This is a genomic window from Paraburkholderia sp. C35 (assembly GCF_003121405.1).
In the GTDB taxonomy this organism is placed as follows: Bacteria; Pseudomonadota; Gammaproteobacteria; order Burkholderiales; family Burkholderiaceae; genus Paraburkholderia.
In genome coordinates this window covers 1-46,729 of record NZ_QBUY01000068.1, presented here as the reverse complement: position 1 = coordinate 46,729, position 46,729 = coordinate 1, and the positions used below count along the sequence as shown (strand labels likewise).

Here is a 46,729-nt window from a genome sequence, read left to right as displayed (position 1 = left end):
CGGCTTCGACGGTGAAACGATGCTCGCCGCAGAGAAAGGCTTCTACTGGCGCAACGAACTGCAATGGCCCATCTTCCGGACGGGCCAGACGCTCTACGCAGGAATAGACTACGGACGCGTGTTCGGACCAAACACAGCGATCCTGAAAGGCACCCAACTCGCAGGCGCGGTAATTGGCATTCGCGGCGGCATACCAGCAAAGTATGCGGGCCTGTCTTACGACCTGTTCGCTGGCACGCCCATCTACAAACCCAATGGATTTCCGACTGCACGGGTGACAGTCGGCGTACAAGCGACGATGCAGTTCTGATTGCAGCGTTGCACAACGAGAGCAAAGCACGCGAGCCTGTCACCTGCCTGCACAGATTCGCATACGCTCCGACAAAAACACGTCACCCACTCAACCCAAACTCATCCCCCACGTCCCCGCCACGCGGCGCACGTCCCATCAACGGCGAACACTTCAACATCCCCATACACACATCAGTCAAAAACTCCGCATCCCTCGGCAACAAAATCGCATCCTGTTCCAGCAGCCAGTCCCGCAACACGCCACCAAGAAACGCATGCACGACACTCGCAGCGCGCGCGGTATCCAGATCAAAAGGCAACTGCCCTTTGGCAATCGCATTACGCAAACCACGCTCGAGATGCAACCGCCCATTACGCGCAGCATCGTGCTGCCGCTCCAGCACCAGCAGCATGTCTTTAGTGTTCTCGCATTTCGTGAACAGCACTTCAAACACACGCCGGCTATGCGGCTCGACCACCACCTTGCCGAGAAAATACAGCAACAACTGCCTGATACGGCCAAGCGGGTCCGGTTCCGCGGAATCGGCGGTCGCTGCAACGAGCATCTCCATCGGCAACATCACCCGGTTCGTCATCGCGACAAACAGATCACTCTTGTTCCGGAAGTGCCCATATATCGCGCCACGCGTGAACCCCGCCCGCATCGCGATATCTTCAAGCGACGTGCGCGACACGCCCTGCTCGGCGAACAACCGCTCTGCCGCATCGAGGATGTGATCGCGCGTTTCCCGCGCCTGTTGCCGTGATCGCCTCATCGGTCGTCGCACCAATGTGATGGTGATTCAGAAGCATCGCGTGAATCCGTGCATTGAGCGCATCAGGCAGGCGCACCCTCCCCTGGCGAGCCGTCGCGTGGTGGCCCGTCCTTCGGCGGCGTATCTCCATCGTGATGTCCGTCCGTGCCTGTCCCACCGTCGCCGCCGCTATCGCCATCGCCATGACCGTGATGCGGCATCTTGTGCGACACCTCGTCGAGCTTGTCGCCAAGCAGCCGACGCACCACCACATAGAACACGGGAATCAGCAGCAGGCCAAGGAAGGTCGCGAACAGCATCCCGCCGATCACACCCGTGCCGATTTCATGCCGCGACGACGCGCCCGCGCCCGACGACACCACCAGCGGAAACACGCCGAGAATGAATGCCATCGATGTCATCAGAATCGGCCGCAGCCGCAAGCGCGCCGCCGTCAGCACGGCATCACGCAAGGTCATGCCGCGTTGCTGTCCCTCCACCGCGAACTCGACGATCAGAATCGCGTTCTTCGCCGCCAGACCGATCACCGTCACGAGGCCGATCTTGAAGTAGATGTCGTTGGGCACCTTGAAGGTCAGACAGAACGCCATCATGCCGAGCATCCCGAGAGGCACCACCAGCAGCACCGACACAGGAATCGACCAGCTTTCATACAAGGCCGCGAGACACAGGAACACCACCACGATCGACAGCGCCATCAGCGTCGTCGCCGACGATCCCGACAACAGTTCCTGATACGACTGCCCCGTCCAGTCCGCGGCAAAACCGCGCGGCAACTCCTGATTGACGATCTTGTTGAGCGTGTCGATGGCCTGCCCCGTCGAGTAGCCGGGCGCCGAGTTGCCGACGATTTCCACCGCCGAATAGCCGTTGTAGCGCGGCAGCACGGTCGGCCCGAAGGTCCACTTCGCATTGACGACACTCGACAGCGGCCCCATGTTGTACGGCGCAATCGACGTATTGGCCGGCGACGGATCTTCCGGTGTCACAAAACCATTCGTCCCGACGGCCGAAGTCGTGCTGCTCTTGCCCGACGATGCCAGGCTGGACGAACTCGTGGCAGGAAACAGGCTCGGCGTATACAGATGCTGGAACGCATCCAGCGACATCCGGAACGGCGCGTCCGCCTGGACATACACGCGCTTCACACGTCCGCCGTACGTGAACTGGTCGATATAGAACGGCGCCAGTTCCATTTCCAGCGTCTGATACACATCCGTCAGCGAAAGACCCATCGCCTGAGCCTGGGTGCGATCCACGGCGATATCCAGTTGCGGCGAATTCGGCAGCGAGTTGGGCCGGATGCCGAACAGCACAGGACTCTTCGACGCATTCCCGAGCAGCGTGCCCGTCGCTTGCCCCAGTTCCGCGCGCGGTTGCCCCGCGCGCGCCTGCAGATACATATCGACGCCGCCAAACTGGCTCAGGCCGCGAATGGTCGGCAGATTCACCACGAAGATCTGCGCATCGGTAATTGACGACAGAATGCGGTTCATCTGCGGGATCATCTTCATCGCCGTTTCGGAGCGTCTGTCCCACTCGGAGAGCTTGATGAACGACATGCCGACGTTCTCACTCGTGCCGACAAAGCTGAAACCTTCCGGCTGGAAAATCCCGACGATGTCTTTGCCAAGCGGGCTATTCATGAGCTTGTCGCGCAGTTCGCCCATCACGTGGTTGGTGCGCTCCAGCGTCGAACCGGGCGGAAGGTTGACGAGCGCAAGCGCGAAGCCCTGATCTTCGTCCGGCACGAAGCTGGTCGGCAGCTTCGTGTACAGAAAGCCCGTCAGCACGACCACCAGCACGAACCCGATCATCCAGCGCGGCGCATGACGGATGGCTTTGCCCGCGTGACTGAGATAGTGGTTCGTGGTCCACTCGAAGGATCTGTCGAACCAGCGATAGAACCAGTTCTTCTTCGTTTCGTGCTCGGGCCTGAGAATCGCGGCGCACAGCGATGGCGTGAACGACATCGCGAGAAACGCCGAGAAGCCCATCGACACAGCAATCGTCAGCGCGAACTGCGCGTAGATGATGCCCGTCGCGCCAGGCTGCAACGCCGACGGCACGAACACGGCCGACAGCACCACTGTAATCGCGATGATCGCGCCCGTGATCTGCTTCATCGCCTTGCGGGTCGCCTCGCGTGGCTCCATTTTTTCTTCCGTCATGATGCGCTCGACGTTCTCGATCACGACGATGGCATCGTCCACCACGATACCGATCGCGAGCACCATGCCGAACAGCGTCAACTGGTTGAGCGTGTAATGCAGCGCCGCCAGCCCGACGAAGGTGCCGAGCAGCGCAACGGGAATCACCAGCGTTGGAATGATCGTGGCGCGCAGGTTCTGCAGGAAGATCAGCATTACGAAGAACACCAGCACGATAGCTTCGACGAGTGTTCGTATCACGTCCGTGATCGATGCCGTGATGAACGGCGTGGTGTCGTATGGAATGCTCCATGTCACGCCTTCGGGCAAATCGCGCGCGAGCGTGTCCATGGTGGCCTTCACCGCTTTTTCGACCGTCAGCGCGTTCGCGCCGGGCAGCAGGAACACGGCCAGACCGCCTGCAGGCTTGCCGTTGTAGACAGGCGCCTGCCCATACGTCTGCGAACCGAACGATATGCGCGCGACGTCACTCAGCTTGACCGTGGTGCCGTTGCTGTTCGACACGACGATGATGTCGCGGAACTGCTGCAACGAAGAAAACAGCGTGTCGCCCGTGACCGTCGCCGTGAATACCTGCCCCTTCACGGCGGGATCGCCGCCGAGCGAACCGGCCGCGAACTGCGCATTCTGTCCACTCACGGCATTGAGCACCTGCGTGGTCGATAGCCCGTAGCTCTGCAGCTTGTCGGGATCGAGCCAGATACGCACCGCATATTCCGAACCCAGCAGCGTCGTATTGCCGACGCCCGTCACACGGCCGATCACCGGCTGGATCTGCGACGCGAGAATATCCGAAAGCCGGCCCGCATCGATGGCAGCGTTATCCGACTGGAGCGCGATGAACAGCAGAATGTCGGGACTCGTCTTCGCGACGATCACGCCCTGCTGCGTGACCTGCGACGGCAACAGCGGCTCGGCGAGCGTCACCTTGTTCTGCACCTGCACCTGCGCGATGTCGGGGTTGGTGCCTGTCGCGAATGTGAGAATGATCTGCGTCGCGCCGTTCGAACTCGACGTCGAACTGAAGTACAGCAGATTGTCGATACCCGTGAGCTGCTGCTCGATCACCTGCGTCACAGTCGATTCCATCGTCTGCGCGCTGGCGCCCGGATATTGCGCCGTGACGGTCACCTGCGGCGGCGCGATGTCGGGATACGAGTCGATCCCCATCGTGCGCACGGAGAGAATGCCGAACAGCGAGATCAGGATCGCGATAACCCACGCGAAAACGGGGCGGTCGATAAAAAAACTCGGCATGGACGGTCTCCTACTTCGCCGCGCTGGCGGGAGCCGCTGCCGCCGCTGCACCTGATGAAGCCCCCGCTGCGCCCGCTGGTGGCTGCCACGCGACCGGCTTCACAGGCGCGCCCTCATGCGCCTTCTGCACGCCCTCGACGATGATCTCGTCGCCATCGTTCAGGCCATGCGTCACGATCCAGTTGTTGCCGAGGCTATTCCTCGTCTCGACGTCCTTGCGCGTCACCTTGTTGTCGCCGCCCACCGTCAGCACATAGCCGCCCGTCGTATCGCGCACCAGCGCCTGCTGCGGAATCAGGAAGACATTGTTCTGCTTGCCGAAATCGACGGTCAGCGCCACGAACATGCCCGGCAGCAACTGACGCCTAGGATTCGCGACCAGTGCGCGCAGATTGACGGCACCTGTCGATGCATTCACCGTCACGTCGGAGAAATCGAGCGCGCCGGCGCTGCCGTACGGCGTGCCATTAGGCAGCGAGATGCGCACCGATACGTCGTTCTGTTGCGACAGATCGACCTTGCCGCCCGTCTGCGATTCCTGCAGCGTGGAGAGATCGGCGGAGCTGATGGTGAAGTTCACGTACATCGGATCGATCTGCTGGATCGTCGTCAACAGTGTGCCGTTGCCGCCTGCGTCGGTGGTGCCGCTGCCGACCACCGCGCCCGCCGTGACCTGCTGCTGCCCGGCGATGCCGCCGATGGGCGCCGTCACGCGCGTGTAATCGAGCGCGATGCGCGCGCTCTGCACCGTCGCTTCGTCGGCTTTCACCTTGGCGGCCGCGCTGCGCTCGGCGGCGTCGGAGTTATCGACTGTCTGTTGCGAGACCGAGCCGACGGGCAACAGCTTGCGGTTACGCATCGCCGTGATGTGGTCGTTGATGTAAGTCGCGCGGTCTTCGGCGAGTATCGCGAGGTCGTTGTCGAGCTGCGCGCGATAGAACACGGGATCGATCTCGAACAGCAACTGACCCGCGCGCACCTGCGCGCCTTCCGTGTAATTGCGCTTGAGCAGCACGCCCGATACGCGCGCCGTGACATTCGCGCTGTAGTACGGCGACAGCCGTCCGACGAAGCGCCGCTCCAGCGGCACCGACTGCGCCTGCACCTTCACCGTCGACACCTGTGGCGGAGGCGGCGGCGCCTCTTTTTTCGAGCACGCGGCGAGCACGATCAGACACAGACATGACACCGACACGCGTTCCAAACGTGACTTCATGAGAACTCCGTTCTTGCGTGACACCGGCATGCGCGGGCGGTGTTGCTGCCTGTCAGCGCACCCGGTATCGGGGGAATCGTGTTGAACTGCGTGCCTGTCGATTGCGACAGTCCTGTCAATCGGCAGAGCTGGAGGTTTGCGCAACGGGCCGCACCGCGCTCGCCGAAGCGGGCTGTGCCGCATCGGCGTCGTCGCGTTGCCAGCCACCGCCGAGATTCTTGATCAGCAGCACATGGCTCTGCGCGAGCAGCGCCTGTGTATCGCGCAGCGTCTGTTGCGACTGGATCAGCGTGATGCGCTGATTCAGCACGTTCTGCTGGCTCACCGCGCCTGCGTCGAACTGCGCCTGCTGGCTGGCAAACAGCCGCGTGCTGCTGTCGAGCACCTGCGCGTAGGCACTTTCCTGCGCCCGCAGATGATTCATCGACGACAGGCTGTCCTCGACGCTCTGGAATGCGCCGAGCACCGTGTTGCGATAGTTGGCGACGTTCTCGTCGTAGGTCGCGCGTGCTTCGTGCACGGCTGCCGTGCGCGCGCCGCCGTCGAAAATGGTTTCGGCCAGATCGGGGCCGAGTGTCCAGAAGCGGTTCGGCACCGTGAACAGATGGGCCAGCGTGCTGTGCGCGAAGCCGCCTTCGGCGGACAGTGTCAGCGTCGGGAAGAAGGCCGCCTCCGCTACGCCGATGCCCGCATTGGCCGCTGCCGCCGAGCGTTCGGCGCTGACCACGTCGTAACGCCGTTCGAGCAGTTGAGACGGCAATGAGGGGGGAATGGCAGGCGAGACGAAGTGATAGTCGGGATCGGGTGGAATGCTGAACGATTCGGGCGGCAGGCCTTCGAGCACCGCGATCGCGTGTTCGTCGTGCTCGCGATTGATCTGCGTCGCCTGCAATTCGGCGATGACGGTTTGCAGGTCTTCCGTCGCGACCAGTACGTCGTCGCTGGAGGCCGCGCCTTCCTTGTATGCCGTCTGCACGATGGCGAGAATGCGCGCGTAAGCGTTCTGCTGCTCCGTGAACGAGCGGATATCGTAGTCGGCCTGGCGCAGTTCGAAATAGTCCGTGACCACGCTGGCCGCGATCGAAATGCGCTCGCCCGCAAGCTGCGCATCCGATGCCTGCGCATTCGCCTTCGCCTCTTCGATCTGACGGCGGATCGCACCCCACAGATCCAGTTCCCAGCTGACGGAGCCGAGCGCCACCACGCTGTTGCCCACGCCGCCCGTCGCCGAGGCCGTCGTGCCCGTGGTGCGGCCCGCGCTCAGCGCAGACACATTACCGCCCGAGCGCGACCCCGACAGGCCTGCTGTGATGGTCGGGAACAGCCCCGCGCGGTTGGCGTCGACGGTCGCGAGCGCGAGACGGTAGGCCGCCTCTGCGGCGGCGATCGACTGATTGGCCTTCAAGGCCTGATCGACGAGGCCGTTGAGCTGGTCGTCGCCGTACATGCGCCACCAGGTGCTATCGATTGCGCCTTGCGGGTTTGCATCGGCGCGCTGCCAGTCGACGCCTTCCTTGAATCCTTCCGGCACCTGCAACTCGGGCCGGCGATAGTCCGGCCCCATCATGCACGCCGCCAGCGACATGGCGACCGCGAGCGCAAGCCCGCCGAGCGCGCCCAATCGCCCTACCCGTTGTCCGTAGCCGTCGCGCAGAACACGCGGGGCGTGCGAAGCCGTCTTCATGCACTTGCCTCCAAGGACTGGATCAGCATTCCGACAAAAAAACGTTACTTCGTAAGACTAATTAAATTGAATGAAACGTGAAATTGAATTGAAAGCTCATTGTCACTGACATCATTTCAGCGGCTCATACATCCTGCGACGAAGATCCGCACCGCCTGGGTGGCGATCATCCGGCGTCGCGCCGGCCCCGGACGCCTCGCGCCCATGAGCAGCATCCTCGCCCGCACGCCGCCCAGCACCAGATGAACGAACTGCTCGGCAGCGAGTTCGACATCGTCGAATTCGAGCTTGCCGCTTTCCATTGCCGCCTGCAGATAGCTCACCAGCGGCTCGATACCGATCAGCCTGCCATGTTGCTGGTAAAGCCCGGCCGAGAGCGTGGGAAAGCGGCGCGTCTCGACCAGCAGGACCCAGTAAAGCTGCGTCATGTCCTCGCGCGTACCGATGTCGAGCAGATGCAGCGCCGCGCTCTGGAGCACCTCGACAGGCTCGCCGCCGCTCGTGACGATGCGCCGGAGTTCTTCCTGCCAGGTTCGCCCCAGCATCTGCAGGATCGCACTGAACAGTTGTTCCTTGCTGCCGAAGTGCCCATACAGTGTCTTCTTCGCCACGCCAGCGTCACGGGCGATGTCGTCGAGACTGGTTTCCCGGAAGCCATCCGACAGGAAACGTTTCTTGGCGCTCTCGACCACGGCACGCAGCCGCGCCTGCGACTCGCATCGCGTCAAGCGTCCACCCGGCCCGTGCTTGCGATCTGGATTCATGGGGTCCTGAAACGCACCGCATGCATGGAAACGCTACGGATGCGTTTCCTGCACGCCGGGATTAATACCGTGATTGTCGAACGGGAAACGTGCTAACGCGCAGGCAGCGGAGACCGCAGCGTTATGCAGTATAGTCAATGAATCCGGATGCGGCAGCCAGCAATAAATTATTGTTGCTGGTGCAATTGAAATGTTAATCGCCGCGCAAGGCGGCGAAAAAAAACGGCTCAGAAGATCAATACGCCCACCAGCCCGGACCCCACATGCTCCAGTTCCACGCCGCGTTTTCGTTCATCTCGGCGTTCATGCGTTCCTGGTTCAGGAAGTTCTGCTGAAGCTGTTCGCGCTTGTAGTTGTTCCATGCATTCTGATCGCCGATGTACAGGCAGCCGCATGCATACGGGTCCGCGTAGACGAACATCACCTTGCCGTCCTTGACCTTCTGCACCACGCGATTGGGCGGCAATGTCTGCAATTGCAGTCTCTGCGCGTCCGTCGTCACGGGGACGATCGTGAAGCCCGCAGCCGACAGCAGATCGTTCTTTTCATTGGCGCGTTCGACGGGCGAGGCGCACCCGGCAATCAGAACGCTCATGCTTGCAGCTATCAGAATGGTGGTCCAACGGAGCTTCATTTTCATCCTCGTCGAGTAAGCGGGCACTGTCACGGTTCACATGTGCCGCACAGGTTGCCCACTGATTATTAGGTGGAAATTACAATGACGCGCGTTGTGTCCGATTTGCCTGCCTTACCCTGGCCGCCCGATAATGGGCAACCTGAAAAACCATCGACATCATGCCATTACTGAAACCCGTTACGCTGGAAACGTCACGCCTTGCACTCAGACCGCTTCAACCAGAAGATGCATCGTCGCTATTCGTCATCTGGTCCGATCCACTCGCAATGCAGTACTTCTCCATCGTGCCGATGACAGCGGTTGCCGACGCGCATGCGCGCGTGGAGAGAAGAATCGCCGAGGCCGCCGGCAGTGACTCGATTGCTTTCACGCTAACGTTGCGAGCGACGGGCGAAGTACTCGGCGACATCAGCCTGTTCCATGTCGACGAACAATGCCGCAGGGCGGAAATCGGCTTCAGCTTGCAGCGCAGGCACTGGGGCCACGGCTACATGTCAGAAGCCGCCGGGCGCCTGATCGATCATGCGTTCGACGAATTCGGGCTGAGGCGCATCGAAGCCGACATCGATCCGCGCAATCAGTCTTCCGCGAATCTGCTGGAGCGGCTTGGCTTCACGCGTGAAGGGTTGTTGCGCGAACGTGGCGTAGTCGGCGGCGAGGTGTCGGATAGCGCGCTATACGGTCTGCTCAAAACCGATCGACGTAAATGAATCGCGTGATCGCTGCGGCACGCTCTACGGGCGCTGATCGAGCGGTCTTCCTGCAAGCCACAACGCGACATTGAGCGCATAGCGGTGCGCATCCGGCAATGCCTGCCGTTCCGTCTGCATGCTGTTTCCGGGCGGCTCGTCGACGAAACTCGGGCAGCCGTCGCTTGCGTCCCAGTTGTAATCGGCGAAGTGATGGAAGGTGCTTTGCGCAACGGCAGGGCCGCCGCTCGCGGAAGGCTCGAAAGCGACCGCAAGATTGAAGACCGTGCCCGTGACCTTGCTTGTCCCGCGTGCGATCACGCGCGCCGATTCGTTATCGGGCGCGGTAACGGCGCCCTCATGCGGATGCGCGGGGAAAAAGCGGATCGCGCCTGTCGGAGAATCCGCGTTGCCGAGCAACGGATGCATCGCCCCGACAACCGACACTTCCTGGTAATCGCCATTCGCGCCCGAGTGAAAATTGGGCCACAAAATATGCGTGGAAAACGGATCGTCGCACTGGCAGCGCGCCGGGTCGGGATCGACATTGTGCGTATGAAAATGGTGCGCCTTACCCACTGCGCCGAGACTGCACAGCGAACAGCCCACGTCCATATGATCGCGCGTGACGAGCAGTCCACGGCCTGATTCGCGGAAGCGGTTGATGCCTGCGCAGTCTTCGGGCGTGAGTCCGTCGCCTGCATCGACGGCAAAGAGCCACATTTCGTCGAACGACGATTCGTCGAGCCGCGACAGCACCGGGTCCGGCTGCCCGCTTTGTGCGCGATCCCGCGCGACGACGTCGAATACGGCGCGTCCGTTGTGGTCGCGGTGGCTGCGCAGCAGTTCCGCAAGGCGGCTGAAGCGCGCGATCGACCAGTCGTCGGCGGCGGGCGGAATGGTGGTTTGAAGCAGGATGCGAATCGTGTCCATAGCAGGCTCATGGTAGCTGCACTCATTCGAGCGTGCAGCGATGGTAGTCCTGCTGGAATCGCCGCGGTAGGCGCACGCGCCGATACACGGTGTTGCCTCGTCAGCACCCGTCCAGGCGGCATTGACGGTGTCCGGCGCGGCACGGCGCCCTTCTGCACGATTTTTGTGGTGCTGCTAGATTGTCGCCAGCAGAACTCCCAGTCGAGACTTCCATGGCCGACAGACCCGGTTCACAAGCGTCCGCTGCCCGTTCACTGGCCCTGATCGCGATCATCGTCGCCGTCGTGGCCATTGCCTTCGCCTATACGGCAGGCTGGCTCACGCCAGACCGCCTGACGCCGCCCAAGATCGTCAACGCGCTGGCGCCGCCGGGCGGCCCCGCGCTGGGCTTCCGGCGCAATCATGCAAAGGGCATCTGCTTCACCGGGACGTTCGAATCGAATGGAGCGGGTGCTGCATTGTCGAAAGCGCCCCTATTCGCGCAAGGCACATCGAACGTGACGGGCCGCTTCAATCTCGCCACGCCCGATGCCAAAGCGGCTGACCCGAGCGTGCGCGTGCGTGGCCTGAGTCTGCGCATCGTCGCACCGGATGGCACGGAGTGGCGCACCGCGATGATCGACGCGCCCTTCTTCCCGGTGGCCACGCCGCAAGCGTTCTACGCGTTGCTCGAAGCGGCCGGGAAAAAGGACGATCCCGATGCAATGAAGCAGTTCATCGGCGCGCACCCCGAGTTTGCCGCGTTCGGCGCATGGGCCACCACGGCACCGTGGACGGCATCGTATGCGCAGGAACAGTACAACAGCCTCAACAGTTTCATCTTCACGAATGCGCAGGGACAGGACCAGGTGGTGCGCTGGTCGTTCGTGCCGGCAGCGAAGCCCGAGCCGGTATCGCCCGATACCCTCAAGCAGAAGCCCGAGAATTTTCTCGAAACCGACATCACGCAACGCGTGCAAAGTGCGCCGCAACGCTGGACGCTGGTCGTGACCGTTGCCAATCCCGGCGATCCGACGGCCGATCCGAGCAAGGCCTGGCCTGACGACCGTCGCAAGGTCGACGTGGGCACGCTGGTGGTCAGCGCGATCGAACCGGAAGCGGACGGCCCGTGCCGCGACCTCAATTTCGATCCGACCGTGCTGCCGGCAGGCATGCATGTATCCGACGATCCGTTCCCTGCTGCGCGCTCGGCCGCCTACTCCGTTTCGTTCAATCGACGGACAGCCGAAGACAAAGACTATCCGCACACGCCTGCCGAAGGAGCGAAGCCATGAAACCGACTCTCGAGCGCTTTACGCCGCTGCAGCGTGCGCTGCACTGGATCATGGCGATCTGCATTCTGGCGATGCTGTTTATCGGCGTGGGCATGGTGTCTACGATCCGGCCTGACTATCTGACGCTGGTCTCGATTCACAAGCCGCTCGGCATCGCGATTCTCGTGCTCGCGCTGATCCGGCTGGTGGTCAGGCTCACGCGCGGGGCACCGAGTCTGCCCGCCGACATGCCTGAGCCGATGAAGCTCGCCGCGTACCTGTCGCATCTCGCCTTCTATGCGCTGATGATCGGACTGCCGCTGATCGGCTGGGGGATGTTGTCGGCGGCGGAGTATCCCGTCATCGTGGCGGGCGTGCAGTTGCCGTGGATTCTGCCGCACAGCAACGAACTGCATTCGCTGCTATGGAATGCGCACCGCTTTCTCGCGCTGTGCTTCTTCGCGCTGATTCTCGTGCATCTGGCGGCTGCGCTGTTTCATGCGCTGGTGCGCCGCGACGGCGTATTTCATGCCATGGCGCCGTGGCGCTGAAGCGGGCTTTCGGACTTTTCGATGTCGCGTATCTTGCGCGCCGGCACGCCGCCCACCAGCGTGTAGGCGGGTACGTCCTTCGTGACGACTGCGCCGGCGGCAATCACGGCGGCTTCGTGGATCGTCACGCCTGGCAGGATCGTTGCGCCCGCACCGATCCATACCTTGTCGCCGACGCGAATCTCGTGATGGTCCAGCCCGCGTCCTAGCTCAGGTTCGTAGACGATGCCGTGCGTCGCCGTTTCGAAGGACACGCGCGGACCCACCTGCACATCGTCGCCGATCGAAATGCGGCTATTGCGGCACGCCAATCGCGTGTCCGCGTTCAGATAGACGTTGTCGCCGATCGAGATGCCGCGAATCGTTTCCTCGTTCAGGCTCAGCTCGACATTCAATGGCCCGATGATCGTCACGTCCCTGCCTATCGCCATCCCTGCCTTGCGAAACATCGATGCGCGCATGCGGTTGAACGGCCCGTAGGTGGGCAGCGTATTGCCGAGCGTGATGAAGAGATGTCGTCTGAATGCCGTCAGTAGTGTCATTGGCCGCGTAGCGATGGATCGGCGTGAACAGCGCGAGAGAACGAACAAGCCCGCCCGATCGCCGATGCCTCGTTAAAGCTGCGATTCTACGGACGGCATGCATCGATTCATATGAAGGCTTGTCGAGGTGGCGTGTTGTGCGGAGGTTTTGGCACGATCGTAGTGGCGCATGCGCACTGGCACTGCGGCATGACACGCGTGACGGAAGTCACGCCGCAGCGACCCACATCAACCGCCCCACTTCCAGTCGCGAATCGCTTCGCTGTCGATCCCTTCCGTGTGCGCATAGTCGAGATGCTGGATCTTCTGATCGCGCAGACGCTCCTTCGCATGATCGCCGACGCCCCGCAGACGTGGCACGCGATCGATCACGTCGATAGCGAGCGAGAACCTGTCGATGCCATTGATGATCGCCAGTTCCAGCGGCGTATTGATGTTGCCTTTCTCCGCATAGCCATGCACGTGAATGTTCTCGTGATTGGTGCGGCGATACGTGAGCTTGTGGACCAGCGTGGCATACGAATGGAAATTGAAAATCACCGGTTTATTCGTGGTGAACAGCGAATCGAAATCGCGCGCCGACAGTCCGTGGGGATGATCGGAATCGGGCATCAGCCGGAACAGATCCACGACATTCACAAAGCGGATTTTCAGGTCGGGGAACAGTCCCTTGAGTATTTCCACCGCTGCGAGTGCTTCCATGGTCGGGATGTCGCCGGCGCTCGCCATCACGACATCCGGCTCACAATCCTGATCCGTCGATGCCCAATCCCAGATGCCGATGCCCTTCGTGCAATGCGTGATCGCCGCTTGCATGTCGAGGTACTGCAAATGCGGCTGCTTGTCGGCGACGATCACGTTCACGTAGTCACGCGAGCGCAGGCAATGATCGGCGACACTCAGCAGGCAGTTCGCATCGGGCGGCAGATAGATGCGCACGACATCAGGGCTCTTGTTGGTCACGACATCGAGAAAGCCGGGGTCTTGGTGCGTGAATCCGTTGTGATCCTGACGCCACACCAGCGATGTGATCAGCAGATTCAGCGAAGGCACGGGCTGCCGCCAGCGCAATTCGCGCTTGGCCTTTTCGAGCCATTTCGCGTGCTGGTTGAACATCGAATCGATCACATGCACGAACGCTTCATAGGGCGCAAAGAGACCGTGGCGTCCCGTCAGCGTATAGCCTTCGAGCCAGCCTTCCAGCGTATGTTCGCTGAGCATTTCCATGACGCGGCCATCGACGGAGCGCTCGCCGCCGTCGCTATCCGATTCGATCATCTCTGCCAGCCATGTCTTCTGCGACGCTTCGTAAATGGCCGTGAGTTTGTTGCTCGCCGTTTCGTCGGGACCGAATACGCGGAAGCTCGTCATATTGCGGCGCATGACGTCGCGCAGAAACTGGCCGAGCACATCCGTGGGTGACACGTACTGCGTGGCGGGCTGACTGACGTCGACGGCATACGCGGAGAAGTCGGGCAGATCGAGCGCCTTGCAGAGCGCGCCACCGTTCGCATGCGGATTGGCGCTGATGCGGCGCGGGCCTTCCGGCGCGAGCGCACGCAATTCGGCAATGAGGCGCCCCGATGTATCGAACAGTTCGTCCGGCCCATAACTGCGCAGCCACGATTCGACGACTTTCAGGCTCTCTGCATTGCTCGCCGGATCGGCGATGGGCACCTGATGCGCGCGCCACGATCCTTCTATCTTGTGACCGCCGAACTCGCGCGGCCCCGTCCATCCTTTCGGCGAGCGCAGCACGATCATCGGCCAGCGCGGGCGCTTCACGTCGCCTTCGTTTCGTGCGCGCTGCTGGATTGCGTGAATCTCGTCGACACATCGATCGAGTGTCGCCGCCATCTGCTGATGCATTTTTTCCGGCTCATCGCCTTCGACGAAATACGGCTTATATCCATAGCCCGTCAGAAGCGCTTCGAGTTCTTCGTGCGGAATGCGCGCGAGGATGGTCGGGTTGGCAATCTTGTAGCCATTCAGATGCAGCACGGGCAGCACCGCGCCATCGCGGGCAGGATTGAGAAACTTGTTCGAATGCCACGACGTGGCGAGCGGCCCTGTTTCGGCTTCGCCATCGCCGACCATCACAGTCACGATCAGATCGGGATTGTCGAACGCGGCACCATAACCGTGCGACAGGCTATAACCAAGCTCGCCGCCTTCGTGAATCGAGCCGGGCGTTTCGGGCGTGCAATGCGAGCCGATGCCGCCCGGAAACGAGAACAGCCTGAATAGACGCGCCATGCCCTCTTCCGTCTCGCCTCGATCCGGATAGATTTCCGTGTAGCGTCCTTCCAGATAGCTATGTGCGAGCGTGGCAGGTGCCCCGTGGCCCGGCCCGGCGATGAAGACCACATTCAGGTCGCGCTGCCTGATTGCGCGGTTCAGATGCACGAGCACGAAGCTTTGCCCCGGGTCGGAACCCCAGTGTCCGAGCAGACGGCGCTTGATGTGTTCCGGTGCGAGCGGCTCGCGCAACAGCGGGTTGGCGCGCAAATAGATCATGCCGGCGGACAGGTAATTGCATGCCCGCCAGTAGCGGTCCATGTCGCGCAGTTCATCGGCTTGCAACGGTGCGGGCTGCAGGCGGTTGTCGTCCATTGATCTCTCCATGCAAGAGGTTTCGCGGTACGCAGTGCCTTCCTAAGGATAGGAGGTGGACTCCGTATGTCTATCGCGAATGCAGGACTTTTTGACGCAACCGGTGTGCGGACTGCGGACCTGTTTTTTTCGCTTGCAATTGAGGTGCTGAGCGAGATTCAGATGGGGTATGCGAACGCAATGCACGAGCGCGATCCGCAAAGATCGCGAAACGTGAAACGTGAAAACGTGGGAATGCAACAACGGACGGACATCAGCCAGCGCGATACATCAATGGCAGCCAATGCGTAGGGAGAGATGCGTAACGCGAGTTCGCGTCACGCATCGAATGAACAGGGCGAGCCGCACAAGGCTCACCCATCATGCATGACAGCGAGCGAGCTTACTCGGTGTCGTTCTTCAGTTGCGGCAGTGCCGACGATTCGCCCGGTGCGAGCAGACCGACCTGCGAATACACGCGCAGCTTGTCGCGTGTATCGGTGATGTCGAGATTGCGCATCGTCAGCTGACCGATACGGTCCCGCGGCGAGAACGTCGAGGCAACCTTCTCCATCGACAGACGTTCCGGCTGATACGTCAGGTTCGGCGACTTCGTGCTCAGCAGCGAATAGTCGTTGCCACGGCGCAGTTCGAGCGTCACTTCGCCCGTGATCGCACGCGCGACCCAGCGTTGCGCCGTTTCGCGCAGCATGATGGCCTGCGGATCGAACCAGCGGCCCTGATACAGCAGGCGGCCGAGGCGGCGACCGTTTTCACGGTACTGCTCGATCGTGTCTTCATTGTGAATGCCCGTCACGAGGCGCTCATACGCGATGAACAGCAGCGCGAGACCCGGGGCTTCGTAGATGCCGCGGCTCTTTGCTTCGATGATGCGGTTCTCGATCTGGTCGCTCATGCCCAGACCATGACGGCCACCGATGCGGTTCGCTTCCAGCAGCAGTTCGACGGCGTTCGGGAAGGTCTTGCCGTTCAGCGCGACGGGCTGGCCTTCCTCGAAGCGGATCGTGACTTCTTCCTTCGCGATCTGCACGTCGTCGCGCCAGAACGCGACACCCATGATCGGATTGACGATCTTGATGCCCGATTCCAGGCTTTCGAGATCCTTGGCTTCGTGCGTGGCGCCGAGCAGGTTCGAATCGGTCGAATAGGCTTTTTCAGCCGACATCTTGTACTCGAAGCCCGACTGGCGCATGAATTCCGACATTTCCGCGCGACCGCCGAGTTCGTCGATGAACTGCTGGTCGAGCCACGGCTTGTAGATCTTCAGATCGGGATTGACGAGCAGGCCATAGCGGTAGAAACGCTCGATGTCGTTGCCCTTGTACGTGCTGCCATCGCCCCAGATGTTGACGCCGTCTTCCTTCATCGCGGCGACCAGCATCGTGCCCGTGACGGCGCGGCCGATCGGCGTGGTGTTGAAGTACGTGACGCCCGCCGTCGAGATGTGGAATGCGCCGCATTGCAGCGCAGCAATGCCTTCCGCGACCAGTTGCGCGCGGCAGTCGATCAGGCGCGCACCTTCCGCGCCGTATTCCTTGGCGCGGCGCGGGATCGAATCGTAGTCGTCTTCGTCCGGCTGACCGAGATTTGCCGTGTACGCGTACGGCACGGCGCCCTTCAAGCGCATCCAGTGCAGCGCGGCGCTCGTATCGAGGCCGCCAGAGAACGCAATACCGACTTTCTGGCCGGTCGGAAGACTTTCGAGGATTGTGCTCATAATCAAAACCGTTGAATCGACGTTTGAAGGGAATAGGCGAAACTTTATCAGACAAGCCCGTCCGCGAGCCGGATTCGGCGGAAATCGGGCCTTGCGCGGGCTTTATCTGGCACTTTCCTGGCCGTTTTGCAGCCCAGGCGCGCGTCAGAAATCGGGGTGCAGCGGCTCATCCAGAATCGAGGCCGGCACCGTGTCGGGATCGGTCGAAGTGGCCTCGTCGTAACACTGTTCGGCGGTGTCAATCATGCGCACTGCCGCATCGATCAGCTCGTCGAGGCGCTCCAGCAACGCTTCCGTGTCTTCCGCCGGGCGGTCCGGGGCGGTTTGCCCGTCGCCCTGCCCGGTCAGTTGCGCGATCACGGTTTCCGCCGTCTGCAGATACGGCATCGCCTCGTGGTAGTTCTCGATCGACACCAGCGCGTTGCTGCGCGCGCCGACCAGCAGGCTGCGGAAATGGTCCGCCAGTTCGGACTCGCCGCCGATCCGGTGCAATTTATCCGAAATGCGCTGCAGGCAAACGGGCACCTGCTCTTCGAGCGCGGCAGCGCGCTGCCGCAGGTCGGCGTATTCGGCGAGCAGTTGATCCTGGTCGAACGGGGAAACGCTGTCCATGCTGGAAGGTAGGTTGTCGGGTGAACCCAGCATCTTACTGCACGACGCGCCGATCGCCCGCAAATGCGCGCGGTGAGCGATTCCTGCACTATGTTGCAGGGCTAGCGCTCAGTTCCGACAGACGCCTGCCTGCGTGCACGATTGTGCAGGATCATGCCGGTGCCGCGATCTGCACTAGACTGCCGGTCCCGCAGACAGTGCAATACGCTGCCGCACCACGCTGACGGCCTGCTTGAGTGCATAGACGTCTTGTAGATAGCGTACGGGCACACGTATCCGGCTCGCCTGCGCGTCGATGTCCTCCAGTTCGGTGCGCCATTGCGAAAGCTGTTCTGCCGAAGGCGTCGCCGTCTGCCAGATTTCGTCTTCCAGCGATTTCAGTTCGCGATACCAGACCACGAAGCGCTTTTTGACGCGCGCCTCCAGCATGCGCGGCAGCGCCTGCACCAGCCCGATCAGCACGGCCATGAACGGCACGAGAATCAGCAGCCGGCGTTCGATGAAGCTCGCGAGCCAGAACGGCAGATAGCGCTGCAAAAACGGACGCCCCGACTTGAAGTAGCGTTCGCTTTCATTGGAGACGGGAAATTCGTCGGTATTCAGGTTGGGAAACGCGCCGAGCGGCGTGAAGTAATCTTCGCCCGCGTGCACCGTCTTTGCGGCATCGAGCAGCAGATAGACCAGCGCGGGATGCAGCGTGTCCTTCGCGACGAGCAACGCCGTCGCCGCCAGCAAGGTGACATCCGTTTGCGGAGAATCCTTGATGATGCTGGTCGACGCACGCGGAAACGTCACCTTCTTCAGCGACGGGAATTTCTGCACGAGGGCGTCGGCCTGCGCGAAGCTCATCAGCTTCAGGTCGCTGTTCAGGAGCATCTGCTGCATCGGCGCGTCCGGCCTGCCGATGAAGAACGCTGCATCCAGACAGCCGTCTTCGAGGCAGCGCCAGGATTTCGGCGCGTCCATTTCGAACAGTTGCGTGTTGTCGCCCGTAATGCCGCTATAACCCAGCAATACACGCGATACCTGCAGCAGGCCGCTCCCCTGCACGCCAATGCCGATGCGCTTGCCGCGCAGTTGCGCGAGGCGGTTGACGGTCTGCGGGTCGCGATAGAACACCCAGATCGGTTCATACGAAACAGCGGCGATCGTCTCGAGGTTATCGGCATCTTGCGGCACGGTCGTGCCCGACTGGACGAAGCCGACCTGATACTCGCTCGATGGATCTTTGAGCCGCTGATAGTTTTCGGCGGAACCGGACGAACTGCGGATATCGAGCGTCACGCCGTCGCGCTTGAGCAGCGGTGCATAGCGGTCCGCAAAACCGCGATAGATGCCATTGTCCGCGCCCGTCGTGATGACGATACGCGTCTGGAAAGCAGGCTCGATGATGACGTAAAACCCCCAGCCCAGTGCCGCAAGCGCGAGGATTCCGCCGATAGCAAACAGCCACCTGCGCCGCCGTGTGACAGGCGGCTTGTGGATGCGGTGAAGCGCCGGGTTCTCCCTTGGCATCGCCTGGCCCTCTCGTCGGCGCATATGGGGCGCTCACATGCGAACGATTTTTCAGGGCGCATGTGGCGCATTAGGCATCCAGCGTTCTGGCTAGCGTAGTGCACGATTCCAGCGTTCGCTATTGGACCAAAGTCCAATGGTGTGGGGCCTGTCGTTGCCAGATACTCGCTCCATCAAGACGCTGGCGCCTGCAGAAATGAGCCGTCCGCCCCATCTACCCGATACCCTCGCTGTACCGCCCAAACGCCGGCGCATCCAGTGGATCTGGCTCGTGCCTGTCGTTGCCGTGCTGGTCGGTCTCTGGCTCGCGGTGCAGGCGGTGCTGTCGCAAGGCCCGACCATTACGATCAGCTTCAAGACCGGCGAAGGACTCGAAGCAGGCAAAACGAAGATCAAGTTCAAGGACGTCGACATCGGCGTCGTGAAGAAAGTCGCGCTCTCGGGCGACTACAAGCAGGTGATCGCGACCGCCGAACTCACACGCGACGCCACCAGCATGCTGGTCGACGACACGCGCTTCTGGGTCGTGCGACCACGCATTGCGGGCGGCACGGTATCGGGTATCAGCACGCTTTTGTCGGGCGCGTTCATCGGCATGGATATCGGTCACGCCAAACCGGCGCGGCGAGACTACACGGGCCTCGAAGTGCCGCCCGTATTCGCGAGCGACGTGCCGGGCCGCGAGTTCGTGCTGAAAGCAACCGATCTCGGTTCCGTCGACGTCGGCACGCCCGTCTATTTCAGGCGGCTGCAGGTCGGCCAGGTAACATCGTTCGATCTCGACCAGGACGGCGGCGGCGTCACGCTGCACGTCTTCATCAATGCACCCTACGACCGCTATGTGAACAACGATTCCCGCTTCTGGCAGGCAGGCGGTATCGACGTCACGCTCGGCACGGAGGGCGTGCAGATCAATACGCAATCGGTCGTGTCGATTCTCGTCGGCGGCCTCGCATTCGAAACACCCACCGACTCGCTCAACCGGCCCGAAGCAGACGCACGCGCCCACTTCCCGCTCTTTGCCACGCGTGCAGAAGCCATGAAGCGGCACGACGCGATTGTCGAGACATTCGTGTTCGATTTCCTCGGTTCGGTGCGTGGCCTCGTCGTGGGCGCGCCCGTCGCTTTTCGCGGCATCACGGTTGGCGAGGTATCGGCGATCTATACGCGCTTCGATCCCGTTACCCGACAGATCAGCATTCCAGTTCAGGTCAAGCTCTATCCGGAGCGCTTCACGTCACGTTACGTATCCGAGCCGCGCGGCGGGCGCCTCGGCGACGACCCGCATGCACTGGCCGATTTCCTCGTGGCACGCGGCCTGCGCGGGCAGCTGAAAACGGGCAGCCTGATCACGGGCCAGCTGTATATCGCGCTCGACTTCTTCCCCAATGCGCCCAAGGCGCAAGTCGACTGGAGCCGCACGCCGCCCGAGTTGCCGACCACGCCAAGCAGCCTGCAATCGCTGCAGGATTCCCTCAACCGGATCGTGACCAAGCTGGACAGCCTGCCGCTCGAGCAGATCGGCAAGAACGCACAGCAGACGCTGGCGAGCGCCGCGCAACTGACGCGCAACCTCAACACGCAAGTCGTGCCGCAGGCGAAAAACACACTCTCCGCCGCACAGACCACGCTCGATTCCGCGAACACCGCGCTGCAGCCCGACTCGGCGTTACAGCAGGACACCAGCGACGCAGTGCGTGAACTCGCTCGCACGGCGGCATCGTTCCGCGCGCTGTCGGATTATTTGCAGCAGCATCCCGAAGCGCTGCTGCGTGGCAAGACGGGGGATGCGAAGTGAAGTGCACGCCGTGACATGCAAGCGCACCGAACCGCTGCGTTGCGCCCGCATGCCCGTGCGATTCAGAACTTCTCCGGCACCTGACGGATCGGGTGCTCGGGTTGCCGGTAACCTGCCGGTTTCTGCCGCTTCGGCAGCTTGACCTTCTCGCGCGGCACCGTCTTGTACGGGATGCTGCCAAGCAGATGCGTGATGAGATTCAGGCGCGCGCGTTTCTTGTCGTCGGAATGCACGACGTGCCATGGCGCCTGCTCGGTGTCGGTGGCCGCGAACATGTCGTCGCGTGCACGCGAGTAGTCGTACCAGCGGCTATACGACAGCAGATCCATCGGCGAGAGCTTCCAGGTCTTGCGCTCGTCGGTGATGCGCGCTTCGAGGCGGCGCGTCTGCTCTTCTTCGCTCACTTCGAGCCAGTACTTCAGGAAGATGATTCCCGACTGGATGATGGCATGCTCGATCAGCGGCACGGCCTTGAAGAAGTTCTGCACCTGCTCTTCCGTGCAGAAGCCCATGACGCGCTCGACACCCGCGCGGTTGTACCAGCTTCTGTCGAACAGCACGATTTCTCCTGCGGCAGGCAGATGCGGCAGATAGCGCTGGATATACATCTGCGATTTTTCGCGTTCGGTCGGCGCAGGCAACGCGATCACGCGAAACACGCGCGGGCTGACGCGCTCCGTGATGGCCTTGATCGTGCCGCCCTTGCCTGCGCCGTCGCGTCCTTCGAACACGATGCAGACTTTCGCGCCCGTTTTAACGACCCATTCCTGCAGCTTGACCAGCTCGACATGAAGCGCCTTGAGTTCTTTTTCGTACTGTTTTTTGGTCATCTTGCCCGGCGCATCCTGGCCTTCCTGTGTGCCATCCGAATGCTTGCTACGGGCGCTCTTCTTTTCGCGTCGTGATTCAGCCATCGTTTGTCTCCCGTCACCACCGCAGTCACTATTGTGTCGATCCGAATGACGGTCCGTGCAGCGCGCGGACCGCCTCGTCATCAGTCTTCGCTCCGTGCGGGCACGACCTGAACCACGATCGTGCGGTCTTTCCAGAACATGTTGTGCACGCGCGGTTGCAGGCTCTGCAGCACATGCGCGCCCACGTCATTGAAGCCCAGCACGACGGCAGGACGGTCGCCGCTTCCTTCGACGCGCTGAATCGTATCGAACGGTGGAAATCCGTAACGGCACAGGAATTCGCGGATTTCCTCGTCGGTCACCTCGTCAGCGACGTTGCCAACCCAAAGCTCAGCCATACGATGTTCTCCTCATCGAAAGTCCATGCATTTGAACAGAGGCGCTACAGATAACCCAGCCTTTGGAAACAGTTTATGACTTTCAAAACGCCTGGTGGCGACCGGCAAACATCTCAACAATGCGGAACATGCAACGCCCGATGCAATCGATCCAGAAACTGAAACGGCATCGAGCACGGTGACGACGCAGGCCTGGCGTTTTTCTGCTTCTGCGCTTTATCTTGCGCTTCAGTTCGCGCGCCTTAAAGCGCACGCATTGCAGCGTCGATATGCAATCCTCCCGGCGGCAGATCGGCACGCCGAAAGCGGACCATCGCGAACGCGCGCATCTGCGGCGTCGTGCCGGGAATCCGCACGAAGTGAAACTCGATATCGTGTCCGCCCTTCGAGGCTCCCTCCTGCACCACGTTCATCATGTCGATGCGGATATGCCGGTTCCTGATATAGACGTAATCGGCGGGCTTGCCGAACACTTCGCAAATGCCTTCCAGTTCATGCTCGACGATATCGGTCGGCATTCTCAGCGCAGCCAGGTGGTCAGCGTTCTGCGCAATCTGCGTCTGCACATGCGCGAGTTCGTCCGCTTCGACGGCCGTGCCGCCGCCCGCCACCGCAGAGATGCCCGTGCCACCGCGATGCAGCAAGGCCACGCGTTCCTGCATCAGCTCCCGCCCGCGCGCGAGGCTTGCGGCGCGCGTGGCGGCCAGCATCGACAGCCCTTCGAGCGCGAGCTGATCGATCAGCCTGCGTTCGATCTCCGCGCGCAGCGACGCTTCCGTGCGTCCGCAGATCCGCACGCGATGGTCGCTGAAACTCAGCGTGGTTTGCGCGACGTCGTGATGCAGCGTGTCGCCATCGAGCGCGACGCCGAGCACATGGCGCTCCGTCAATGCCATGCCGAGCGTGCCGTGGAGATCGACGGCATCGGGATGCGCGTCGAAGAACGCGCGCACTTCCTGCGAGCGGCCAAAGGTATCGGCGATATCGTCAGGGGTTGCGAAGAATGCGCGCAGGCTCGGATTGCCGGCCCACGCGTCGGCGCTTGCATCGAGCGTGGCGGGCAGCGAGGCCATCAGTTCGTCGGCGTATTGGAGCGTGACGGGGATCGGCCGCCTGAGGCGCTGCCGATAGCGGCTCGCGACGGCAATGCGTGGATGAATCGCGAGAATGCGGCCGATCGCTTCGTCGATGCGTGCGGTCTCCATCGGCGGCCCGGCAGTCCGATCGCGGTGGAACAGCCGGCTCAGCAAGCCCATTAGCGCATTCTCCCGGCAATGATGGACTGGTCAGCATACCGCACGAAAATTCGCCGCGCGGCGATCGGGCGCTCACGGGCTGCTCAGCGTGTGTCTCCTCTGACCAATGCAATCCCCCTCGGATCGAGTCTGCATGCGGGTTTGCGATAGGTCGATTCAATTTGCATCGCGCACCCCGCCGACCTCTAATGAGGCATGGCAATGCCACCTGCCGGACGCGATCGTCGCAAGCCGTATCGCATCCGGTGCCGAGCGGCTGGACCGGCCATCACCTGACAATCCGAATAGCAACGAACAGTGAGGGTATCGTGAGAACCATGCCGATGTGGATTGCCCTGCTCGTCACCTGCACGTCGATCGACGCTCTGGCGGTCGACATCACGGGCGCCGGCAGCACGTTCGCTGCGCCCATCTATGCGGCGTGGGCGGACGCCTACAGGAAATCCGGCGGCGGCAACGTTCAGTACAAGGGCGTCGGTTCGACGGAAGGCATCAAGCAGATTCTCGCGAAGCAGGTCGACTTCGCCGGCTCCGACGCGCCGCTGGCGGAGAGCGAACTGAACAAACGCGGCCTTGTCCAGTTTCCGACCGTGATAGGCGGCGTGGTGCCCGTCGTCAACATTCCCGGCATCAAGCCCGGCGAGTTGACGCTATCGGGCGAAGTACTCGGCGACATCTACCTCGGCAAGATTACGAACTGGAAAGACCCGGCCATTGCCGCGCTGAATCCGAAGCTGACGCTGCCCGATCTCGCGATCGCCGTGATCCGCCGCGCCGACGGCTCGGGCACGACACTGATCTTGACGCACTACCTGTCGCAGGTCAGCCCCGAATGGAAAGCGAAAGTCGGCGAAGGCACGACCGTGCGCTGGCCGCGCGGCATTGGTGGCAAGGGCAACGAAGGGGTGGCGACTTACGTGCGCTATCTGCCGGGGACAATCGGCTATGTTGCGTGGGACTTCACGAAGCAGAATCATATTGCCTATACGGCGATGAAAAATGCTGCCGGTGTTTCGGTGCAGCCGGGACCGGATGCGTTCAATGCAGCTGCGCTCGGGGCTAACTGGTCGAGCTCGCTTTTTCAGATCCTCACGAATGAGCCTGGCAAGGATGCGTGGCCTGTGATGGGTGCGACGTTCGTTTTGATGCCTGCGATGCAGAACAATGCCGATCATGCGAAAGAGGCGCTTAGTTTCTTCGAGTGGGCATTCGTGAATGGACATCGGGCGGCGCAGGATCTTGATTACGTTCCGTTGCCTGCGGCAGTGGATGAGGAGATTCGTATGCAGCTTCATTCGCATATTAAGGATGCGGGGGGGAGGCCTGTTGCTGTGCAGTAGGGGTTTTTTTGTTGGCATCCGCTTGTTGCTAGTGGTCTGCTAGTGTTGCCCCTGTGCGGGGCGGCACTTACTTTCTTTGCCGCCGCAAAGAAAGTAAGCAAAGAAAGCGGGCTAACACCGCCAATGCTAGTTGTTGCCTGCGGGCCCCCAACCGGTCCTATCCCTCACACGACATCGCCCTTCTTCATGCTCGTTGCTCACGCTTCGAATAAGCGCCTCCCCCGCTTCAATCGCCCGTAGCCCAGCCAGCGGCAGCGAATGGTTGCGGCCGCCCAGGTGGCAAACGGTGTGTCGGTTGTCGCGCCTTACGCGTCGGCGATCCTACAAGACACACCGCCTTTGCTTTTCAGTCCGGAGTGATGCGCATACGCCGCGATAGCCGACACACCGTTTGCCACCTGGGCGGCCGTGGACTGACGGGTAAGGTCCGCTGAGACGCGGGTATTTGAAGAGGGTGATGCGCCCTTAAAGAGCGCTGGCAGCCGGCATCAACAAGAGTGATGCCGCATGAAGGATAGGACCGGCTGGGGACCCGCAGGCAAGGACCGTAGTGGGTGGTGTTCAGCGGCTTTCTTTTGCCTACTTTTCTTTGCCGCGGCAAAGAAAAGTAGGTGCTGCCCCGCACAGGGGCGACGCATGCATACCGACACGAAAGCGCGGATGCCAGCACAGAACCAAACCAAAACCGAAACCGAAACCAAAACCCAGCGCCAGCAAAAAACATCACGCGTACTTAAACACCCCTTGCGCACTAGCAATCAAAACCTTCCCATCCACCCAAGCCTCAGCACGAGCAAAAAACACAGACCGCCCTTTACGTTCAAGAAACCCTCGGCTAATAACTTTATCCCCCAACCCCTTGTCCAGATAACTGATCGTCAACGACAAGGTAAACCCATGAACAGGATCCCCTTCGCTATAAAGCCCGGAATAGCCTGCAGCAGCATCGAGCAAAGTGGCAATCACACCACCCTGCAACACGCGCTGCCGGTTCAATGTCGCGGGCCGGATCGGCATGACGAACTCGGCGTAGCCGCTTCGCCACTCAGCCAGTTCAACGGCAAGCGATTCAAGAAAGGGATTGTCGAGACGCGGCGGCTGCATGCAAGGCTCCTGCAAAGGATGAGAACACCCTCAGCATACAACGCACCAACCACACCTCATGCCTGGCGCGCCGGCCCCACCGATGCCCGCATCGACACCGTGACAGGAAACTCCCGAAAGATGTCCCACTTGGTCCCGTAGCACTGGTTGATCAGCCAGCGCACGGCATTCTGGGTCAGCTCAGCCGTGGGGATATGCACCGACGTCAACGTAGGCGCCGAGTAAGCCGCCGAATAATCATCGTCGTAGCCAATCACGGACACGTCGCCCGGCACCGAAATGCCAAGCTGCTGGAACCGCGCGAGCGCACTCACTGCCATCGTATCGTTGGCGCAGAACAGCCCCGTGAACGGCACCTTCGATTCAAGCAACTGGCACGTCGCCGCATATCCGCCTTCGGGCGAGAAGTCCGATTCGACCAGCGGCACGGAATCGCGTGCAATTCCATGGCGCGCCAGCGCATCGAAAAATCCGTCCAGTCGTTCGACGTTATCCGATGCCGTGTAAGGCCCGGAAATCACCGCAATCTTGCGGTGCCCATGTTCGAGCAGCGTCTCGGCCGCGATTTCGCCACCGCGCCGATGGTCCGCGCAAAACGATGCATCCGGTAACGCGTCGAACGCGCGGTTCAGAAATACCATCCGCGGATGCATCTGATGCAGCCCGTCGAGATCTTCGTCATGCAGGTCATGGCTGATGACCACGACGCCATCGCAATCGCGTCCGATCAGAAAACGCACGGCTTCGAGCGCCTGCTCGCGCGGTGTCGATTCGCCGCAACCCGTCGCCACCACCACGTGCCGGTGCACCGCACGCAGTTCGAGATCGGTCTGCTTGAGTATCGTGCCGTAATACGAACCGAAAAACGTCGGCACGAACAGGCCGATGATGCCCAGTTGCTGCGTGGCCATTGCGCGGCCTATCGACGAAGGCCGGAAGTTGAGTTCGGCAATGGCAGCCTTGACGCGCGCCGCCGCTTCCGCCGATACCGGTCCTTTGCCTGATATGGCGCGCGAGGCTGTCGACAGCCCCACGCCCGCCAGGTCCGCTACGTCTTTTAGGGTAGCCACGGTGTCTCCGTCCGCTTGGTGTTGTTGCGTGCGCCGTTCAGAGGCGCGCCCCGCCCGCCTCGTCGAACAGCGATATATGTGCGCCATCGATGGTGAACGCCACGGAGTCGCCAATCGCGACGGGCGTTTTCTCCTGATCGATCGACGCTATCTGGCTGCCATGATAATCGAGCCAGATAATCCGGTGGTTGCCCATTGGTTCGATAAGCGACACTTGCCCGCGCTGATTCGAGTCCGCACCGATCCGCACACGCACATCTTCGGGCCGCACGCCGAGCACGCACGCGGCGCCCGGTTCGGGTTGCGCGGCGAACGCGTACGACGATACATTGAGATCCAGTTGCGCGCCCCTGAAGCGCATGCCCCCATTTTCAGCATGCAGCGTGCCGTTCAGCAGGTTCATCGCCGGCGAGCCGAGGAAGGTCGCGACGAACAGGTTCGCGGGCCGCGCATATACTTCGGCGGGCGTGCCGAACTGCTGGATCACACCGTTCTTCATCACGGCCATGCGGGTGGCGAGCGTCATCGCTTCGACCTGGTCGTGCGTGACGTAGATCATCGTCGCGCCCAGCCGTTGATGCAGTTGCTTCAGTTCGCGGCGCAATTCGGTGCGCAGTTTCGCATCGAGATTCGACAGCGGCTCGTCGAACAGGAAAACGTCCGCCTCGCGCACAATCGCACGGCCGATCGCCACGCGCTGACGCTGCCCGCCCGACAGTTGCGACGGCTTGCGCTTGAGCAGCGGGCCGAGTTGCAGCATGTCGGACGCGCGCGCGACGCGCCGCTCTATTTCCGCCTTCGGCGTGCCGTTGATGCGCAGCGCGAAGGCCAGATTACGCTCCACGCTCATGGTCGGATAGAGCGCATACGACTGGAACACGAGCGCGACGCGCCGGTCTTTCGGATCGGCCCACGTCATGTCCTCGCCGCCAATCTCGCTGCTGCCGTCCGCCACGTCGATCAGCCCGGCGATGCTGTGCAGCAGCGTCGACTTGCCGCAACCCGATGGTCCCAGCAGCACGACGAATTCGCCCGCGCGCACGTCGAGATCGAGCGCGTCGATCACCGTGTTCGCGCCCAGCTGGATTTTCAGGTCGCGCACGGCGACGTTCGCAAGGTTCGGTACAGTTGCCATAGTCGTCCCCTCAGCCTTTGACGGCGCCCGATGCGATGCCGCGCACGAACCAGCGGCCCGAAATGAAATACACGGCGAGCGGCACCACGGAAGTCAGTATCGTCGCCGCCATGGTGACGTTGTAGATTTTCTCGCCCGTCGTGGTGTTGATGATGTTGTTGAGCTGCACCGTCATCGGCAGATTACGTGTGCCGGCGAACACGAGACCAAGCAGGTAGTCGTTCCAGATGTTCGTCACCTGCAGGATCATCGCGACCACGATGATGGGCAGCGACATCGGCAGCATCAGTTGAAAGAAGATGCGCCAGAAGCCGCCGCCGTCGATGCGCGCCGCCTTGAACAGTTCGAGCGGAATGCCCGCATAGTAGTTGCGGAACAGCAGCGTCATCACGGGCATGCCGAAGATCGTGTGAATGATCACGATGCCCGGCAGCGAACTGAACAGATGCACGCTCGCCAGCATGCGCACCATCGGATAGATCATCACCTGATACGGAATGAACGCGCCCAGCAGCAGCACGCCGAAGAACACGCCTGCGCCGCGCGGCCGCCAGAACGACAGCGCATAGCCGTTGATCGCGCCGATCACGATCGAGAACACCGTGCTCGGCACCACGATGCGCACCGAGTTCCAGAAGCCCACGCGAATGCCGTTGCAATCGAGGCCCGTGCACGCCGATTGCCATGCATCGCTCCACGGTTGCAGCGTGAAGTGCGCGGGCAGCGCGAGCAGATTGCCGAGACGGATTTCGTCCATCGGTTTGACCGACGTCACGAGCATCACGTAAAGCGGCAACAGAAAGAACAAGGCCGCGATGATCAGAAAGCCATAAATGCCGAGACGCGCCGGCGAAAAGCGCTTCCTGCGCGCGTGACGCTGACGCGCCGACTGAGCCGAAGATGGAAACGTCGTGCTCATCACACCTCCTTGCGCGACGCGGCGCGGCTGCGCGCGTACAGGAACGGCGCGAGAATCGCGAGCACCGTGGCGAGCAAAACGATCGACGCCGCCGATGCCAGCCCGATATTCGCGCGGCCAAACAGGTAGTCCATGATGAACTTCGCGGGCACTTCGCTCGCGGTGCCGGGGCCGCCCTGCGTCATCGCGACGACGGCGTCGAACAGCTTCACGACGGCCACGAACAGCAGCACGAATGCTGTCGAGACAGACGGCCCGAGCATCGGGATCACGATGCTCAGATACACACGCCAGCGCGGAATGCCGTCGATGCGTGCCGCCTTCCACAACTCTTCGTCGATGCCGCGCAAGCCCGCAAGCATCACCGCCATCACCAGCCCCGACGCCTGCCACACGGTGGCGATCACGATCGTGTAGATCACCCAGTCCTGATCGACGATCCAGTCGAAGCGTGCATGCGTGAATCCCATCTTGTGCAACACCGACTGCGCGCCGAGTTCCGGATTGAGAATCCACTGCCACACCAGACCTGTCGCGACGCACGACATCGCATACGGATACAGGAACACCGTACGCAGCACGCCCTCCGCCATCACACGCTGATCGATAAAAATCGCGAGCAGCATGCCGATCACGAGGCACGCGACGATGAAGCACACGCCATAGATAGCGATGTGCTGCAGCGACACCAGCCAGCGATCGTTATGAAACAGCCGCACGTATTGCGTCAAGCCGACGAAGTCGTTCGACGGAAACGTGCGCGAGTTGCTGACGGACACGCGTGCCGTCCACAGCATCGTGCCGAGATACGCGAAGATCACCGTCACCATCATCGGGATCAGCGCGATCCACGCAGCGACTGACCAGCGCTTGCGCGTGGGCCGCCTCCGCGTTCTGGCGGCGGGCCGTTGCGGCTTGCCGGAGCCGGCCGCCATCTCAGGCAAGGCGTGCGACTTGAGCGTGCCCATCGTGCGTCAACCCTTCAAGGCGCTGGCAAAGGCCTTTTGCGCATCGTCGACCGACTGGTTCTTGTTCCAGAAGTTCGTGATGACGTCCGTCAACGCGCCCTGCATGTCGGGCGACAGCAGCATTTCAGGGTTCGGCAACTGACGCGATTTGTCTTTCATGATCGCAATGCCCTCTTTCGCGCACATGTCCAGTTGATTCACATCGACGTCGGGCCGAATGGGGATCGAGCCTTTCTTCGCGCTGAACGCAACCTGCGCCTGCGGTGACGTCATCACGGTCGCGAGCAGATTCTGCGCCTTGATCGCAGTCGCGTTGTCCGTCTTCGGGAACACGAACACGTCGCCTGCTACGAGATACGGCGAATGCGGACCGCAGCCGGGGAAGCAGCCGAAGTCCTTGCCGGGCGCCTGCTTTGCCGCCGAGAACTCGCCCTTCGCCCAGTCGCCCATGATCTGCACGCCGGCCTTGCCGGAGATCACGAGCGCCGTTGCGTCGTTCCAGTTGCGGCCCGGCGAACCGGGATCGACGTAATCATGCAGCTTCTTGAACGATGCCAGCACCTTCTTGAAGGCAGCGGAATTCACTGCGTTCTGGTCGCGGTCGCGATAGATCTTCAGATACAGATCCGGGCCACCGACATCGGCGAACACGGCGTCGAACGTAATCTTCTCCTGCCACGGCTGACCACCGAGCGCGAGCGGAATGACGCCCGCCTTCTTCAGCTTGTCGAGATCGGTGACGAATTCATCGAAGCTCTTCGGATCGCCGTCAATGCCCGCCTTCGCAAACACCGGCTTCGAATAGAAGAACCACGCGGGCATGTGGATATCGACAGGTGCTGCGTAGTAGTGACCATTGACCTTGATGCTGTCGATAATCGATTGCGGAAAGATCGCGGCCCAGTTCTCCTTGCTGGCGACGCTATCGACGTTGTTGAGCAGGCCCTGATCGATCAGGTCGTGAAACTGCTTCGACGTATTGAACTGCGCAGCCGTGGGCGGATCGCCGCCGACAATGCGGTTGATCGCGGTCGCACGCGCCTGGTCCGCACCCGCCACGGCGTTGTCGACCCACTGGCCGCCCGCCTGGTTGTACGCGTCGGCGAACTGGCGGATCGCCGCCGATTCGCCACCCGAGGTCCACCAGTGAATCACATTGGCCTTCAACGGCTCGGCATGCGCGACGATGCCCGTGATGGCCAATGCCAATGCGATACCGCTTTTCAACGCCCACTGTTTTCTGCTGTTCATTCCGTCTCCTTCGGGCACGATGCCCGATTTATCAGGTCGACTGCTTATCAGCTTGTTGTGACTGCGTATCGGCGCCGATGCATCAGCGCTTCGTTTTGCGTGCCTCGATGAACTTCGCGATCAGTTCTCCACTGCGCTTGACGGTGCGCTGCTGCGTGCCGTAATCGACGTGCACGACGCCGAAGCGCCGCTCATAGCCATACGCCCATTCGAAATTATCGAGCAGCGACCACACGAAGTAGCCGCGAATATCGACGCCCTGCTTCACGGCCTGATCGACCGCCGCGAGATGGCGTTTGAGGAACGTGATGCGCTGCGGATCTTCGACGGCACCGTTGTGCACCTTGTCATCCGAGGCCATGCCGTTCTCGGTGATATAGATGGGCGGCAGGTTCGCATACGTGCCGTGAAAGCCCGTCAGCAGATCGCGCAGGCCATCCGGAGAGACTTCCCAGCCCATCTGCGTGCGCTCGACATCCGGCAGCGGCGACTCGATGAAACCATGCGCGCCGTCGCTCTTCACATTGGTGCGGAAATAATAGTTGATGCCGAGGAAGTCCAGCGGCGCGGCGATGGTCTGCAGGTCGCCTTCGAGCACGAGCGGCTCGGCGCCCGGCCACAGTTCCCACAGATCGGAGGGATACTCGCCTTTCAGCAACGGATCGAGAATCCACGCGTTGTGCTGCACCTCGAACAGATGCGCGGCGCGCTGGTCCGCGGCGCTCGATGTCTCGCCCGTGCCGCGCCCGACATTCGCGACGATGCCTTTCATCGACGACGGATCGTTCGCGCGCAACGCCTGGGTGCCGAGACCATGCGCGAGCAGCAGATGATGCATCGCCTGCGTCGCGTAGCGCAGGTTCGCGAGGCCCGGCGCATGATGGCCATTGCCGTAGCCGAGGAACGCCGAGCACCACGGCTCGTTGAGCGTCATCCACGCATCGACGTGACCCGACAGTTCGCGGCTCATCAGGTCCGCGTAATCGGCGAAGCGGTACGCCGTCTCGCGATTGAGCCAGCCGCCGCGATCTTCGAGATGCTGCGGCAAGTCCCAGTGATACAGCGTGACGAAGGTCTGCAGCCCCTTTTCCTTGAGCTTGCCGAGCAGCCGCTTGTAGAAATCGAGACCCTTGCGGTTCGGGCGGCCCGCTTCGTCCATCACGCGCGGCCATGCGACCGACATCCGGTACGCCTCGAAATTCAGCCGCGACAGCAGATCGAGATCGCCTTCCCAGCGGTGATAGTGATCGCAGGCCACGGCGCCCGTGTCGCCCGCCAGCACCTTGCCGGGCGTCGCCGAGAAGGTGTCCCAGATGGACGGCAGGCGGCCGTCTTCGCTGACGGCCCCTTCGATCTGATACGAAGCCGTCGCCGCGCCAAGCAGAAAGTCCTTGCGCCAGAGTACGGAATCGGACGGCGGCGTGAACGGATCGCTCTGCTGACTGCTGCCGGGTGCCACTGCATCGTATGCCACGGAACCTCCCCTCGCTGAATGTCTGGATACGTGTTTGAAACGAATCGGTCAACGGCTGGAAGCAAAGTGGAAGCGCTTCCACATGACCTGCGCACGATAGCAGTGGCGCTTTTGACGCAGCAATCAGGGTTTGTCTGGATCGGACAGAGGCTGTCCGAAATCAACATGCACGCGGCATGACGCGGCGCTGACGGTTGGCTTGCCGCGATGCCTATCCGCTGTGCATACGCAACGCGCACCGAGGGTCGCTCGGCCAATGTCTCGGTGTTTTCCGACACCTGGGCGCCCGGCTGGGAAGAAGGCATGGGTGGACCGTTACACTGAATCTCGTCGATGCGGAAACACGTGGCGCATCCCATTCAGATGAGAGTCCAATGCGAGCGACGACCATCCAGGCGAACGGTATCGTTCCTGCGCTGACGAGCATACGTTTTCTCGCCGCGCTGACCGTTGTCCTGTCGCACTACCGGGAACTCGAGCTGCTCAACACGCCTGAGTCGTTCTTCAATTTCGTCGATGGCGGGCGCTCAGCCGTCTCGCTGTTCTTCGTGCTGTCCGGCTTCATTCTCACCTACACGTATCGCGACGAACTCGCGACCCAAAGCCCGCACAACTTCTACGTCGCGCGCGTGGCGCGCATCTATCCGAACATCCTGTTCGCGCTGGCCATCGCATCGATCACGACGGCGTATCTCGTCATCTCGCACAACGAAGTGCTGATGCTCAAGTGGTTCGCGCTGAAGTCGGCGGTCAATCTGTCGCTGGTGGTGAGCTTCGTCGCTCAGGTGCTGCTGATCACGGCCTGGTTTCCGTTCGCCGCGATCAACCAGCCATGGAACGGGCCGGCATCGAGCGTGTCGTGCGAGGCGTTCTTCTATGCCCTCTTCCCGCTGATCCTCGCGCGCTTCGTGAAGATGCGCGCGAAGACGCTCGTCATCACGCTGATCGGTGTCTGGATCGCGCAGGGCTTGATGATCGAGTTCTTCATGGTCGCGTTGCCGATTTCGCGCAGTCACTTTCTGGCGGGCACGCTGCCGATCTGCCGGATCGCCGAGTTCATGCTCGGCATCGGCGCAGCACTCGCGTTTCAGGGCTTGCGCGCACGCGGCGTGTCGATGCACAAACGCGGCATGGCACTGGTGGCGGGTTCCGTCGTCGCGCTGATCATCCTCGCGCTGTGGCAACCGACCACGCCCGTGTTCTATCCGCAAAGCCCGTTCTTCGCGACGCTGATTCTCGGCCTCGCGTTGCTCGAACGTCCTGTGTTCGGTGTGTTGAATCAGCGCTGGCTGGTGCGCTTCGGCGAAGCGAGCTACGCGCTGTTCCTGATTCATGTGCCGATCGCGTATCTCGCGTGGCTCGCGGGTTTTCGCGCGAACAACGGCTGGATTCCGCTGGTCTTCACGCTGCTCTTTAGCGTCGTCGTGTTCACGTACTTCGAAGAGCCGATGCGCCGCCGCATTCGTTCGCGCTTCCGCAGCAAGGCGCTTGCACCGGCAAGCGTGGCCGCAGGGACCGGGGCCGTCGATCCGTCCGTTTCGGTTGGACCGGGCATGACGCCAGGTTGATCTATCGCCTGGCACTGAAACCGCACTGAAAACACAAACGGCGCGTAAAGCGCCGTTTGTGTTTTTGCATCTGCGGTTGCAACTCAGGCCCAGTGTGCCGGGATCCACCCGCGGCCAATCCAGTGGCCCGGCACAAAGATCACGGGGCGCGGCTTCGGCGCGACGTACACGACATGCGGAGGCGGCGGCGGAGCCATCACCACGACACGTGCGGGCGGCGGCACGACGACGGGAGCCGGTGCGACCACCACAGCGGGCGGCGGGGGCGGCGGAGTCACGACTACCGGTGCGGGAACTGGCGCTGCCACCACGACGGCCGTCGCAGGCGGCGGGACCACCACCGGCGGCGGCACGACAACTGCCGCACCGACGGTAGTCGTACCCGTTACCACCGTCGTGCCGCCCGTCGCGACCACGCCGCCGTGCACGACAGTGCCGCTCGTCGTCACCGTGTTGCCGTGCGTGCCCGGCGCGCTGCCCGACGTGACCACCACGCCCGGCGCGACGCTGGTCGCGCTGCCCGAATGCGGGACCGTGCCGCCGTTGCTGCCCGTCACCGTGCCTGAACGCGAGCAGGTCCAGCCTGCGCAATTCGTCGATGCCGAGTGGTTGTAGCTATTGCCGTTGCCACCCGTCACCGTACCCGACGACGAGTACTGCCCGGCGCCGTTGCGCGTCACTTGACCGGATGTCGAGGCCGTCTTGCCATCAGAGCCGGTCATCGAGCCGGTATGCGAGCAGGTGCCACTAGCGCAGCTGGTATCGCCCGAATGCTGGACCGAGCGGCCGTTCGGGCCGTAGGCCGTACCCGTGTTCGAGAACTGGCCGGGCGCCGTGCGCGTGACGCTGCCCGAGTTGCTCGCGATGCCGCCGTACGGGCCCGCCACGGCGCCCGCGTGATTGCAGGTGCCGCCGCTGCAGTAACCGCCGTGTGCGCCGTTGTATTCGCCGCGCGACGTGTAGGCGGTGCCGTGACCGTACCAGCCCGCAAACGCCGGCACGCTCACGAGCGACGCACTCGCACCGATCAGCGTCGCTGCCGCCGTCAGCGCCACGCGCCGCGAAATACCACGTGCAGCCGAAGCCGACGAACGATTCAACAGACCAGACAACGAAGAGAAGATGGGCGAGCGGGTTTTCACGGCAGTGTCCTGCACGGTTCGGGCCACTTCGCAGATGCAGTGTGGCGACGGATGAATCGTAGAAGAACGGACCCGCGAAGTCAGTTCAAAAACTATGTCGGAATATGTCACGGCGGGTCACGGCGACAGGCGCAAAACGCCTGCTGCCGTGGCCTCGCGAGCGAATTGCCACGACACGAAAAACCCGAAAAAACTATGACGAACGGTCGCGGCCACGCGTGCGCGTCGCGCCCGTGACGACACCGATTCCGAGCAGGATAACGGCGACAATCGCGACGTAATGCTGCGCGACGTGCATGCTGACAAGCGCCCATGCCACGCCGCCAATAAAAATCAGCCAGCCGATCAGGTAAATGGCCAAGGTCATCGGATTCTCCTTTCCGCTTCGACGTGCAAGGTTTTTGCAAGAACCGTGCCGCGGGTCGAGAGATGTCCTGAAGCTGTCGTGCCGTCTTATGCGATCACGTCGGCGCCGTCGGCGGCGGGTTCGTCTTTTTCGGCTTCACGGGCGGCTTTGCGCTGCCGGTCGCGCTCGGCCCGCACGCGCTGCATTTCGATCAGCTCGCGATACGACAGCCACGCGCCCGAACTGCCACCCGATTTTGCCGCGTACATGGCAGCGTCCGCGTTGAGCAGCAGCGTTTCGGCGGAATCGCCGTCGGCGGGGAAATGGCTGATGCCGATGCTCGCGCCCACGGCCATCGTCTGTTCGCCGATGGTCAGCTCGTCGTCGAGCGTGCGCACGATGCGCGCGGCAATCGCGGGCGCGGCGTCGGCGGAACGCTCGCCACGCACCAGCACGATGAATTCGTCGCCGCCCAGCCGCGCGACCACGTCGCCCGTGTACAGCACATGCTGCAGGCGCCGCGCGACCACGGCGAGCACATCGTCGCCGACGGAATGGCCGAACTGGTCGTTGATCTGCTTGAAGCGGTTCAGGTCGATGAACAGCACCGCGAGCCGCTCACCATGCTTGCGCGCACTGTCGATCGCTTCCTGCAGCTTCTGCATGAAGAGCATGCGGTTGGGCAGCCCCGTCAGCCCGTCGTGGCTCGCGAGATGCACGAGTTCGTGCTGCTTGCTGTGCAACTCGTCCATCTGCACGCGGATCTCGCGGCGCATCCGGTCGAAGCAGCGCGCGAGCACGCCGATTTCATCGGTGCGTTTGAGCGGCAACGCATCCATCGTATGTTCGGCGAAGAAATGCGTGGCGGCATCGGCGAGCAGATGCAGCGGACGCGTCAACGCGCGCGCGAACAGAATGGCGAGCAGGATCGCAAAACCGCTGAAAATCAGCACCATCCGCACGATGCTGTCGCCGAGCATGTTCGCGCCGACCAGCACGTCGTGCAGCGGCTTCGCAAGGCCGATCACGATGAAGCGGTTACCCTGCGATTCACCGAACGGCCTGCGCACGAACGCGTACACATGGCCCGCGGCTTCCTTCGGTTGCGACAGACCGTTCAGCAGCACGGGCTGCGTCGACTGCTCGAACAGCGGCCGGGTCGCCGCGAAGCTGTCCTGCATGAACACGCGCCGGCCCTTGTCGAAACCGAAGGTGGCGGCCGGGTCGGGATGCACGAGAAAATCGCCCCACTCGTTGGCGAGGAAGACCTGATAGTCGGTCGGCAGATCGGCTTGAGAGAGGCGCAGCAGCGCAGCCAGATCGACATCGATGACGATCACGCCGACCACGTCACCGCGCGCATCGGCGATGGGCGTGCCGATCCGCAAGGTCGGTTTGCCCTCGGCGGCGTGCGCGCCATGTTCGTGGTTGACGGCAATCGGCGAGATGTAGACGCGGCCCGGCTGCAGCGCGAGCGTATCGAATACATAGGCGAACTGGCCTTTCTCCTGCAAGGCATCGTCCCGCACGCGCACTGCGCCGCCCGATTCGCGGTCGAGCCGGATCAGCTCCAGCCCGTAGTGATTGCGCGCGATCAGCCGTACCTGCAGATACTCGGGATGCTGCACGATAAAGCTCGCGAACACCTGCGCGAGCCGGTCGCGCGGCGAGTTGTCGGGCGCGGCGCCGTTGTCGCCCGCCGCGATGGCAGCCGCCGACGGCATGGTCGACAGCACCAGCGCATCGGCGGCAATGTCGGTGATCGCCATCGTAAAGCGCTGCCCGAGCAGTTCTGTCGACGTCAGCAGGCTGCGCTCCGCTTCGTGCACCAGCATGGTCCGGTTCGCGCGATACGCGTAATACCCGGTCGTGCCCGACGCGAGCACGCCGATCAGCGCCAGCAGCACCGAGAGCTTGAAGGTGAGTCCGGGGCGCATCATCGGAAACGCTCCGGACGGTCGCCCGACACGATGCGGCTCCACAGCGCCTCGCGTTTCTGGATGTTTTCGACGGGTTCGATCCACAGGATGTGGCTCTTGTCCGTGTTTTCGGGTGCTTCCGTGAGCGTGTTGGCGAGACCCTGGCGCTGGGTCAGCAGGCGGCTGACGTCCGGCTCCAGCATGTAGTTGATCCACGCCAGCGCGAGCGGACGGTTCGCCGCCGCGCTCGTCATCGACCAGCAGTCGAGCCACGCGAGCACGCCTTCGTCAGGGATCACATAGCCGACATCGGCGCCCGCGCGGCGCAGCAGTTCGAGCTGCTGCGTGCCGTAGTTGCCGAACATCAGCGCGACATGGTGCTGCACGAAAAACGCCGCCGCTTCTTCCGGCAGGTTGTAGTACGTGAGCAGATTGCGCCGCAGGTCGATCAGTTTGCGCGTGATGGTCTGGATCTGCGCGTCGTTCAACTGAAACGGATTTTGATAGCCGAGCGCGAGCGCGGTGAACGAGAAATTGTGCTGCGCGCTGTTGTAGTCGAGCACCTTGCCGCGATAGCGCGGATTCCACAGTTCGCTCATCGAATGCGGCGCCACACTGACCTGCTTGCGGTCGTAGATGAGGCCCATCGTCGAATACGTGAACGGGATCGCGTAGACGTGGCCGCGCTGCGTCAGCCCGCCAATCGACGACAGCGCGCGAAAGCGCGGCAACTGGCGCTTCGTGTTCGGCAGGCTGCCGAGATCGAGCGGCGCGAGCAGGCTGTCGTGCGCATAACGCTGGATTTCAGCCGTATTCGCCGCGAGCACGTCGAATTGCGGCTCTTTGCCTTCGTGCATCTTGTCCCACAGCGCTTCGTCGGAATCGATCAGCGTCACTTCGACTTTCGCGTGATAGCGGGTTTCGAAACCTTTCACGACGTCGGGATCGGCATAGCCCGGCCATGCCAGCACGCGCAGCACGTTTTCGGCAGCCGATGCATGCGCAACCATCATGCAGCAGGCCGTGAACAGGATGACCGTGTCGAACAGACGCCCAGGACGAACGCGACGGACGGCCGCACGCGCGACGCGGACGGGCACGACCCGCCGCCACACACATGCATTCAGGTAGCACCACCGCATTTCGTCTGTCCTTATCGCGATCCGGCTTCAGGGCACTTCAAGGCGCACGCCGGCGCAGCGCCGCGCGTGAGCGGCCATGCAACTGGCACATGCGAGAGGAAAACGGCGTTCGGTCGCCTGCGAATGACGGGCGACGCTTTTCTTCTGGAGAATGAACTGCAGTCTAGCTGAATCGCGCGCGCCAAAATACACCCTGTCGTGGTCTACACGCTGATAACGGCGCGAATGCGTGCTTCTTTAACGATTCGCGTACGCTTTGTTTTCAGCCAGCGTTTCAGGAAATTACGGCGAAAACGGGTAGACACGGCACAGCAATTTTCAACGCGTTTCAAACCGGCGTTTTATTTTCGCGCCTGTTTTTCAGGGCTTTTATGCAAACACCGCAAAGAGTCACAGCGTGATGCATTGCGCTGCCTGCGCGCAAACGTATGCGAGGCAGAACGCGTGCGTGATCCTAACGATGCTTGATGACATTCGTTCGGCACGGCACGCTACTGCACCGATGCGATCACGCGTCCGCCCTTCTGCACACGACCTGCCGGATGCAGTTCGAAACAGAACGTCGTGCCTGCGCCTTCGCGCTCGACGAGCCGTATCTGGCTGCCGTGCAATTGCAGCATGCGCTGCACGATCAGCAGCCCCAGCCCGCCGCGATGCGCGCCGGCCGACGTGAACGCCCGCTGGAACAGGCCGGCGCGCACTTCCGCCGACATGCCCGGTCCCGTGTCGCTCACCGTCACGGACACCTTGCCGTCATGCACGGCGAGATCGACATCGACGGCGCCGTCGTCGGGCGTGTGACGGATCGCATTGTCGAGCAGATTGGTGAGCACGCGCTCGATCATGCCGAGATCGGCAGTCACGTTCGGCAAACGCGGCGGAATGCCCGCTCGCAACCGGATGCGGCGCGCTTCGGCGGACAGTTCGAATTTCTGGAACACGTCCTGCAGCAGATCGACCAGCGAAAAATCTTCCAGCGCGAGCTGCACGTTGCCATGTTCGAGCCGCGCGAGTTCGAACAGCGACTGCGCGAGCCTGCCGACCTTCACACTCTGCGCGAGCGCAATGGCGAGATAGCGTTTGCGCTCGGTGTCGGTCAGCGTATCCGACTTCATCGACAGCGTTTCGAGGTAGCCGTGCAGCGAAGTTAGCGGCGTGCGCAGATCGTGTGAAATATTGGCGACGAGTTCGCGCCGCTCCTGATCCTGGCGCGTCAGTTCGCGCCATTGCTGGCCGATGCGTTCGGCCATCTGCGCGAAGGTCGATTCGAGCGTGGCGATTTCGTCGCGCGAATTCGAAGGCGACAGACGGGCTGCGTGCGGGACATCGGCAGGAAAGCGCGGCTCGCCGTTCGCGTCGAACTTGCGCATCGCGTCGGTGAGGCGGCGCAAGGGCCGCGTGATCAGACCGAAGGCCATCAAACCCGCGACCAGTCCGAGCGCGGCGACGACGGCCATCGACCACAACGTGGTGCGCAGCACCGAACTGGCGGCGACGCGCGCCGCCAGCGCATCGTGCGCCTCGCCCTGCAGCACGACGTACAGATACTCGGGCGGCCGGCCGGCCGCTTGCGGCAGCAGCGCGGCGCTGAATACCTTGCGGCCATCGACGCTGCGCGGGTCGTCGCCGAGAATCGGCAGCGGATCGCCGGCGATGAACTGGCGCACCGGACGCACATCGACCTGCATCCGTTTGAGGTGGCCGGCAGGCGCATCGTCGCCTTCGATCCGGCCGCTCTGATCGAGCAGATACACCTCGACGCTCGGATTGACCACCATCAGTTGCCCGAAGATCTCGCGCAGCGCCGCCTTGCGCGAGCCGTCGCCGCTGTCGTCGGAGAGTGCCGGATTGTGTGCGATGTGCGACGCGAGATCGCGCGACAGGCTCTGGATCACTTCCTTTTCATGCAGGTCGCTGGAGCGGATCTGCAGCCACGCGGATGCACCGCAGCACGCAAGCAGCAGCACGGAAAACACCAGCGACAGCCGCTGCGTCAACGACAGATTCACGACGCTTCTCCCTCGTTCGCGGCGGGATCGGCGACGAACTTGTAGCCGCGTCCCCATACCGTCAGGATGCGCGCGGGCTGCGCGGGGTCGGCTTCGATCTTGGCGCGCAGCCGGTTGATGTGGGTGTTGACGGTGTGCTCGTAGCCTTCGTGCTGATAACCCCACACGGCATTGAGTAGATCCATGCGCGAGAACACCTTGCCTGGGCGGCTCGCGAAGAAATACAGCAGATCGAATTCGCGCGGCGTCAACTCGATGCGCTTGCCGTCGACACTCGCCTCGCGTGTGAGCGGATCGATAAACAGCCCGGCGAGATCGAGACTGCCCGCTTCCATGCGCGCGCCCTTCGCCATCGCATCGGCGCGGCGCAGCAGCGCTTTCACGCGCGCGACCAGTTCGAGCACGGAAAACGGCTTGGCGAGATAGTCGTCCGCACCGAGTTCGAGGCCGAGAATGCGGTGCACTTCGCTCGAACGCGCGCTGGTGATGATGATGGGCGTATAGCGCGCCATCGCGCGGGCGCGCCGACAGATTTCCAGTCCATCGACACCCGGCAGCATCAGGTCGAGGATCAGCGCGTCCCAGTTGCCCTGCTCCAGCAGCCGCAAGCCTTCGTTGCCGTCGGCGCTATGCACGACCTCGTAACGCTCGTCCCGCAGATGCAGGCTCAGCACATTCGCAATATCGACATCGTCTTCGACGATCAGTACGCGCTTCGGATGGTCCATCGGCTCGTTTGAAAAAACTGGCATGACGCGGGATTAAACGTTGGCATACAACGTTTACAGCACTGACATTGTGCAGAATTTTCCGGCGCCGGGTTATCACAAATATTTTAAGTTTCCGTGAGGACCCGGATACCACGGCGGACTTAGGCTATGGCCACGTTCAATCGAGTCGCACCAAGGAGCACACGATGAAAAGCCGCAGACGGTTCCTGTTATCGGGCGGCAGCGCGGTCGCCGCGCTGGCTGCCCTCACGCAATGGCGTGCCTTCGCGGCAGGCGGAGCCACGGCAGCGGACGCCGCGAGCGACGCGGCAGCCCGTTTCGAAGTCATGCATACCGATGCGCAGTGGCGCGCCCAACTCACGCCTGCGCAATATCACGTGCTGCGCGAGGAAGGCACCGAGCGCCCGTTCAGCAGCCCGCTGAACGACGAGCACCGCAGCGGCGTGTTCGCGTGCGCGGGTTGCGGCCTCGAGGTGTTTTCGTCGCGCACTAAGTTCGACAGCCACACGGGCTGGCCGAGCTTCTGGGCGCCGCTCGACCACGCCATTTCGACGCGCGAGGACGGATCGTGGGGGATGGTGCGGACGGAAGTGCATTGCAAGCGCTGCGGCGGCCATCTCGGCCACGTGTTCGACGACGGCCCGAAGCCGACCGGCTTGCGCTATTGCATGAACGGCCTCGCGATGACCTTCGCGCCGCGCGCGGCCTGACGCCTTCTTCAAAAGCTCACATTTCGCCCGATCCACACCACAAACGATCATGTTACTCATCGTCCTCGCTTATCTCGGCGGCGCGCTCACGATCCTGAGTCCGTGCATTCTGCCCGTGCTGCCTTTCGTCTTCGCACGCGCCGACCAGCCGTTCGTGCGCTCCGGCCTGCCGCTGCTCGGCGGCATGGCGCTGACCTTCGCGCTGGTCGCGACGCTTGCAGCCGTCGGCGGCGGCTGGGTCACCCAGGCGAACCAGTATGGCCGCTGGATCGCCATCGTGCTGCTCGGCGTGTTCGGCCTGACGCTGCTGCTGCCGCGGCTCGCCGACCGCCTGATGCACCCGCTGGTGAGCGCGGGCAACCGCCTGTCCGAACTGGCGCAGTCGGGCGGCGACACGCCGCGCGTCGGCGCCTCGTTCCTGCTTGGCATCGCGACGGGTCTGCTGTGGGCGCCGTGCGCCGGTCCCATCCTCGGTCTCGTGCTGACGGGCGCCGCGCTGCGCGGCGCGAGCGTCGGCACGACGCTGCTGCTGCTCGCTTATGCAGCGGGCGCGGCGACGTCGCTGGCTGTGGCGCTGCTGATCGGCGGACGCGTGTTCACCGCGATGAAGCGCTCGCTCGGCGCAGGCGAATGGGTGCGGCGCGGCATCGGCGCGGCGATGCTGTGCGGCGTCGCGGCGATTGCGCTCGGCCTCGCCACGGGCGTGCTGACGAAGATCTCGACGGTCGCGACGGGCGGCATCGAACAGCGCCTGGTGGACAAGCTGTCGCCTGCCAAACCGGCGGACGCGATGATGTCGGCGAACGTGGCGAAGGACGCGCCGAAGGACGCCGCGAATGACGGCCCCGCCATGATGAAAGCCTCCGACACGCAGAACGGCCAGTCGGCTGACGCGACACCGCCTGCCGGCACGATGATGCGTGCCTCGTCGGCGGCTGCCGCGCTGCCGGTCGAAGGTACGCTGCCGTCGCTCACGGGCGCCGTGCAATGGCTCAACTCGCCGCCGCTCACCAATGAGCAGTTGCGCGGCAAGGTCGTGCTGGTCGATTTCTGGACGTATTCGTGCATCAACTGCCTGCGCTCGCTCCCGTATGTGAAAGCGTGGTCGCAGAAGTACCGCGACATGGGTCTCGTCGTGATCGGCGTGCATGCGCCGGAGTTCGCGTTCGAGCGCAATGTCGGCAACGTGACGAAGGCCACGCATGATCTGGGCGTCGATTACCCCGTCGCGATCGACAACAACTACGCGATCTGGCGCGCGTTCGGCAACCAGTACTGGCCGGCGCACTACTTCGTCGATGCGCAGGGACGCGTGCGTCATCACCACTTCGGCGAAGGCGAGTACGAGCAGTCCGAGAAAGTGATCCAGCAACTGCTCGCGGAAGCGGGCCATCCCGAAGCGACGCAGGTGGCCACAGGTCTCACGCAGCGTGCGAAAGGCGTGGAAGCCGCTGCCGACGGCAACGACATGATGTCGCCCGAAACGTATATCGGTTATGCACGCGCCGAGAACTTCGCGTCGCCGGGCGGCGAGGCCGAGAACCGCGCGCACAACTACGCTGCGCCGACGAGCCCCGACGACAACGACTGGGGACTCGCGGGTACGTGGAAAGTGGGCAAGGAGCAAGCGACGCTCGCCGCACCGAATGGCCGCATCGTCTATCGCTTCCATGCGCGCGACCTGCATCTGGTGCTCGGTCCGGGCGCGAGCGGCAAGCCCGTCCACTTCCGCGTGACGATCGACGGCGCTGCGCCGGGCGATGCACGCGGCACCGACGTGGGCGCCGACGGAACGGGCATCGTCACTGAACAGCGTCTTTATCAACTCGTGCGGCAGACGGGCGACGTATCCGATCACACCTTCACGATCGAGTTTCTCGATCCGGGTGTCGAGGCGTACGCATTCACGTTCGGCTGATCGCGTTTCGGCCAACCGGACATCACCCAGTTTTTCGAGGATCTATCACCGTGAACAAGAATCTCATCGCAAGCGCATTGGGCTGGAGCCGCACGTCGGCGGGCAGGATTGCAGCGTTCGTCGCCATCGGCGCGGGCGCGATTGCATGGCAGCATGTGGCATCGGCGGAACAGGCGGTCAAGATTCCGCCGCCCGCGCAGGACGAAAAAGCGGCGAGCGTGCATACGGAAACGGCTGTCTTTGCGGGCGGCTGTTTCTGGGGCGTGCAAGGTGTGTACGAGCACGTGAAAGGCGTGAAGCAGGTTGCGTCGGGTTATGCGGGCGGCGCGGCGAATACCGCGCAGTACGAGACCGTGAGCGAAGGCGATACGGGGCACGCGGAATCGGTGCGCATCACGTATGACCCGACGCAGATCACCTATGGCCGCCTGCTGCAGATTTTCTTTTCGGTCGCGCACAATCCGACGCAACTGAACTATCAGGGCCCGGATCATGGCACGCAGTATCGTTCCGCGGTGTTCCCGCAGAGTGCCGAGCAGCGCAGTATTGCGCAGGCGTATATCGCGCAGTTGAACGGCGCGAAGGTGTTTTCCACGCCGATCGTTACCAAGGTCGAGGACTTCAAGGGCTTTTATCAGGCGGAGCAGTATCACCAGAACTATCTGGTGCTGCATCCCGAGTCGCCTTACATCGCGATCAACGATCTGCCGAAGATCGATTATCTGAAGCAGATGTTTCCGGATGTCTATCGCAGCGATCCTGTGTTGCTGAAGGCTTCGGCTTCGGCATCGGCTTCATGAGGTTGCCGCGCGTTCGCGTTCAGGCTGGCGGTGTTCAACCGCCGACGGCGTCGACAATGCGTTTGCACATTGCCTTGTCGGGATACGGACCGACGCCGGCCTGAACGTTATCGGCCATGTACTCGGGGCGCCCCGTACCGGGAATCACGACGGTCCCGGCCGGTTGCGCGAGCACGAATTTGAGCAGCAGTTGCGCCCACGTCGTGCAGCCGAGGTCGGCGGCCCAGGCGGGCAGTGGCCGCTTGCTCACGCGCGACAGCAGCCCGCCGCCGCCGAACGGCTGATTGACGACGACACCGATGCCGAGATCGTGCGCGAGCGGCAGGATGCGCTGTTCGGCGTCGCGGTCATCGGCGGCGTAGTTGATCTGCACGAAGTCGGGCTTTTCGCTGCGCATCACGCTTGCCACTTCATCGAACGCACTCGACGTGTAATGCGTGATGCCGATATAGCGCACGCGTTTTTGCGCTTTCCAGTCGCGCAGCGTGGCGATCTGCGTGCGCCAGTCGACGAGGTTATGCACCTGCATCAGATCGATGCGCGGCTGTTGCAGGCGTCGCATCGATTCTTCCATTTGCGCGATGCCGGCTGCCTTGCCCTGAGTCCAGACCTTGGTCGCGACGAATGCCTTGCTGTGCGCGTCGAGCCTCGTAAGCAGGGTTCCTGCGACAGCTTCGGATGAGCCATACATCGGCGATGAATCGATCGCCGAACCGCCAGCGGCGAAGAGGACTTTCAACACTTCGGCGAGCCGCGCCTGACCGTTCGGATCGTCGCCGACGTCGAAGGTGCGCCACGTGCCGCAGCCGACTACCGGCAACGGTTCACCCGTCGATGGAATTGCGCGGCGCTCCATGCGGGGCATGGGCTTGTCGTCGGCACGTGCCAGGGATGGCAGCGACATCGCGAGCGGCATCGCTAGCGCCCGGTGCAGGAAATCGCGGCGCGTTTTGGGGCGATGATTGTCGGGCATTGGCTTGACCGCCGGCGTGCGTGTGTGGCGTCGATGCGTTTGTGCATTCCGTCAGCCGGGACGGCGCGCGATGAAGTCGATTTCGACCAATGCGTCGCGGGCCAGACCCGTTACGCCTACGCAGGTTCGTGCGGGTAACTTTCCTGGCGGGAAGTGCGCGGCGTAGATGGCGTTCATCGTCGCGTAGTCGCGCTTGAATTCGGTCAGAAAGATGCGGGCCGAGACGCCGTGCTCCAGGCCGAGGCCTATCCCTTTCAGAACCAGCACCAGATTGTCCATGACTCTTTTGGTTTGCGCGGCGACGCCTTCAGGCAGCGGTGCCGTGTCGTCGTCGGGGTAGGTTGGCATCTGGCCCGTTACGAAGACCCAGCCGTTCGATTCCGTGGCATGCGAGAACGGACCCACAGGGGTCGGGGCTGCTTCGATCATGTGGAACAGGGTGAGGTCGGTCATTTGGGGGTTGTGGCTGCGCCTTGGATGGTGGGAATGTCGTACCTTAGCGTGGATTTTTTTGTTTTGCAGGGTTTGGTTTTGAATTTGGGTTTGGTCTGGTTTTGGTGTTGGTTTCGCTGGCATCCGCGATTTGGTGTTTGTGCTTCAAGCGTCGCCCCTGTGCGGGGCGGCACCTACTTTTCTTTGCCGCCGCAAAGAAAAGTAGGCAAAAGAAAGCGGGCTAACACCGC

42 protein-coding genes are annotated in these 46,729 nt (G+C 62.4%); 12 read left to right on the top strand and 30 right to left on the bottom strand.

The annotated features are described in order from the left end of the window. Positions 1–310: ShlB/FhaC/HecB family hemolysin secretion/activation protein (locus DK391_RS29875; protein ID WP_162600948.1), on the top strand; the 310-nt coding region annotated here is incomplete at its 5' end. Positions 311–392: 82 nt separating this feature from the next. Here the strand turns inward: DK391_RS29875 and DK391_RS29870 are convergent. The 6 genes from DK391_RS29870 to DK391_RS29845 all read right to left on the bottom strand — a co-directional run bounded on the left by DK391_RS29870 (position 393) and on the right by DK391_RS29845 (position 8,793). After that, entirely contained in the window at positions 393–1,067 is a 675-nt protein-coding gene (locus DK391_RS29870) for a TetR family transcriptional regulator (protein WP_239482992.1), read from the bottom strand. A gap of 62 nt (positions 1,068–1,129) precedes the next feature. Then, on the bottom strand, positions 1,130–4,495 hold the full coding sequence (locus tag DK391_RS29865) for an efflux RND transporter permease subunit (RefSeq protein ID WP_109481604.1): 3,366 nt from the start codon (positions 4,493–4,495) through the stop codon (positions 1,130–1,132). A gap of 10 nt (positions 4,496–4,505) precedes the next feature. Then, positions 4,506–5,711, bottom strand: coding sequence for an efflux RND transporter periplasmic adaptor subunit (locus DK391_RS29860; protein WP_109481603.1), 1,206 nt, complete (start codon positions 5,709–5,711; stop codon positions 4,506–4,508). A gap of 115 nt (positions 5,712–5,826) precedes the next feature. Then, positions 5,827–7,395 carry an efflux transporter outer membrane subunit gene (locus DK391_RS29855; protein ID WP_109481602.1) on the bottom strand — a complete coding sequence of 523 codons (1,569 nt, stop codon included), beginning with the start codon at positions 7,393–7,395 and terminating at the stop codon, positions 5,827–5,829. 116 nt (positions 7,396–7,511) lie between these two features. Next, on the bottom strand, positions 7,512–8,159 hold the full coding sequence (locus tag DK391_RS29850; RefSeq protein WP_109481601.1) for a TetR/AcrR family transcriptional regulator: 648 nt from the start codon (positions 8,157–8,159) through the stop codon (positions 7,512–7,514). Positions 8,160–8,394: 235 nt separating this feature from the next. Further along, positions 8,395–8,793 carry a hypothetical protein gene (locus DK391_RS29845; RefSeq protein ID WP_109481600.1) on the bottom strand — a complete coding sequence of 133 codons (399 nt, stop codon included), beginning with the start codon at positions 8,791–8,793 and terminating at the stop codon, positions 8,395–8,397. A 161-nt stretch (positions 8,794–8,954) separates the two neighbouring features. Between DK391_RS29845 and DK391_RS29840 the strand changes: the two genes are divergently transcribed. After that, on the top strand, positions 8,955–9,506 hold the full coding sequence (locus DK391_RS29840) for a GNAT family N-acetyltransferase (protein ID WP_109481599.1): 552 nt from the start codon (positions 8,955–8,957) through the stop codon (positions 9,504–9,506). Positions 9,507–9,530: 24 nt separating this feature from the next. Here DK391_RS29840 and DK391_RS29835 read toward each other — a convergent pair whose 3' ends face one another. Then, on the bottom strand, positions 9,531–10,418 hold the full coding sequence (locus DK391_RS29835; protein ID WP_109481598.1) for a hypothetical protein: 888 nt from the start codon (positions 10,416–10,418) through the stop codon (positions 9,531–9,533). 212 nt (positions 10,419–10,630) lie between these two features. On the opposite strand from DK391_RS29835, the gene DK391_RS29830 reads away from it, so the two are divergent. Both DK391_RS29830 and DK391_RS29825 read left to right on the top strand, forming a co-directional pair. Then, the gene (locus DK391_RS29830) at positions 10,631–11,692 is read left to right on the top strand and encodes a catalase family peroxidase (RefSeq protein ID WP_109481597.1); all 1,062 of its coding nucleotides are present in this window, start codon (positions 10,631–10,633) and stop codon (positions 11,690–11,692) included. Further along, a complete protein-coding gene (locus DK391_RS29825; RefSeq protein ID WP_109481596.1) occupies positions 11,689–12,222 on the top strand; it encodes a cytochrome b in 534 nt (177 codons plus the stop codon). Before DK391_RS29830 ends, DK391_RS29825 begins: the two co-directional genes overlap by 4 nt. Here DK391_RS29825 and DK391_RS45635 read toward each other — a convergent pair. Both DK391_RS45635 and DK391_RS29815 read right to left on the bottom strand, forming a co-directional pair. Further along, the gene (locus DK391_RS45635; protein WP_109481595.1) at positions 12,198–12,764 is read right to left on the bottom strand and encodes an acyltransferase; all 567 of its coding nucleotides are present in this window, start codon (positions 12,762–12,764) and stop codon (positions 12,198–12,200) included. The two genes, DK391_RS29825 and DK391_RS45635, sit on opposite strands and share 25 nt — an antisense overlap. 228 nt (positions 12,765–12,992) lie before the next feature. Next, positions 12,993–15,377, bottom strand: coding sequence for a phosphoketolase family protein (locus DK391_RS29815; protein WP_109481594.1), 2,385 nt, complete (start codon positions 15,375–15,377; stop codon positions 12,993–12,995). A 66-nt stretch (positions 15,378–15,443) separates the two neighbouring features. Between DK391_RS29815 and DK391_RS29810 the strand changes: the two genes are divergently transcribed. Next, complete coding sequence (locus DK391_RS29810) at positions 15,444–15,668, top strand: hypothetical protein (RefSeq protein WP_109481593.1); 225 nt, start codon at positions 15,444–15,446, stop codon at positions 15,666–15,668. Positions 15,669–15,759: 91 nt separating this feature from the next. Here DK391_RS29810 and argG read toward each other — a convergent pair whose 3' ends face one another. The 3 genes from argG to DK391_RS29795 all read right to left on the bottom strand — a co-directional run bounded on the left by argG (position 15,760) and on the right by DK391_RS29795 (position 19,221). Next, positions 15,760–17,094 carry an argininosuccinate synthase gene (gene argG / locus DK391_RS29805; protein WP_109481592.1) on the bottom strand — a complete coding sequence of 445 codons (1,335 nt, stop codon included), beginning with the start codon at positions 17,092–17,094 and terminating at the stop codon, positions 15,760–15,762. A 144-nt stretch (positions 17,095–17,238) separates the two neighbouring features. Further along, positions 17,239–17,706 (bottom strand): ATPase, encoded by a 468-nt coding sequence (locus tag DK391_RS29800; RefSeq protein ID WP_109481591.1) that lies wholly within the window; start codon positions 17,704–17,706, stop codon positions 17,239–17,241. Positions 17,707–17,880: 174 nt separating this feature from the next. Continuing rightward, a complete protein-coding gene (locus DK391_RS29795; protein WP_109481590.1) occupies positions 17,881–19,221 on the bottom strand; it encodes a TAXI family TRAP transporter solute-binding subunit in 1,341 nt (446 codons plus the stop codon). Positions 19,222–19,417: 196 nt separating this feature from the next. Between DK391_RS29795 and DK391_RS29790 the strand changes: the two genes are divergently transcribed. Beyond that, the gene (locus tag DK391_RS29790) at positions 19,418–21,019 is read left to right on the top strand and encodes an MlaD family protein (protein WP_109481607.1); all 1,602 of its coding nucleotides are present in this window, start codon (positions 19,418–19,420) and stop codon (positions 21,017–21,019) included. A gap of 62 nt (positions 21,020–21,081) precedes the next feature. Here the strand turns inward: DK391_RS29790 and ppk2 are convergent, their stop codons facing one another. From ppk2 to DK391_RS29775, 3 genes are all read right to left on the bottom strand, one after another. Beyond that, a complete protein-coding gene (gene ppk2, locus DK391_RS29785) occupies positions 21,082–21,933 on the bottom strand; it encodes a polyphosphate kinase 2 (protein ID WP_109481589.1) in 852 nt (283 codons plus the stop codon). An 80-nt stretch (positions 21,934–22,013) separates the two neighbouring features. After that, a complete protein-coding gene (locus DK391_RS29780) occupies positions 22,014–22,271 on the bottom strand; it encodes an RNA-binding protein (RefSeq protein WP_109481588.1) in 258 nt (85 codons plus the stop codon). Between the two features lie 242 nt (positions 22,272–22,513). After that, a complete protein-coding gene (locus tag DK391_RS29775) occupies positions 22,514–23,527 on the bottom strand; it encodes a hypothetical protein (protein ID WP_109481587.1) in 1,014 nt (337 codons plus the stop codon). A 323-nt stretch (positions 23,528–23,850) separates the two neighbouring features. Here DK391_RS29775 and pstS point away from each other — a divergent pair, with 323 nt between their 5' ends. After that, positions 23,851–24,867, top strand: coding sequence for a phosphate ABC transporter substrate-binding protein PstS (gene pstS / locus DK391_RS29770; RefSeq protein WP_109481606.1), 1,017 nt, complete (start codon positions 23,851–23,853; stop codon positions 24,865–24,867). A 723-nt stretch (positions 24,868–25,590) separates the two neighbouring features. Here the strand turns inward: pstS and DK391_RS29765 are convergent. From DK391_RS29765 to DK391_RS29735, 7 genes are all read right to left on the bottom strand, one after another. Further along, positions 25,591–25,971, bottom strand: a complete 381-nt coding sequence (locus tag DK391_RS29765; protein ID WP_109481586.1) for a PaaI family thioesterase — start codon at positions 25,969–25,971, stop codon at positions 25,591–25,593. A gap of 56 nt (positions 25,972–26,027) precedes the next feature. Continuing rightward, positions 26,028–27,041: a substrate-binding domain-containing protein gene (locus DK391_RS29760; protein ID WP_109481585.1), complete on the bottom strand. Its 1,014-nt coding sequence runs from the start codon at positions 27,039–27,041 to the stop codon at positions 26,028–26,030. A 37-nt stretch (positions 27,042–27,078) separates the two neighbouring features. Then, positions 27,079–28,176: an ABC transporter ATP-binding protein gene (locus DK391_RS29755; RefSeq protein ID WP_109481584.1), complete on the bottom strand. Its 1,098-nt coding sequence runs from the start codon at positions 28,174–28,176 to the stop codon at positions 27,079–27,081. 10 nt (positions 28,177–28,186) lie between these two features. Continuing rightward, positions 28,187–29,095: a carbohydrate ABC transporter permease gene (locus DK391_RS29750; protein ID WP_109481583.1), complete on the bottom strand. Its 909-nt coding sequence runs from the start codon at positions 29,093–29,095 to the stop codon at positions 28,187–28,189. Then, entirely contained in the window at positions 29,095–30,063 is a 969-nt protein-coding gene (locus DK391_RS29745) for a sugar ABC transporter permease (RefSeq protein ID WP_109481582.1), read from the bottom strand. Before DK391_RS29745 ends, DK391_RS29750 begins: the two co-directional genes overlap by 1 nt. A 6-nt stretch (positions 30,064–30,069) precedes the next feature. Beyond that, complete coding sequence (locus DK391_RS29740; protein WP_109481581.1) at positions 30,070–31,314, bottom strand: ABC transporter substrate-binding protein; 1,245 nt, start codon at positions 31,312–31,314, stop codon at positions 30,070–30,072. Positions 31,315–31,396: 82 nt separating this feature from the next. After that, positions 31,397–32,788: a GH1 family beta-glucosidase gene (locus tag DK391_RS29735; RefSeq protein ID WP_109481580.1), complete on the bottom strand. Its 1,392-nt coding sequence runs from the start codon at positions 32,786–32,788 to the stop codon at positions 31,397–31,399. A 374-nt stretch (positions 32,789–33,162) separates the two neighbouring features. Here DK391_RS29735 and DK391_RS29730 point away from each other — a divergent pair, with 374 nt between their 5' ends. Beyond that, positions 33,163–34,356 carry an acyltransferase gene (locus tag DK391_RS29730; RefSeq protein WP_109481579.1) on the top strand — a complete coding sequence of 398 codons (1,194 nt, stop codon included), beginning with the start codon at positions 33,163–33,165 and terminating at the stop codon, positions 34,354–34,356. Between the two features lie 83 nt (positions 34,357–34,439). On the opposite strand, the gene DK391_RS29725 is transcribed toward DK391_RS29730, so the two are convergent. The 6 genes from DK391_RS29725 to DK391_RS29705 all read right to left on the bottom strand — a co-directional run bounded on the left by DK391_RS29725 (position 34,440) and on the right by DK391_RS29705 (position 41,642). Continuing rightward, entirely contained in the window at positions 34,440–35,498 is a 1,059-nt protein-coding gene (locus DK391_RS29725) for a hypothetical protein (RefSeq protein ID WP_109481578.1), read from the bottom strand. Positions 35,499–35,691: 193 nt separating this feature from the next. Then, complete coding sequence (locus DK391_RS45025; RefSeq protein WP_204117468.1) at positions 35,692–35,865, bottom strand: hypothetical protein; 174 nt, start codon at positions 35,863–35,865, stop codon at positions 35,692–35,694. An 86-nt stretch (positions 35,866–35,951) separates the two neighbouring features. Then, entirely contained in the window at positions 35,952–37,784 is a 1,833-nt protein-coding gene (locus DK391_RS29720) for a sensor domain-containing diguanylate cyclase (RefSeq protein WP_109481577.1), read from the bottom strand. After that, positions 37,781–38,905 carry an extracellular solute-binding protein gene (locus DK391_RS29715; protein ID WP_109481576.1) on the bottom strand — a complete coding sequence of 375 codons (1,125 nt, stop codon included), beginning with the start codon at positions 38,903–38,905 and terminating at the stop codon, positions 37,781–37,783. Before DK391_RS29715 ends, DK391_RS29720 begins: the two co-directional genes overlap by 4 nt. 491 nt (positions 38,906–39,396) lie before the next feature. After that, complete coding sequence (locus DK391_RS29710; protein WP_109481575.1) at positions 39,397–40,914, bottom strand: HAMP domain-containing sensor histidine kinase; 1,518 nt, start codon at positions 40,912–40,914, stop codon at positions 39,397–39,399. Then, entirely contained in the window at positions 40,911–41,642 is a 732-nt protein-coding gene (locus tag DK391_RS29705) for a response regulator transcription factor (protein ID WP_109481574.1), read from the bottom strand. Before DK391_RS29705 ends, DK391_RS29710 begins: the two co-directional genes overlap by 4 nt. Before the next feature lie 188 nt (positions 41,643–41,830). On the opposite strand from DK391_RS29705, the gene msrB reads away from it, so the two are divergent. The 3 genes from msrB to msrA are packed head-to-tail and all read left to right on the top strand — an operon-like array spanning position 41,831 to position 45,073. Then, a complete protein-coding gene (gene msrB / locus DK391_RS29700; RefSeq protein ID WP_109481573.1) occupies positions 41,831–42,355 on the top strand; it encodes a peptide-methionine (R)-S-oxide reductase MsrB in 525 nt (174 codons plus the stop codon). Between the two features lie 49 nt (positions 42,356–42,404). Beyond that, positions 42,405–44,273: a cytochrome c biogenesis protein DipZ gene (locus DK391_RS29695; RefSeq protein ID WP_109481572.1), complete on the top strand. Its 1,869-nt coding sequence runs from the start codon at positions 42,405–42,407 to the stop codon at positions 44,271–44,273. A gap of 50 nt (positions 44,274–44,323) precedes the next feature. Then, the gene (msrA, locus tag DK391_RS29690; RefSeq protein ID WP_109481571.1) at positions 44,324–45,073 is read left to right on the top strand and encodes a peptide-methionine (S)-S-oxide reductase MsrA; all 750 of its coding nucleotides are present in this window, start codon (positions 44,324–44,326) and stop codon (positions 45,071–45,073) included. Positions 45,074–45,107: 34 nt separating this feature from the next. On the opposite strand, the gene DK391_RS29685 is transcribed toward msrA, so the two are convergent. Next, positions 45,108–46,046, bottom strand: a complete 939-nt coding sequence (locus DK391_RS29685) for an aldo/keto reductase (RefSeq protein WP_239482991.1) — start codon at positions 46,044–46,046, stop codon at positions 45,108–45,110. A 51-nt stretch (positions 46,047–46,097) separates the two neighbouring features. Further along, on the bottom strand, positions 46,098–46,499 hold the full coding sequence (locus tag DK391_RS29680) for a RidA family protein (RefSeq protein ID WP_109481570.1): 402 nt from the start codon (positions 46,497–46,499) through the stop codon (positions 46,098–46,100). A 33-nt stretch (positions 46,500–46,532) separates the two neighbouring features. On the opposite strand from DK391_RS29680, the gene DK391_RS45020 reads away from it, so the two are divergent. Beyond that, positions 46,533–46,729: hypothetical protein (locus DK391_RS45020; RefSeq protein WP_204117467.1), on the top strand; the 197-nt coding region annotated here is incomplete at its 3' end.

Excerpts from the sequence above, each read along its gene's own strand:
- DK391_RS29870 (WP_239482992.1), bottom strand. The coding sequence starts at position 1,067 with ATGAGGCGATCACGGCAACAGGCGCGGGAAACGCGCGATCACATCCTC.
- DK391_RS29865 (WP_109481604.1), bottom strand. The coding sequence starts at position 4,495 with ATGCCGAGTTTTTTTATCGACCGCCCCGTTTTCGCGTGGGTTATCGCG.
- DK391_RS29860 (WP_109481603.1), bottom strand. The coding sequence starts at position 5,711 with ATGAAGTCACGTTTGGAACGCGTGTCGGTGTCATGTCTGTGTCTGATC.
- DK391_RS29855 (WP_109481602.1), bottom strand. The coding sequence starts at position 7,395 with ATGAAGACGGCTTCGCACGCCCCGCGTGTTCTGCGCGACGGCTACGGA.
- DK391_RS29850 (WP_109481601.1), bottom strand. The coding sequence starts at position 8,159 with ATGAATCCAGATCGCAAGCACGGGCCGGGTGGACGCTTGACGCGATGC.
- DK391_RS29845 (WP_109481600.1), bottom strand. The coding sequence starts at position 8,793 with ATGAAGCTCCGTTGGACCACCATTCTGATAGCTGCAAGCATGAGCGTT.
- DK391_RS29840 (WP_109481599.1), top strand. The coding sequence starts at position 8,955 with ATGCCATTACTGAAACCCGTTACGCTGGAAACGTCACGCCTTGCACTC.
- DK391_RS29835 (WP_109481598.1), bottom strand. The coding sequence starts at position 10,418 with ATGGACACGATTCGCATCCTGCTTCAAACCACCATTCCGCCCGCCGCC.
- DK391_RS29830 (WP_109481597.1), top strand. The coding sequence starts at position 10,631 with ATGGCCGACAGACCCGGTTCACAAGCGTCCGCTGCCCGTTCACTGGCC.
- DK391_RS29825 (WP_109481596.1), top strand. The coding sequence starts at position 11,689 with ATGAAACCGACTCTCGAGCGCTTTACGCCGCTGCAGCGTGCGCTGCAC.
- DK391_RS45635 (WP_109481595.1), bottom strand. The coding sequence starts at position 12,764 with ATGACACTACTGACGGCATTCAGACGACATCTCTTCATCACGCTCGGC.
- DK391_RS29815 (WP_109481594.1), bottom strand. The coding sequence starts at position 15,377 with ATGGACGACAACCGCCTGCAGCCCGCACCGTTGCAAGCCGATGAACTG.
- DK391_RS29810 (WP_109481593.1), top strand. The coding sequence starts at position 15,444 with ATGTCTATCGCGAATGCAGGACTTTTTGACGCAACCGGTGTGCGGACT.
- argG (WP_109481592.1), bottom strand. The coding sequence starts at position 17,094 with ATGAGCACAATCCTCGAAAGTCTTCCGACCGGCCAGAAAGTCGGTATT.
- DK391_RS29800 (WP_109481591.1), bottom strand. The coding sequence starts at position 17,706 with ATGGACAGCGTTTCCCCGTTCGACCAGGATCAACTGCTCGCCGAATAC.
- DK391_RS29795 (WP_109481590.1), bottom strand. The coding sequence starts at position 19,221 with ATGCCAAGGGAGAACCCGGCGCTTCACCGCATCCACAAGCCGCCTGTC.
- DK391_RS29790 (WP_109481607.1), top strand. The coding sequence starts at position 19,418 with ATGAGCCGTCCGCCCCATCTACCCGATACCCTCGCTGTACCGCCCAAA.
- ppk2 (WP_109481589.1), bottom strand. The coding sequence starts at position 21,933 with ATGGCTGAATCACGACGCGAAAAGAAGAGCGCCCGTAGCAAGCATTCG.
- DK391_RS29780 (WP_109481588.1), bottom strand. The coding sequence starts at position 22,271 with ATGGCTGAGCTTTGGGTTGGCAACGTCGCTGACGAGGTGACCGACGAG.
- DK391_RS29775 (WP_109481587.1), bottom strand. The coding sequence starts at position 23,527 with ATGGGCTTGCTGAGCCGGCTGTTCCACCGCGATCGGACTGCCGGGCCG.
- pstS (WP_109481606.1), top strand. The coding sequence starts at position 23,851 with ATGTGGATTGCCCTGCTCGTCACCTGCACGTCGATCGACGCTCTGGCG.
- DK391_RS29765 (WP_109481586.1), bottom strand. The coding sequence starts at position 25,971 with ATGCAGCCGCCGCGTCTCGACAATCCCTTTCTTGAATCGCTTGCCGTT.
- DK391_RS29755 (WP_109481584.1), bottom strand. The coding sequence starts at position 28,176 with ATGGCAACTGTACCGAACCTTGCGAACGTCGCCGTGCGCGACCTGAAA.
- DK391_RS29750 (WP_109481583.1), bottom strand. The coding sequence starts at position 29,095 with ATGAGCACGACGTTTCCATCTTCGGCTCAGTCGGCGCGTCAGCGTCAC.
- DK391_RS29745 (WP_109481582.1), bottom strand. The coding sequence starts at position 30,063 with ATGGGCACGCTCAAGTCGCACGCCTTGCCTGAGATGGCGGCCGGCTCC.
- DK391_RS29740 (WP_109481581.1), bottom strand. The coding sequence starts at position 31,314 with ATGAACAGCAGAAAACAGTGGGCGTTGAAAAGCGGTATCGCATTGGCA.
- DK391_RS29730 (WP_109481579.1), top strand. The coding sequence starts at position 33,163 with ATGCGAGCGACGACCATCCAGGCGAACGGTATCGTTCCTGCGCTGACG.
- DK391_RS45025 (WP_204117468.1), bottom strand. The coding sequence starts at position 35,865 with ATGACCTTGGCCATTTACCTGATCGGCTGGCTGATTTTTATTGGCGGC.
- DK391_RS29720 (WP_109481577.1), bottom strand. The coding sequence starts at position 37,784 with ATGATGCGCCCCGGACTCACCTTCAAGCTCTCGGTGCTGCTGGCGCTG.
- DK391_RS29715 (WP_109481576.1), bottom strand. The coding sequence starts at position 38,905 with ATGCGGTGGTGCTACCTGAATGCATGTGTGTGGCGGCGGGTCGTGCCC.
- DK391_RS29705 (WP_109481574.1), bottom strand. The coding sequence starts at position 41,642 with ATGGACCATCCGAAGCGCGTACTGATCGTCGAAGACGATGTCGATATT.
- msrB (WP_109481573.1), top strand. The coding sequence starts at position 41,831 with ATGAAAAGCCGCAGACGGTTCCTGTTATCGGGCGGCAGCGCGGTCGCC.
- DK391_RS29695 (WP_109481572.1), top strand. The coding sequence starts at position 42,405 with ATGTTACTCATCGTCCTCGCTTATCTCGGCGGCGCGCTCACGATCCTG.
- DK391_RS29685 (WP_239482991.1), bottom strand. The coding sequence starts at position 46,046 with ATGCCCGACAATCATCGCCCCAAAACGCGCCGCGATTTCCTGCACCGG.
- DK391_RS29680 (WP_109481570.1), bottom strand. The coding sequence starts at position 46,499 with ATGACCGACCTCACCCTGTTCCACATGATCGAAGCAGCCCCGACCCCT.